Raw genomic sequence first — 53,458 nt, 5'->3', positions numbered from 1 at the left:
CCAGGCACGCCAGGTCTTTCAGTTCGTCACGGGTCATCGGACCTGTGGTGTCCTGAGAACCCACGGTGGTCATCTTCGGTTCGCAGTAGGTGCCAGGACGCACGCCTTGGCCTTCTGCCAGACCGCAAGCCTTGCCGACCATTTTCTGCGCCAGGGTGAAGCCCTTGGTGCTTTCAGCCGGAGCTTCCGGCTTCTTGAACAGGTCGAACGGCGGCAGACCCAGTTCGGCGCGAGCTTTCTCGGTCAGGCCACGGCCGATGATCAGCGGGATACGACCGCCGGCACGGACTTCGTCCAGCAGCACCGGGGTTTTCATTTCGAAAGTGGTGATGACTTCGTCGGTACCGTGCTTGCAGACTTTGCCAGCGTGCGGGTACAGGTCGATCACATCGCCCATGTTCATGTTCGATACGTCGAACTCGATCGGCAGGGCGCCGGCATCTTCCATGGTGTTGTAGAAGATCGGGGCGATCTTGCTGCCGAAGCAGAAACCGCCAGCGCGCTTGTTCGGCACGTACGGGATGTCGTCGCCGAAGAACCACAGCACCGAGTTGGTGGCCGATTTACGCGAGGAACCGGTACCGACCACGTCACCGACATAGGCGATCGGGAAACCCTGGCCGCGCATTTCTTCGATCTGCTTCATCGGACCGGTCTTGCCTTGCTCGTCCGGAACGATGCCGTCACGGGCCATTTTCAGCATGGCCAGGGCGTGCAGCGGGATGTCAGGACGCGACCAGGCGTCTGGCGCAGGGGAGAGGTCGTCGGTGTTGGTTTCGCCGGTGACCTTGAATACACGCAGGCTGATCTTGTCGGCCAGGACCGGGCGCTTCTTGAACCACTCGCCGTCAGCCCAGGATTGCAGCACGGCCTTGGCGTGAACGTTGCCGTTCTTGGCTTTTTCAGCGACGTCGTGGAAAGCGTCGAACATCAGCAGGGTGTGCTTGAGTTCTTCGGCGGCGACTGGCGCCAGCTCGGCGTCGTCCAGCAGTTCAACGAGGGTGACGATGTTGTAGCCGCCCTGCATGGTGCCGAGCAGTTCTACAGCGCGTTTCTTGTCCAGCAGAGGGGAGGTGGCTTCGCCCTTGGCCAGGGCAGACAGGAAACCGGCCTTGACGTAGGCGGCTTCGTCCACTCCCGGTGGTACGCGATTGGTGATCAGGTCAACGAGGAAAGCTTCTTCGCCAGCCGGAGGGTTCTTCAGCAGCTCGATCAGGCCTGCTGTTTGTTCGGCGTTAAGCGGCTGGGGAACGATACCCAGGGCTGCACGCTCTTCGATATGTTTGCGGTAGGCTTCAAGCACAGTTATTACCCTCATCAGTGGTCCCAAATGGGTGTCCGGGACGCTCATCCCGAAATTGCCGTACTCATGCGCCTCACGACGTTGTGGGTCGTTCGGCCAGAATTACCGGCAATTCCTTACAGAAGCTGCTTTCAAAGTTTTACGCCTGCAGAACGGGGAGCTGATGAGGGTTGGCGTTAGGCTTTTCCCCGCTGGAAAAACCCTTCGCCAACACCGCTCTGAAGGAACGACTGTGCTCGTGACGCTTTGAAAACAGCTTCTAACGGACATTGGCGCCTTAAAAGGCTGGCTGATTCTACGGCAAAAAAAATTTAAAGGTAAGTCGCGCTCTATTGGACTTTCGTGGCAAACAGCGTGGCCGGAGCAAACCTGCGACGCTGGCGAGACCTTGCTGTTTGAGGGGTGATCAATGCCCGACAAAGGGCTAACATGCCGGCCTGTTCCGCGTTTCAGTGTTCTGCCCATTTATTATGCCCAATCAGACCATCAAGACCCCCTGCGTCGGCCTCTGCTCCACCGTTTACGGTGACCTGGTGTGCCGTGGCTGCAAGCGTTTTCACCACGAAGTGATCCATTGGAATGGGTACAACGAGGAGGAAAAGCGTGCGGTGTGGCTGCGTCTGGAGCAATTGCTGTCACAAGTGATGGCGAGCAAAGTCGAGATCTTCGATCCGGCGCGCCTGCGCGAGCAGCTCGAACAGCGCAAGATCCGCTTCGTACCGCATCAGTCGGAATATTGCTGGGCCTATCAGCTGATTGCCCGGGGGGCGCGGGTGATCGTTAATCTCGAGGCGTACGGGATGGTGTTGCTGCCGGAGTTCCGCGACTGGAACCTGCCGGAACTGCGTGATGCCATTGATCGGGAATTCTTCCTGCTGTCGGAAGCGCATTATCAACGCTACATCGCCCCGGGCTTTCTGAAAGACGCCTTCGGCGCCTAGAAGCTTCGCGAGCAGGCTCGCTCCCACAGGGAAATGCATTCCAGATGTGGGAGCGAGCCTGCTCGCGAAAGCGCCAGTCAGGCATGGCAATCCTCAGTGTTTTGCCGTCAATTCCACCAGATGATCCTCAACCTCCTGCGGCTTGAGCACCAACACATCGCTTTCCAGGGTATCCAGCACCGCTTCGGCCGTATTGCCGATCAACGCGCCTGACAAGCCACTGCGCGCCACCGTGCCAATCACCGTCACCGCCGCCTGCAGCTTGTGCGCCATGAACGGGATCAATACATCTGCCGGGCCTTCTTCGATGTGCAGATGTTCATCATCGACATCGAATTCGGCCTGAAACGCCCGACATTGCTCGCGATAACGCGCCGCGATGGTTTCGCTCAGTTGCAGCGTCGGGTCCGCCGCCGACAGCATCGGCGACGGATGCGCGGCAATCACATGCAAATGCGCCTTGGCCAGGCTGGCGATGTCATAGCCATGATCGATGATGGTGCTGTGCAAATGCCGGTGCTCACCGTCGGCATTGCCAACGTCGACTGCAGCCAGGATCACTTTGCCCTTCCATGAGCCAGCGGTCTTCACCAGCAGCACTGGAGTAGGGCATTGGCGCAGCAGTTTCCAGTCTGCCGGGGTCAGCAAGGCTTTTTTCAATGAGCTGTCGGGAAAGTGCTGTTTGATCACCAGGCCGCACCCCTCGGCCTGCTGCACATCAATGATGGTTTCGTGCAGGCTCTCGTTCCACGCCTGTTCGGTGGTCACGCTGTAGCCTTCGGCGAGCAATGCCGCCTTGAGCACACTGAGCAGGCCGGCGTGGTCATGCTTCTTGTCGCACACCAGAAGATGCAGATGGGCCTGAGTGACACCGGCGATCAACTTAGCGCGCTTGAGCGCCAGGCTTTCTGCATGTTCAGGTTCGATGACCACCAGAATGCTGCGAATGGCTTGCATGAGCGGAGTCTCCAGCAAAGAAAAGGCACGGCGTTGCACAACTATAGTTGCTACCCGAACGTCTGCGACTTGATGCATATCAACAGCCGCCGCTGGTGGTCTGCGGGCAGGCCGGTATAATCGGCGCCCTTCGCTCGAACACCTTTTACCGTGAGCCCCATGATCCTTCCCGAAATCCACGAATTCCTTGGCTGCCGCACGCCCGACGCCTGGGTCCAGGCGGCACTGGCCGATCAGGAAACCCTGCTGATCGATCACAAGAACTGTGAGTTCAAGGCCGCCAGCACGGCGCTGAGCCTGATTGCCAAGTACCACGCCCATGTCGACCTGATCAACATGATGTCGCGCCTGGCCCGGGAAGAACTGGTGCACCACGAGCAAGTCATGCGCATCATGAAACGCCGCAAGGTCGAGCTGCGTCAGCTGCACGCTGGCCGTTACGCCTCGGGCCTGCGCAAAGTGGTGCGCAGCCACGAACCGGTGAAACTGGTGGATACGCTGGTGGTCGGCGCTTTCATCGAAGCGCGCAGTTGCGAACGCTTCGAAGCACTGGTGCCGCATCTGGACGAAGAACTGGGCAAGTTCTATTTCGGTTTGCTGAAAAGCGAGGCGCGGCACTTTCAGGGTTATCTCAAACTGGCTTATCAGTATGGTGATGCCAAGGATGTCGCGCAGGTGATCGAGCGCGTCCGTGCGGCCGAGCAGGAACTGATCGAATCGCCGGACGAGGAATTCCGCTTCCACAGCGGTGTGCCCGCCTGAATTTGTTAAAAACTCTTAAGAGGATGAAACATCACCGAAAACCGGCCCGAGTGGCCGGTTTTTGCTGTCTGGCGTCATCGCCTGTTCGATGAATGCCAGCATAATATCGGCCCCTCCACGTTTGGCTTGGCAACGGTCGTTATGGATAACCTGGGTTTCGGCAAAGTTCTGCTAGTCGAAGACGATGAGCGTCTCGCTGCACTGATCGCACACTTTCTAGAGCAACACGGCTACGAGGTACGCACGGCGCATCGCGGCGATCTGGCCGTGGCGGTGTTTCTCGAATTCAAGCCGAAAATGGTCGTGCTCGACCTGATGTTGCCGGGGCAGAGCGGTTTGCAGGTCTGCCGGGAAATCCGCAGCGTGTCGGACACGCCGATCGTGATCCTCACGGCCAAGGAAGACGATCTCGATCACATCCTCGGCCTGGAATCCGGCGCTGACGACTACGTGATCAAACCGATCAAGCCGCCGGTCCTACTCGCGCGGCTGCGAGCGTTGCAACGGCGGCAGATGCCGGACACCAGCGTGGTCAGTTTGCTTGAGTTCGGGCACTTGAGTATTGACCGCAGTTGCCGGGAAGTGCACCTGGCCGGTGAGCTGGTCGAACTGACCACCATGGAGTTCGAATTGCTCTGGTTGCTGGCCAGCGCGGCGGGCAAAATTCTTTCCCGCGACGACATTCTCAACCGCATGCGCGGCATCGCTTTCGACGGGCTCAACCGCAGCGTCGACGTCTACATCAGCAAGTTGCGCAACAAACTCAAGGACAATCCGCGCGAGCCGGTCTGCATCAAGACCGTGTGGGGCAAGGGCTATCTGTTCAATCCGTTCGCGTGGGAGCTGTAGATGCTGCGCTTGTTCCTCGGGCTGTTTCTGGTGATGACGGTGGGTCTGGTGCTGGCCTTGCAGGCGGTCGAGCACACCTTCAACGCGTTGCTCGACAGTCAGATGCAGGATTACAACCGTGAAGCCGTGCGCGGCCAAGCGTGGTCACTGGTCGATCATTTGCAAGGCCGCCAGGGTGCCGAGCGTGAGCAGAAACTCGATTCATTGCGCGCGCATTACGGTTTGTCGCTCAGTCTGGTGGAGGCCGATCAACTGGCCCTGACGCCGCAGGAAAAGGCCGAACTGGCGCAGAACCTGTTGGTGATCCGCGACGATTACACACAGTTCATCAGCAATATCGATGGCGGCTCACAGCTGCTCAGCATCAAGTTGCCGCCGGAGCCAAGCCTGATGCCGTTCTACATCACCGCGGCGTACATGATGTTGGCGGTGTTGATCGGTATCGTGCTGTTTTTCTGGGTGCGCCCGCACTGGCGCGATCTGGAAAAACTGCGCCTGGCCGCCGAGCGTTTCGGCGACAACGATCTGTCGGTGCGCATCCAATTGTCGCGGCGCTCGAACATCCGCGATCTGGCTGAGCACTTCAATCTGATGGCGGCGCGCATCGAGGGCTTGATCGCCAATCAGCGCGAGCTGACCAATGCGGTGTCCCACGAATTGCGCACACCGATCGCGCGGCTGTCGTTCGAACTCGATCAGCTTAAACAGCAGCCCGGCGCCGGGCAGAATCGCGAGTTGATCGCCGACATGTACGCCGACCTCGGTGAGCTGGAGGAGATGGTCTCGGAGCTGCTGACCTACGCCAGCCTCGAGCATGGCGCGACGGTGATCAAACGGGAGAATGTTCAGGCGGTCGACTGGCTTGATAGCGTGGTCGGCAGCGTGGCGCTGGAAGCTGAAGCGGCGGGGGTGCAATTATTGATCGCCGGTTGCCAGGTTGACACGGTGAGCATCGAGCCACGCTTCATGGCGCGGGCGGTGATCAATCTGCTGCGCAACGCCATTCGCTATGCCGAGCAGCGCGTCGAGGTGTCGCTGCTGCGCAACGGCGATGACTATGAAGTGCGGGTCAGCGATGACGGGCCGGGCGTGCCGCTGGACGGACGGGAGAAAATCTTCGAACCGTTTTCGCGACTCGATGCCAGCCGTGATCGGCGCACTGGTGGTTTCGGGTTGGGCCTGGCGCTGGTGCGACGGGTGTCGCAGTCCCATGGCGGGCAGGTTGAAGTTGGCGATTCGGTGTGGGGCGGGGCGTTGTTCAGGATGACCTGGGCGCATCCGGATTAAGGTACTGATCATACCGGCCCCTTCGCGAGCAAGCTCGCTCCCACATTTGAAATGTGATCCCCTGTGGGAGCGAGCTTGCTCGCGAAGGGGCCGGGAGAGTCAATATCTATGCGGGCTGACCGACCGCTATTGCGAGCAGGCTCACTCCTACAGGGGCCGGTGTTCAGCGGGTCAGACCGAGTCGCTCATGCCACTGGGCGATCGATTCTTCGGGATATTCATCAAACTGCTGATCCTTCGGATTCGCCTCGACCTCAACCCACGGCGCTTTCGAGCCAAGCATCAGGTGCGTGTGTTCCGGCGGCACCGGCAGTGGCGTGTCGATCGCCGAGGCGAATGGATGAATCAGCTCTGGCCACTCCGGGCTGAACAGCCACAAACCGCTGCCGCACAGCGAGCAGAAGTGACGCTCGGCGCTGCTGCGATGGGCGCGCTTCTCGCCGTCGGCTTTCATTTTTGCGTGATAGATGCTGATGTTTTTGCGTCCGCGAACCTTGAGAGTGGTCGCGTCGCCGCCAAGGTTGATCGCATAACCGCCACCGCCCTGGGTTTTGCGGCAGATCGAGCAATAGCAGCGTTGATAGGGATAAGGATGGGCGCTGTCGAGGCTGAACGTGACTTCGCCGCAATGGCAGGAGCCTTCGAGGTGCATGGTGCTCTCCTGTGTCTGAATGGTCCGCTTCAGCCTAGAACATTCTGCTGGATGCTTGCCGGTGTGATGCGACCGGCGGGCGCAGCGTCTAGCCCCAGTGTCCCCGCGATCCCATGGGGCGAGACTTTCGGAACCCGGCATGCAAGCGCTGTTGAACGAGATCCTTGACGCCGTCCGGCCCCTGATCGGGCAGGGCAAGGTCGCTGACTATATTCCCGCCCTCGGCACGGTGCCGGCCAACCAGTTGGGCATCGCCGTGTACAGTAACGATGGTGAAATGTATTGCGCCGGCGACGCTGAAACGCCGTTCTCGGTGCAAAGTATTTCCAAGGTATTCAGCCTGGTGCAGGCCATCGATCACTCCGGCGAAGCGATCTGGGAGCGACTCGGTCATGAGCCGTCCGGCCAGCCGTTCAATTCGCTGGTGCAACTGGAATTCGAGCGCGGCCGCCCGCGTAACCCGTTCATCAACGCCGGGGCGCTGGTGATCTGCGACATCAACCAGTCGCGCTTCGCCGCGCCGACACTGTCGATGCGCGACTTCGTCCGGCGCCTGTCCGGCAACCCGCAGATCATGATTGACGGCAAGGTCGCCGACTCCGAATACCAGCACCGCGCGCGCAATGCGGCGATGGCCTATCTGATGCAGTCGTTCGGTAATTTTCACAACGATGTCGAAGCCGTGTTGCGCAGCTATTTCAGCCACTGCGCGCTGCGGATGAATTGCATCGATCTGGCCCGGGCATTCTGTTTTCTGGCCAATGACGGTTTCTGCAAACACAGCGGCGAGCAGATTCTGACGCGCCGCCAGACCCAGCAGGTCAACTCGATCATGGCTACCAGCGGTCTGTATGACGAGGCGGGCAACTTCGCTTATCGCGTCGGCCTGCCGGGCAAGAGCGGGGTCGGCGGCGGCATCGTTGCGGTAGTGCCGGGGCAGTTCAGTGTGTGCGTGTGGTCGCCGGAGTTGAATGCGGCCGGCAACTCGCTGGCGGGGATGGCGGCGCTGGAACTGCTGAGCTCGCGGATTGGCTGGTCCGTCTTCTGAAGACACACCACGATTTCCAGTGTGGGAGCGAGCCTGCTTGCGAAGAGGTCGGCACATTCAGCATCGATGTCGTCTGCTCGGACGCTTTCGCGAGCAGGCTCGCTCCCACCGGGTGCAGTGTTGCTTTGCAGGATCGTGTTCTATACATTTTCCGGCCGCCCTCTGCATGGTGAATCCGCTTCATGTCTCTTGCGCTCGAACGTCTAGTCGCTGGCACGCCGATCCCTTTCGCTGGTAACCGCGTCACCGTGGTCAGCCCCGAACTGGCCGCGCGGTTTCAGCCCGGTGACCATTTGCTGGTCGAGCAGGTCAGTGGCGAGTTGTTGCTGATCCCCGTGGCCGATCAACAGGCCGCCTCGGTGGCAATCGAGCGTGCGGCTGCGGCATTCACAGCGTTGTCGGCGGTCTCCGATGAAGCCATCAGCCGGTTCTTCGATCTATTCGCTCAGCGCCTGGAAAGTCCTGAATGCTGGACGCAGATCGAAGCTGCCAACCGCGCCGACATCGAACGGGCCAAGGCGCGCGGTCGCTCGACCACACGCTTGCTCGCCGATGAACGCATGCGCCGCGACATGATCGCCGGGCTGCGCGCCTGGCGTGATGCGCCACCGACCCGGGGCAAGGTGATCAGCAGTGTCGAGCACGACGGCTGGAAGGTCGAGCAAGTGGTTTCGCCGCTGGGCATCGTCGCCTTTGTCTTTGAAGGTCGACCCAACGTATTTGCCGATGCCGCCGGGGTGTTGCGCACCGGTAATACGGCTGTGCTGCGCATCGGCAGCGATGCGTTGGGCACTGCGCAAGCCATCGTCACTCACGCTTTGAACCCGGCGCTGGCCGAAGCCGGCTTGCCGGTTGGTGCGGTGTCGTTGGTGGAAAGCGTCAATCACGCCGCCGGTTGGGCGATGTTCGCCGACCGGCGTTTGTCATTGGCCGTGGCGCGCGGTTCGGGCCGTGCGGTCAGTCAGCTGGGCAGCATCGCCCAGCAGGCCGGCACGGCCGTCAGCCTGCATGGCACCGGCGGCGCGTGGCTGATCGCCGACCGTGACGCCGACACTACGCGCTTCGCGGCGGTGGTGCGCAACTCGCTGGACCGCAAAGTCTGCAACACCCTGAACGTCTGCCTGATTCAGCGCGAACGTGCCGCCGAACTGGTGCCGCTGTTTCTCGATGCGTTAAAGGCCGCCGGTACGGCACGCGGCCAAGGCTGCAAGTTGCACATCGTCGAAGGCAGTGAAAGTTGCCTGTCAAGCGAATGGCAGAACGCAACGGTCGAGGTTTATCGCGCGGAGGGTTACCGGACCGAAGCGCGGGCCGAGTCTTTGCCCGAGTCGGAGCTGGGCCGCGAGTGGGAATGGGAAGAAACCCCGGAAGTCAGCCTGATGATTGTCGATGATCTGGATCAGGCGATTGCGCTGTTCAACCGTTACAGCCCGCAATTCACCGTGTCGTTGATCAGCGAGGCGGCGGCGGTTCAGGAACGCTTCTACAACGCTGTGAATGCGCCGTTCGTAGGCAACGGCATCACCCGATGGGTCGATGGCCAGTACGCGTTGAACAAGCCGGAACTGGGCCTTTCCAATTGGGAGAGCGGGCGCCTGTTTGCGCGCAGCGCGATTCTTTCCGGCGATGGCGTGTTTACCGTGCGTAGTCGGATGACCCAGGTGGATCTCACGGTAAAACGCTAACGTTGAAATCCGGACCCCACCTGTAGGAGCTGCCGAAGGCTGCGATCTTTGATCTGATCGTTCCCACGCTCCGCGTGGGAATGCCTCTAGGGACGCTCCGCGTCCAGCGACGCAGAGCGTCACGGCCTGCATTCCCACGCATAGCGTGGGAACGATCACCGGCCGGGGCTTCAGGCTGCGTTGGATGTCCTAGCGCTGATCGCGCAAGTGGTTGGTTGCTCGACCAGCGGCACAAAGGTGCGACGATCGGAAGCGAGCGCGTCGATCGAGCCGGTCTCGATGTCGTACACCCAGCCATGCAGATTTAGCCGGCCTTGCTCCTGGGCCAGGCGCACGCTCGGATGGGTCTGGATATTCGCCAGTTGCGCGATCACGTTCTCGCGCACCATCGAGCTCAATTTCGCCGCGTCGCTGCCATGCACGCGCGCTTCGTTCATCACCTTCGCCGACTCGGCATGCTGCAGCCAGCCGCTGACGGCGGGCAGGTGATCCATGCATTTACACTGGGCAATCGCGGTCATCGCGCCGCAATCGGAGTGGCCGCAAATCACGATATCGCTCACTCCCAGCACCGCCACCGCATATTCCACTGTTGCCGACACCCCGCCCGGATGTGGGCTGTAGGAGGGCACGATATTGCCGGCGTTACGGATCACGAACAGCTCGCCGGGTTCTTGCTGGGTCAGCAGTTCCGGTACCACACGGCTGTCGGAACAGGTGATGAACAGCGTGCCGGGTTGCTGCGTCGTGGCCAGATGTTTGAACAGTTCGCTGCGTTGCGGAAAGGCTTCGTTCTGGAATTTCAGGAAGCCGTCGATCAGGGCTTTCATGGGCGTGTCCTCTTTGGTGGATACCGGATGGCCCGCACGCAGGATGCGGGCCGGACGTATCAGAACGGGCGCAGCGGCAGGAACTTGCCATCGAGGGTCACTACTGCGCGGGAGCCGCCTTCCGGGTCTTCGACTTTTTTGATGTCCAGTTTGAAGTTGATCGCGCTGATGATGCCGTCACCGAACTGTTCATGAACCAGCGCTTTCAGGGTGGTGCCGTAGATCTGGATCATTTCGTAAAAACGGTAGATGGTCGGGTCGGTCGGCACGCCGCTGAGGCTGCCACGCAACGGAATGATCTGCAGAGCGGCGACGTCATCGGCGCTGAGGTCGAGCTTGTCGCCGACCACTTGAGCAGCCTGTTCCGGCAGCGGATGCTGGCCGAGCAGGGCGGCGGTGACGTAGGCCACGCTGAGGCCGGTGCCGTCGGCGAGATCCTGCCACGACAAGTCTTTTTTCGCCTTGGCGTCGAGCGCGCGGGTGGTCAGGGCCAGGCTGTTGTCGTTGTAGGCGTGGGACTGTTGCATGGTGTCACTCCTTTCAGGGGTTGGCTTTCGGTGTGGAAGCAATCTTGCGCCGGCCGATCCATAGCGTCCAAGACCGATATACAATGCCGCGCATAAGTCCTGCCTATAGATGGTATTTCCCATGCTGTTGCGACATTTGCGTTATTTGCTCGCCGTTGCCGATCACGGTGGCTTCACCCGCGCCGCCGAAGCGCTGCATGTCTCGCAACCGACGCTGTCCCAGCAGATTAGGCAACTGGAAGAAACCCTCGGCGTGAGCCTGTTCGATCGCACCTCGCGCACGGTGAAGCCGACGGATGCCGGTGCGGCTTACATCGAATGCGCGCGGCGCGTGCTGGTGGAGCTGGAGGCGGGGCAGCGCGCGTTGCACGACGTGAAGGATTTGTCGCGCGGCACCCTGCGCCTGGCGATGACGCCGACGTTCATGGCGTATCTGGTCGGGCCGTTGGTGCGTGATTACAGGGCGCGGTTTCCCGGGATTCATCTGGAGATCTTCGAGTTGTCGATGGACGACATCGAGGCAGGGCTGGCGGATGACTCGCTGGATGTCGCGATCGCGTTCACGCCGGTGCGCAATGCCGATATCGAATGCATACCGGCGTTTACCGAGACGCTGGGGATCATGGTCGGGCCTGGGCATCCGTTGTATGGAAGCCGATCGGTGCTGACGCCGACGGAAATTGCGTCGCTGGATTTCGCCTTGCTGGCGCCGGGGTTCATTACGCGGTTATCGGTGGATGAGTATTTTCGTCAGCACGGGATTACACCGCAGGTGCGGATCGAGGTGAATTCGGTGAGTACGTTGCTGGAAGTGGTGCGGCATGCGCCGCTGGCGACTATGTTGCCCGAGGCGATTGCCAGTGAAGACCGCGCGTTGCGCCGCTTGCGTGTCCAAGGGGAGGCGCAGCAGCGGGGAGCGGCGTTGTTGCGGCGCAGGAATAACTATCACAGTGCGGCGGCGTTGGCGTTTGTTGATCTTGTTCTGCAAACGCGTACGACATGAACAAGACCTGTGGGAGCGAGCCTGCTCGCGAATGTGGCATGTCAGACACTGATGCTTGCGCCTGAAGACTGCATTCGCGAGCAGGCTCGCTCCCACAAAGTTGCAGGGTGAGTTCTGGATGTAAAAAGGGCCTGCTTCTTATCGAAGCAGGCCCTTTGTTACTGAAGCGTTATTCAATACAACCGATCAATCACCCGAACTTCATTCTGGTTCTGCAGCGAATCCCACGCCTGTTTCAGCGTCTGCAGCACACTGCCGATGAAGTCCTTGTCGGCCGCAGCCTTCTTGCCGACATAACCGTGGCCGCGGCGGTACATCTTCAGGCGGGCCAGCAGGTTCTGGTGGTTGCGGTCGAATTCCTCTTCGCCAGCGTGGGGCGACAGGCAGTCGATATGTACCTGGCCCGACTTGCTGATCCAGAGAATATGGCTGTCGTGGCTGTCTTTCTGCGCCGCGAACATACGAGCCAGTTCTTCGATGGTGGGTTGATTGTTCAGATTCATTGTTATGCCCCTTGACCAGTCTGGTGATCTTTCAAAGTTGATTCGCTAATACAGGTAGCCCATCGGTTAGTTGATCCCTGGCACCGAAACCAGGACGTCAGCGCTCGCCCGTATGAAGTACGGGGTCATGCATCTGTTGCATGTAGTCGTGTTGAATAACTGCTACGCAATAGCGTCACAACGAGGAGAAGCAGCGAAAACCGGGAGGCTCCTTGACGACAATCCAGTGTCGGCCACAAGCGTCTTGAGAATTTTCGCCAGCGCTTCTCGTCCTTGTACTGGACGTTCAGGCCAGGTCAGCTTCTTCAATCTGCCTTGTGGGCAGCGTGTATCCGGAAAAAACAACTCGGCGGTCAGACGAGTTTGCTCAAGCGTGTACCAGTGCTCCCGATCGGGGAACGTCTTCATCATGCAAAAGCAAAACGATGCCGTCAACGGTTTTGTAGTGATTATTTTCAAGCACTACATATTGTCGGACAAAGCTGTTTTGGAATGAGAAAAGATCCGTTTCAGCAACGTAGAGAAGGGAACCTCAAGGGATTCATCGAGTCGCCGGACGCGCCGTGCGATTGCGCTTAACGGCGGTTTTGCTGGTCGTCGACTTGCCCTTTTTCTTCCACGGCGCTGCGGCTTTGCCGGCAGGCGGCGGGCCGCTGATGGTCAGGCTGAGGGCGGAACAGCGGCTGACTTGCTTGCTCATCCACGCGGCCTGTTTGGTGACGAATTCTTCCAGACTCATCTCGCCGCTCTGCACCATGTCCAGCGCCTGTTCCCAGATCGCCGTGGTGCCGGGATCGGCGATCGCGCGCGGCACCGCATCGATCAGGCTGAACGCCGCAGGTGTCGCCGCCAGTGCCTTGCCGTTCTTGACCAGATAACCGCGATCAAGCAAGCCCTGGATGATCGACGCGCGGGTGGCTTCGGTGCCGATGCCGGTGGTGTCTTTGAGTTTCTGTTTGAGCAGCGGATCCTCGACCAGTTTGGCAACGTTCTTCATTGCCTTGATCAGATCGCCTTCGGTGTAGGGTTTGGGCGGTTGCGTCCAAAGATCCTTGAGATTCACCTTCGCCACAGCGCATTCGACGCCTTGGCTGAGGGTCGGCAAGTTTTGCGGCGCCGGAGCTTCGCGGCCTTTCGCCGGAGCCAGGGCCTCGGGCAATGCGCGCTTCCAGCCCGGTTCGATAATCTGCTTGCCGACCGCGCGCAACGCCTGCCCGTTGCAATCGAAATCGGCCTGGGTGCGATCATATTCGTGGTTTGGCAGGAACTGCGCCAGGTAGCGCGCGCGAATCAGCGTGTACACCGCGCGATGCTTGCCGGTCAGACGTTCGAGGTTTTTCGCGGCGATGGTGGGAATGATGCCGTGGTGAGCGCTGACCTTGGCGTCATTCCAGGCCCTTGAGCGCCGCTGCGGTTCGAGAAAACCCTGCAAGGCTTCAAGGCTTGGATCGGCCTGACGCAACGCGGTGAGGATCGATGGCGCCTCACTGTGTTGGCTCAACGGCAGAAAGCCGCAATCACTGCGCGGATAGGTGATGACTTTGTAGGTTTCGTAAAGGGCCTGGGCGATGTCGAGGGTTTCCTGGGCGCCGAGGCCAAGCTTTTTCGAGCAGACTTCCTGCAAGGTGCCGAGATCGAAGGGCAGGGGCGCGACTTCGCGCATGCGCTCGGTTTTCAGCTTGATCACTCGAGCGCTGTCAGCGTTCTTGATCGCCGCTGCCGCTTGCTGCGCCAACGCCTGATTCAGGCAGCGATCCTGATCATCACAAACGTCTGACGGTGCGCGCCACTGTGCGGTAAATGCCGTGCCGTTGTGCAGCAGATCCACGTCGATAGCCCAGAAGGGCACGGGGACGAAATCGGCGATGCTGCGGTCGCGGTCGACCACCAGTCGCAGGGTCGGCGTCTGCACCCGGCCCACGGGCAACACGCCCTGGTAACCCGACTGCCGGCCCAGCAAGGTGAACAACCGACTCATGTTCATGCCGATCAGCCAATCGGCCCGTGAACGACCCAACGCCGAGTGATACAGACTGAAAGTTTCGGCTCCTGGCTTCAGCGCAGCCAGTGCTTTGCGAATCGATGCCTCGTCCAGCGCCGACAGCCACAAGCGGCGGATCGGCCCGCGATAGCGGCAGTGCTCGACCAGTTCCCGGGCGATCATCTCGCCCTCACGGTCGGCGTCGGTGGCGATGATCAGTTCGCTGGCCTCGCCGAGCAGGCGCTTGACCGCTTTGTACTGACTGGCAGTGCGCGGCTTGACGGTCATTTTCCACTTGTCCGGAATGATCGGAAGATCGGCCAGCACCCAGCGTTTGTAGCGCGCGTCGTAGGCGTCCGGCGGCGCGGTTTCGAGCAAGTGGCCGATGCACCAAGTCACTGTGACGTCCGTCCCCAGCCAGCAGCCATCGCCGCGACGCCTGGCGCCGAGCACGGCCGCAATGTCTTTGGCCTGGGAAGGTTTTTCACAGAGGTACAGCCGCATAGCTACCATCGCTGGTTGGTGTGTGGAGAGGCCACAGGATGGCGGGAGTTCGCGGCGGGGGCAACTTTTATCTGTATGGATATACAGACAAAAGCGTTGTAGGAGGTTTAGCCGTTCGGCCGTAATCCACTCGATCTGAGAATCCATCAGCTATACCTGAACCGGTCTCTTCGCCGTCTTCAGGAGAACTCCATGAAAAGCCCCAGTCCCGTGATCAGCGTTGAACAACTCAGCGGCTGCCTGCTGGTGAAATTCCACGGCATCCAGGTCGCCGCGTCTTCCCACGCGCTGATCCTCAACGAAGCCAACTATCCGCCGGTGTACTACATCCCGCGCGAAGACATCGACGAAAAATACTTCGCCCGCACCGACCACACCAGCTATTGCCCGTACAAGGGCGACGCCAACTATTTCAGCCTGCAAGTGCCCGGACATGAGGGTGCCAACGCTGTGTGGACGTACGAAAAACCGAAGGTCTCCGTCGCACCGATCCGCGACTACGTGGCGTTTTATCCGGACCAGGTTAAATTCGAAGTGATCAAGGCGGACGCCTGAGCCAAAAAAATGGCGAGAGAATCGCTTCCCTCGCCATTGTGTCAGCGGGTTTTTCAGTTCTTGTCCAGATCAATATTCTTCGTCTCACGCAGACAGATCATCCCCACCACCAGGCTCACCCCGGTGATCAGCACCGGATACCACAGCCCGTAGAAAATGTCCCCGGTGTACACCACCAGCGCGAACGACACCGTCGGCAGGAACCCGCCAAACCAGCCGTTGCCGATGTGATAGGGCAGCGACATAGAGGTGTAGCGGATGCGCGTCGGGAACAGTTCGACCATCAGCGCTGCCAGCGGGCCGTAGCACATGGCCGAAATGATGATCAGTGCGACGATCAGAGCAACGATCATCGGTTTGTTGATCTGCTGCATATCGGCTTGTTGCGGATAACCGGCGAGGGTGATCGCGCCGCGCAATGCCGCCTCATCAAACCCGTCGAGTTTTACATCGCCAACACTCACTTGCACGGCGCTTCCCGCAGGCGCGGCGACGCTGGAGTAGGGCAGGCCTTGCTTGACCAGGAAGGTCTTGACCTTGTCGCACGGGCTGTCGAATTTGGCCTTGCCCACCGGATCGAACTGGAAGGTGCAAGTGGCCGGGTCGGCGAGCACGGTGATCGGTGCCTGACGGCTGGCCTGATCGATCGCGGGATTGGCGTAGTGCGCCAAGGATTTGAAAATCGGAAAGTACAGCGCGGTCGCCAGCAGCAGGCCGAGCATCAGCACCGGTTTGCGTCCGACCTTGTCCGACAGCCAGCCGAAAAAGATGAAGAACGGCGCGCCGATTACCACGCTGATAATCAGCAGACTGTTGGCCACCGCCGGGTCCATTTTCAGGAACTGGGTGAGGAAGAACAGTACGTAGAACTGCGCGGCGTAGAAGGTCACCGCCTGCCCGGCGTTGATGCTGAACAGCGCGATCAGCACGACTTTGAGGTTCTCCCATTTGCCGAAGGATTCGCGAATCGGCGCCTTAGAGGTTTTGCCTTCTTCTTTCATTTTCAGATAGGCCGGCGACTCGTGCAGGCTCAGGCGAATCCAGGTGGAGATGCCCAGCAGGACGATCGACAGCAGGAACGGAATGCGCCAGCCCCAGACTTCAAACTGGTCGCCGGTGAAGTAGCGGCAACCGAGCACCACCAGCAGCGACAGCAACAGGCCGAGGGTCGCGGTGGATTGAATCCAACTGGTGTGGAAACCGCGTTTGCCGATCGGCGCGTGTTCGGCCACGTAGGTCGCCGCACCACCGTATTCGCCACCGAGCGCCAGGCCCTGAAGCATGCGCAACACCACCAGAATGATCGGCGCAGCGATACCGATGCTGGCGTAAGTCGGCAGCAGGCCGACGCAGAACGTGGCGACGCCCATCAAAATGATCGTCGCCAGAAAGGTGTATTTGCGTCCGATCATGTCGCCCAAACGGCCGAACACCAGCGCGCCGAACGGCCGCACGATAAAGCCGGCGGCGAACGCCATCAGCGCGAAGATGAACGCCGTGGTGTCGTTGACCCCGGCGAAGAACTGCTTGCTGATCACCGCCGCGAGGGCGCCGTAGAGGAAGAAGTCATACCACTCGAACACCGTCCCGAGTGATGAGGCGAAGATGACTTTTTGCGTGGCGTTGCTGGTCTCGGCGCTGCCCGCAGCGTCCAGGGGCTGAGCGTGGTCTGACATATCGGTATCCCTCACAGTGATTGTTTTTGTTGTTCCACTGGTGTTGCGTGTCCGGGTGAAGCGCGATGCCTGAGTCTGGTGATGATTCCTGTGGGAGCGAGCCTGCTCGCGAAAGCTTTTTGTCAGTCAACTCCTAGGCTGAGTGAGCTACCGCATTCGCGAGCAGGCTCGCTCCCACAGGGGAAATATCTGCCGATCTGGACAAAATCAGTTGTGCCGCCTTCTCGGCAATCATCAGCGTAGGCGAACACGTATTACCTGAGGTAATTCTTGGCATGATCGACGCATCGGCAACGCGCAAACCCGGTACGCCGTGCACGCGCAGCTGCGCATCGACCACCGCGTCTCCGTCGTTGCCCATGCGGCAAGTGCCGACCGGATGGAAAATCGTCGTGCCGATTTTCGCCGCCGCTTCATGCAATTGTTCTTCGCTTTGCAAGCTGTCGCCGGGCAGGTATTCGACCGGTTTGAACGCTTGCAGGGCAGGGGCGCTGACAATGCGCCGGGTCAGGCGAATCGCATCGGCGGCGACGCGAAGATCTTCTGGATGGCTGAGGTAATTGGGCTGAATCAGCGGTGCCGCTTGCGGATCGGCGGAGCGTATTTCAATGCGTCCACGGCTCTGCGGGCGCAGGTCGCACACCGAGGCGGTGAACGCCGGGAAGCTGTGCAGTGGCTCGCCAAAGCGCTCCAGCGACAGCGGCTGCACGTGGTATTGCAGGTTCGCCGAAGTTTGCTCCGGGCCGGATCGGGCGAACGCGCCCAACTGACTCGGCGCCATCGACAGCGGCCCGCTGCGGTCGTACAGATAACGCAGGCCCATGCCCATCTTGCCCCATACGCTACCGGCGATCTGGTTCAGGGTGCGGGCGTTTTCCAGCTTGTAGATAAGGCGCAGTTGCAGGTGATCCTGCAGGTTGCCGCCGACGCCCGGCAACTCATGAATCACGCCGATGCCCAAGCGTTCGAGCAGCGGGCGCGGACCGATTCCCGAGCGCTGCAGAATGCTCGGTGAACCGACCGAGCCGGCGCACAAAACAATCTCCTTGCGCGCCTTGAACTGTCTGGTCTGGCCTTCATGCTGCGCGCGGACTTTCGTCGCGCGGCCGTCCTCCAGCAACACACGATCAACCTCTACGCCGGTCAGCACAGTCAGGTTCGCCCGGCCTCGCAGCGGTTTCAAAAATGCCTTGGCCGCGTTCCAGCGCACCCCGGCTTTCTGGTTGACCTGAAAGTAGCCGCAGCCCTCGTTGTCGCCCTGGTTGAAGTCATTGATGCTGGCAATGCCGCTTTGCTCGGCAGCGCTGCGAAAGGCGTCCAGAATCGGCCACGACAAGCGCTGTTGCTCGACTCGCCATTCGCCCTGATCACCATGAAACTCTGCACCGCCGGCAAAGTGGTTTTCGCTCTGTTTGAACAGCGGCAGCACATCCTTCCAGGCCCAGCCCGGATTGCCTGCGGCCGCCCAGCCGTCATAGTCGCCGGCCTGGCCGCGCATGTAGATCATGCCGTTGATCGACGAACAGCCGCCCAGCACCTTGCCGCGCGGATAGCTCAGCGCGCGGCCATTGAGGCCCGGTTGTTGTTCGGTTTTGAAGCACCAGTCGGTGCGCGGATTACCGATGCAGAACAGGTAACCCACAGGAATATGAATCCAGGCGTAGTTGTCGCGTCCGCCGGCTTCGAGCAGCAACACCCGTTGCTGTGGATCGGCCGAGAGCCGGTTGGCCAGCAAGCACCCGGCGGGGCCGGCGCCGACCACGATGTAGTCGAATTCATCCAGGGACGTCTGCATGCCCTGACCTCGCTTTTTGTTTTTATTGTCGGACACTCTAGTTGTTAGCTTTCGTTAAAAGAATGTTAGTTTTTGCGCAGCCGCTGTGCGTTTTCAAACAACCTCAAGCGACGATAGCTGACAAGGATCCGCCATGTTCGACTGGAACGACCTGCGCTTTTTTCTCGAACTGCAACGCAGCGGCCGCCTGCTCACCGCCGCGCGCCGGCTCAATACCACTCACGCGACCGTGGCGCGGCATATCGAATCGATCGAGAAAAGCCTCGGCACCGCACTGTTCGTCCAGCACGCCCAAGGCTATGAAATGACCCCGGCGGGGGAGGCGCTGCTCAAGCACGCCGAAGCGATGGAAAACGTCGCGCTCCTGGCGCAGGAAGAAATCACGCAGTCCACCGCGCCGCTGGGCAAGATCCGTGTGGGGGTCACCGAAGGGCTGGGCATCAAGTTTCTCGCCAGTCGCATGATCGGCTTGTTTGAGCGTTACCCAGGCCTCGAGGTGGAACTGGTCGCCGTGCCGCGCTTCGTCAGCATTCTCAACCGCGAAGCGGAAATCAGCATCCACCTCGAGCGTCCATCCGCCGACATGCTGGTCACGCGCAAGCTGACTGACTATCGCCTCGCGCTATACGCCAGTCAGGCTTACCTCGACAAAGCGCCACCCCTGCAAAGCCGTGAAGACCTCGGCCGACATGCGTGGATCGGTTACGTGGATGATCTGCTGTTCAGCCAGGAACTGATGTTCCTCAACAGCTTCTGCCGCAGCCCGCGCGTGGTGTTTCACAGCACCAGCGTCATTGCCCAACAGGAAGCGGCGCGCTCGGGGTTGGGCATCGCCGTGCTGCCGTGTTACATGGCCGCGTCCGACCCGGATCTGGTGGCGCTGTTGCCGGATGAAAGCATCGAGCGCAGTTACTGGATCAGCACGCGGCGAGAGCTGCACAAATCGGTGCGGCTGCGGGTGGTCTGGGATTATGTAGTGGGGTTGTGTGAGGCGGAGCAGGGGCTTTTACGCGGTTAAACCTGCCGCATCCAAATCCCCTGTGGGAGCGAGCCTGCTCGCGAAAGCGGTGTATCTGATACTCAAATCTCGCCTGACCCACCGCCTTCGCGAGCAGGCTCGCTCCCACAGGGTTATTCACCGTGGCTGCTTTCGCGGGTTGATAAATATATGGATATCCGTATATTCGATTTCCCGCATATGGCCAGCCGATCACCATGATCACCCCCACCGAAGTCTTCAAAAGCCTCGCCGACGAAACCCGCGTCCGCGCCATCCTGCTCATCGCCGAGCAAGGTGAACTCTGTGTCTGCGAGCTGATGTGCGCGCTGGACGACAGCCAGCCGAAAATCAGCCGCCACCTCGCGCAACTGCGCAGCAATGGTTTGCTGCTCGACCGCCGTCAGGGCCAGTGGGTGTATTACCGCCTGAACCCGGAGCTGCCGGCATGGATCGGCGAAATCCTCCAAGTGACCGTCAAGGCCAATGCCGATTGGCTCAAGGACAACGCCGCGCGCCTGCAAAACATGGATGGCCGTCCCGTGCGCGAACGCGCCTGCTGCTGAATCTTCCACTTTTTACGGAGCGCAACGATGCGAGTCCTGTTCATGTGCACGGCCAACAGCTGCCGCAGCATTCTTTCCGAAGGCATGTTCAATCACCTGGCCCCCGCTGGTTTCCAAGCGTTGAGTGCCGGCAGTTTTCCCAAAGGCCAGGTTCTGCCGCGTAGCCTGTCGACTTTGCAAAAGCACGGTATCGCCACCGACGGGTTGCACAGCAAAGGCAACGACGCCTTCGCAAACAACCCGCCGGATATCGTCATCACTGTCTGCGACAAAGCCGCCGGCGAAACCTGTCCGGTGTATCTCGGTCTGGCACTGAAAACGCATTGGGGACTGGAGGATCCGTCCGAAGTGCAGGGCGACGAAGCGTCAATCGACGCGGCATTCCACGCCACTTTGATGCGCATCGGCCAGCGCTGCCAGGCCTTCCTCGATCTGCCGTTTCACTCGCTCAGTCGCGAGCAACTGAAAGCCGAACTCGACCGCATCGGCACGCTGTAAGGAGGCTTCATGTCAGACCAGCTGCCCAACCTCGACGCAAGTCTGTTCGACGCGGCCAAGCCATCGAATGTCGGCGAACACAAACCGCGCATCCTTCTGCTCTACGGCTCGACCCGCGAGCGCTCGTTCAGCCGTTTGCTGGTCGAGGAGGCCGCACGCCTGCTTGAGCACTTCGGCGCCGAAACGCGGATCTTCAACCCATCCGGTCTGCCCTTACCCGACGACGTCCCGGTCGACCATCCCAAGGTCCAGGAACTGCGCGATCTGGTGTTGTGGTCGGAAGGCCAGGTCTGGTGCTCGCCAGAACGCCACGGTGCGATGTCCGCCGTGTTCAAAGCACAGATCGACTGGATCCCGCTGGAACTCGGCGCTGTACGCCCGACCCAAGGCAAAACCCTGGCGGTGATGCAGGTCTGCGGCGGCTCGCAGTCGTTCAACGTGGTCAACCAACTACGTGTCCTCGGCCGCTGGATGCGCATGTTCACCATCCCCAACCAATCCTCGGTGCCGAAGGCCTATATGGAGTTCGACGAAGAAGGGCGGATGAAACCTTCGCCGTTCTACGATCGTGTGGTGGATGTGATGGAAGAACTGGTGAAATTCACCGTGCTGCTGCGTGGGCAGCAGGCGCGTCTGGCGGACCGCTATTCCGAGCGCAAGGAAAGCGCTGAACAGTTGATGGCGCGGGTGAATCAGCGGTCGATCTGACCCGCCATCCCCAGTCAGGCTCATTCCCCTTTGGGAGTGAGCCTGCGCGCACTAACGCCCCATGGCTGGCACACCGCCACGGCTTGCACCGTGCCCTCCCGGCTGTCACCCTTCCGGCCGTTCTTCAAGGATCAGAAGGAATCAAGGATTGAGTGGCTACGTTCCAAACCCGCCGAAAAACTATCGTTACGAAGAAGCCAAACCCGTCGACATCCACGCCCAGCATTGGGCCGAGTATGAGAAACACGGTAAAGAGCCCGCGCGCGAACCTGAGAAAATCGGGATTGCATTGAGGATTGGGGTGTTCTTTGATGGCACGGGCAACAACGCAAACAACTCAGCTGCGGGGTTGTTGTGTGGTGCTCAGCATCCGATTGCGCTTGAAGATATCGATGCCAGTTGCAAGCCCTATATGCGCAATCCAGACAGTAGCTATGCCAATGAAACAACCAACGTTTACAAACTGAGCGAACTGTACTTCGCACCTCAGAAAGCCGAAGGAGACGGCTCGCACAAGCGGGCGTTTCGCAGGGTGTACATAGAGGGGATTGGCACTCAATCGGGAGAAGAGGACAGTACATTCGGAGCAGGCACGGGCCGCGGAGACACGGGTATAGCGGGTCGTGTCCAACAATCATTTAGCGAGATCAAATCGCGTATTGAAGATGTAATCAACGAAAATCCAAACAGTGAAATTACCTCGCTGACTTTCGATACGTTCGGTTTTAGTCGAGGCGCAGCTGCCGCGAGGCATTTTGCCAACGCAGTCGTCCGTGGAAAACAAGGGCCACTCGGAGATGTATTGCGCAACAATGCGAGCGACTTTAGTCGCACCTTTATCGATCAGTACCAAGGCAGCATCAACATGGGATTCATCGGGCTGTTCGACACCGTGCCGTCGGTCGCTGGCTGGTCGAATTTTGGCAACGTTAAAAGTCCTGTGGCCACGGGTATCAAGCTCTACCTCGACCGGCGGTTTTTTACTGACGTCGTTCAGCTGTCGGCGCGGGACGAATATCGCGCTAATTTCGCATTGAGTCGTGTTAAAGCCGACCACTTGGAAGTCGTTCTTCCTGGGGTGCATTCCGATATCGGCGGCGGTTACCGCGATGACATTGAAGAGTGTGTACTCGTCAGTCCAATGCAAACGCTTGAAGTCTCGAAGTTTACCGATGTATCTACTACGTCGATCTACCGCGATGCCATGGTTATTAAAAATGAGTGGATCTCAAGGGGTGGCCCGAAGATCTGCTGGAAATTGTTACGCCGGACGCGCTTCTCCTGCCCGTGGATCAACAGGATCGGCTCAGTCCCCGTAGAAAGCGCGTCTATGCAGCTCTGCAACTCAAACGTCCCGTAAGCGGGTTGTTGTCGAGGGTATATCTTCGGGTGATGCATAGCTTGGCAAAAGAGAAGGGGGTTCGCTTCGATGATATTCCAGCCACGGCTGCTTTGGCGGTCCCGTCAGAGCTTCAAGCGTTGTGCGATCGATTTGTCGCAGGTGACTACACCACAACTCAGCAAGAGGAAAACCTGCTGAGGTTGAAATACATTCACATGTCCGCAAATTGGAATCACCCTCTTGGAAGAAGAGACGGCAGTGGAGTCCGCGCCGTCTATATCAATGCGCCCACCGCAGACGCGATTCGCGTGCAGCATCCCCACGTGCCTGACTGGACTCTTTGGTAATGAAATTATTTGTCGCCCTGCTACTTGGCGTGTGCATAACGGGTTGCCAGTCTTCTGATCTGCTCTCATCCAAGAGCGATCCAAAATCGAAATGGTGGGAGCTGGCTTTCACTGAGCCGGATTACATGAAGGTATGGGTGGAGGACAGTTCGGTGCAGGACATAACCGGCAGAGTTTTCTTTAGAACCGGTGGAGGGACTGCTGCTGGCGGAGAGCCTGAAGACGGTACGGACTCTGCCCGCGGCTGGACAGGGGTGGGGGGCAGCGGTAAAAGAGTGGTGGGGGCCGATCTACCCATTCGTATCTATGTTCGCTGGCAATCAATCGTTGAACAGAAAACGTGGCAAGCGTGGGTGGATATTCCAGAGAATGCCAGGCAGATAATGGTGACTTCCACCAATCAACGGTGCCCCGAGAGACCTGATAGGACAGCACGCTTCATGGCCTCTGTTTATTTGGGACTTGCTCCGGGCGGTGTGGTTCAGGTGTGGGTGAGAGACTCATGTCATCGACCGATAAAGGTTGCTCGAACGCAAGGCGAGATTGAGCCGCTAGGGCCGGAGCTTGGGAAAAACGGTGGTCGCTACGCATACCCCGTCAGCGAAAAGTCCAAGCGCTATATCGAAAAATTCGGTATCCCATACGGAAGTTGGTAAGCGCTGAAGCCGTGATTCGTCCACTGTGCCGCCGCGCGCAATGGCGATGCACGGCTGCCAGTGCACTGATCCGCTACCGGTCCGTTCGGTGAATAAACAACTCGCGCTTCAAATCAAAACCTCAAACGCCGCACCACCCAACACCTCCCCATTAACCATAACCTGCACCCCATGCCGCCCGGCGAAATGCTTGCGCGTCGTGAAATCCTTGATCACCTGATTCCGCCGCACCACCTCAGTCCCGAACCCCGCTAATCCCAACGTCTTCAACTTGAAAACCTTCTTCGAAACCCCGCCATTCGCCTTCACATACTCAATCGCATAATCAATTACCAGCCTTTGCTCGTGCGCTACCATCGACTTCACCGTAAACGACAAAGTAATAGGCTCACCCAGCCTCACCACGGCCGGCTCAACCTTCACATCCAGCAACTGAACCTCAGCCTTCGCCCCCGCGCCAATCACTGTCAACGCGCGCACATCGCCCTGCTTGATCAAACTGCGCAACGCATGCTTCGCAATCCAGGCGGTGTGCTTGTTCTCCAGCGACCAACCTTCAATCGTGTCCAGCACCCACTCTGGATGCACCTTCGTCACGTCATTCAAATGGTTGGCCACGGACTTGCGCACGTACAAACTCTCGTCCGCCTTCAACCGATCCAATATCCCGGCGGCCAATTTCGGATTGGCTTGCATCGCTTCCAGGCGAAACGACCATGGCAGGCGAGGGCGGCTGCCTTCGCTGGCTAGTCGGCGGACGTGGTGGTTGTCGTCTCGGGTCCAGTCATGCATTCGTTCCAGCGAGCGTTCGAGGTCGCTGCGCAAAAAGTAACGGATGGCGAATTCGGAGGAGCCGAAGGTGGTGAAGTATTTCAGCGCATCCATTGAAGTGTCGAACGCGTGGGCGCCGTAGCTCGCGACGTAGTGCGGCAAAGACATGCTGACGAAGCCGCTGTTCAGCCTTGGTGCGAGTTCACGTAATACATGTAAGGAATCTTCGTAATCCAGTGGCAATACGGCATGCAGGCTTTCGCTGACACGCGCCATGCGTTGCATCACCGATAGTTCAGCGAGTCCCTCTTGGGCGTGTTTGAGAAACGCCTTGGCCTTGAACGCCGGGTACACCGCGCTCATTTCGTCAGCGATGTGCTGCAAGCGCTGGGCGTTGAAGATTTCCTTTAACGCCGGGGCGGCGGTGTCGGTGGAGCTCATGATCAGTTCATCGGTGTGCTGATGAACGCATCGGTGCCTTCTGCGTAGGCAGTGTACTCGGCGATACGCGCAAATCGTGCTGCGTCGATCTGATCGGGCACGACGAATTCGGTGAAGCTCCAGGCAATCGCCAGGCTGATGCCGGTCTGGGCGAGGGAGCCGTCGACAGGCAAGTCACTGTGTTCAAGTTCTTTTTCCAGCGCGGTAAACGCGGCGGCGAGTTGGCCTTCGACGCGTTCGACCCACGGCTGATATTGAATCTCGGCCGGGCGCAGGTTGCGTTCGTAGTAGAGCTGCACGGCTTTTTCGCAGGCGGCGAGGCTGAGGCCGATCAGACGCAGGGCGTGGGCGCGCTGTGACAATTCTTTCGGCAGCAGGCTTTTGCCGGACGCGCTTTCGAGATAATCGAGAATCAGCGTCGAGTCCATCAGCACCAGACCGTCATCGAGGATCAGCGTCGGCGCCTTGACCACCGGGTTGATCTGCTGGAATCGCTCGAAATGGCGGAACACCGAGACCGACTCGTGTTCAAGGTCAATGCCCAGACATTTGGCGGAAATCGCTACGCGGCGCACGTAAGGGGAGTCGAGCATGCCGATCAGTTTCATGACGCGTTCCTTCAAGTCGAACCGGTGGGAACGCATAACCTAGCGGAGCGAGAGGCAATTGTCAGTCGTCGAATCCGGGCTGCTCGTGAATCTCATCGATGTCCAGGCCCAGCCGAAAGGCCACCGCCACAAACAGCGCCTGACATAAACACAGCGTTGCACTCAGCGAACGAAATGCCAGAGCACTGCCTTCATTGACCAGCAATACACTGTTGGCGAGTTTCGCCAGTGGCGAGAGGGGCTGTGCGCTGCTGATAATTTTGCACCGGCGTGGTTTTGTGCGCCCAGGCCTGGCGGGACAGCGCCTGCATCTCGCTGGAGCCGCTGAACCCGAAGCGCTGCGAGAAACGCACAATGGCTGACGGATGCACTTCGCACTCGCGGGCGATGTCGCTGATGCGGTCGACCATGATCCGCTCGCTCTGCTGGCTGATGTAACTGGCGACGCGTTTGAGCTGGCGCGGCAGGGCGTCGTATTCTTCGCTGATCGTCTGCAACAGGCGCTCGGCAGTGATCGGGGGGCTGACGAGGGAAAGCTCGTCGGCGGCCGACAGATCGAGGCGGGGCATAGAGACGTCCTTCAGGCAGGTTGATCGCGCGGTGGGCCTGATAATAGAAGGGCTGTGCGGGAGCTGCCGGGGTGAAACGATGCACCTTGCGATAAAAGTTTTCGCGGTGCGTCGGGGTGTGGTTAGCCGTTTGTCTTCTATATACAGCCGCTGGACTGAATTTCTTGCTATAAACGCACTCCGATGGCCGTGTGAAGCCTGTGTCAGAGCAGTTTCCAGGTCCTGTCGGACAAATTCCCTGTATTTACAGTTGCTGAGGTCTTGATCGGGCCTTAGACTGCCGCCCCTCGTAAATTGAGTGCCGGGTGGCGTTTGCAATAAAACGATGCCTTTTCGACGGCCGACACGGTTCGCCGAAACGCTCCCTTATTCGCCTTAATGCACGTTTTTTATAGAGATATCAATGACAAAGGACAAGTTGCTGGCCATGCCGGCAGATGACTACATGAATGCAGAGCAACATGCTTTCTTCACTGAGCTGTTGCAGAACATGAAAGTCGAAACCCACGAGCGCATTGAGCAAAATCGTATCGCCATCGAAAGCCTGGACACCCCGGCTGACCCGGCGGACGCGGCTTCGGTTGAAGAAGAGCGCACCTGGCTGGTCAACGCGATCGATCGCGACCAGCGCATGCTGCCGCAACTGGAACAAGCCCTTGAGCGCATCAAGGATGACAGCTTTGGCTGGTGCGACGACAGCGGCGAGGCCATCGGCCTGAAGCGCCTGCTGATCAGCCCGACCACCAAGTACTGCATCGAAGCTCAAGAGCGTCACGAGCAGATCGACAAGCACCAGCGTCAGGCCTGATTCTGTGAGGTGACCCTGTCAACAGGGCACCTTGAAGAGATCGCAGCCTTCGGCAGCTCCCATTCGGGCGTCGCCGAAGGCTGCGATCTTTGTTTTTGCTCGTCTGCGATATTTCCCCGTCGTTCCATTGACCTGCCACAGACCCCACGACTAACGGACCATGGATAATGGCGTTGTAGTGGCGTTTAATGCAGTCACAACAATGAGAACAAACGTGGGGTGATCAAGATGACGAGAGATGGATCTCTGGTTGCGGCGCTGCCTGCACCAGTGCTTTTGCCGAAAAACCGCTGGATCGCGCCGACCCTGCAAAGCGTCGCCCTGATGCTGTTGCTGGCCGGCATGGCTATGGCCGAGTGGTCGCTCTACCTCGGCATGCCGCTGGCGGTGCTGATTGTCTGGCTACCGCGCCTGCGTTCGCGCAACACTCCAGCTGCTGTCCCGGTCGATACTTCGAGCGCATTGTCGGCATTGACCCGCGATCTTTCCTATACCACCAGTCACAACGCACTCTCTGCGGCCGGTGTCGCGTTCTCGGTAAAAGCCCTTGCAAGCAAACTTGAATCGCAACTCGACGCGGCGGCGCAGATCGTCAGCAACGCCGAGGTGATGATTGCCACCGAACAGGCGACTTCACAGCTCAGTCGCGACGCACTGGATGCCGCCAGCCAAGCGCATCACAGCAGCGCGGCGGGGCGCAGCGAACTGCTCGACTCGATTGCGCGCATGCAGCAACTCAGTCAACGCGCCAACGCCAGTCGCGAATTGATCGAGGCCTTGAGTGTGCGCAGTGACGACATTCAGCGGGTGACACTGGTGATTCAGTCGATTGCCAGCCAGACCAATCTGTTGGCGTTGAACGCTGCGATTGAAGCAGCCCGGGCTGGTGAGCATGGTCGCGGTTTCGCTGTGGTCGCCGACGAGGTGCGCGGACTGGCCGCGCGTACGGCGGCGGCCACGGGTGAGGTCGGTGGGATGGTCGCTGACATTCAGCAACGCACCGCGCAAGTGGTGGCGCAGATTCGTGAGTTGTCGAGCGATCTGCACACCGGCGTCGAACAGGTCGAACACACCGGCCAGCATCTGGAGAACATCGCGCGACTCGCGGCCGGGGTGGAAACTCAGGTCAGTGAAATCGCCTGTGGCGCGCAAACCAATCGAGAGCAGCTCGACGCATTGTTCAATGCCATCGAGCAAATGCGTAGCGACCTGGCGATCAGCGATCAGCAGACCCGTCGCCTCGCCGACGCAGCGGTGCAGATGGAAGGGCAGGCGGAAACCATCAGCGAGCGCCTGGCCGAAGTGGGTCTGGATGACTACCACCAGCGAATCTATGACCTGGCCCGCGAAGGTGCGAGTCAAATCGCGGCGCGCTTCGAGGCGGATGTCGAGCAGGGGCGGATCAGCCTGGATGATTTGTTTGATCGCAGCTACGAACCGATTCCGGGCACCGAACCCGCCAAATTTCAGACCCGGTTTGATCGATACACCGATCAGGTCTTGCCGGCGATTCAAGAGCCTCTGCTAGCTCGTCATGAAGGTTTGGTGTTTGCGATCGCCTGCACGCAGCAGGGCTATGTACCGACGCATAACCAGGCATTCAGCCAGCCATTGACCGGCGATGTGCAGGTCGACACGGTGAACAACCGCACCAAACGCAAATTCACTGATCGCACCGGTATCCGCTGCGGCAGCCATCAGCAACCGGTGCTGTTGCAGACTTACACGCGCGACACCGGTGAGCTGATGCATGACTTATCGGTGCCAATCTTGATCAACGGCCGACACTGGGGCGGTTTGCGTCTGGGTTACAAACCAGAGAATCCGCGCTGAGATTGTTACCGTTGACGCAATGAATCTGTGCACGGCAATTGCTGTTTCCTCTGGAGAGAAAGCTTTAACCTGACGACTTAGTTAGGCAGCTAATTATTTCGGGGGGCACATGCAGTGCAGGGTAGACGTGGCAGTAATGATCGGCAGTGGCGTTCCGGAAGGATTACGCGCGATGGGGCGCAGTGTGTGCTGGGTGGTTTTGCTCAATGGTGAGCGACGCGGCACGGCTTTCGCCAGTCGCGATGAGGCGGAGGAGTGCAAGGCTGCCTGGCTCGAACAAATGAACATCGAGCCCGGCCATAGCCTGCACTGAACGCTTCTACTTGCCGCGATGCAAACGTACGTTTAGCTCATCGACAATCGGCGCTTCTTCCCCGTCAGCACGCAGCCACTCTTTGAGTAATTGCGCCTGTTGGGGCGTCCAGAAATCGGCATCGATCAGTTTGGTCTCAGAGTCCAGCGGATGGGCTTCGACAAAGTCATTGATCGACGCTTCATCGGACGGCAGGCCCAACTGGTCGAAAAGGGTGGTCAGGTTGAGCTCGGTTGGCAGTTCCATCATCTACTCCTGGGTCGGTGCCGTTGCGGCTTGTTCGTTCACTTCCCTTATCAGAGGCAGCCGCTGGCGCGGAGTTCGATTTTTGATTCAAGCGAGCGGGCGAGAGCGCATGCTTCGTTATGATTGCCGCGGAAACCTCTGACACGCCCGGTGGATATCTCCTTGATGTGAAAGAAGGCGATGCCCGCTGGCACTACCTGAAAGTGCAGGATCTGATGATTGTTAGAACATGTCGGAAGATTGCTGACGTTGGCAACCTGCACCGTCGCAGGTGTGCTGATGTGTGCCTCGGCCGACGTGGCGAAATGAGTCAAATTGCACATATGAAGTCCTTTTCATCAGTCGGCCGGGATTTAACGGCCGTTGCGGGTAGTCGTAATGAGCATCGCTGCTCTAGAATCGCCAGTACCTGCTGACGACTGGGCTTATCTAAAGCAATTTTTCGCCAGCGATATGTCGGAAAAGTGCTTTTTTTCGTGAGAAATTTCCCTAAAGTTCGTAGTCAGATTTGCTCCAGTCGCACTTGAAGCTTTTTCCTTCAAGGTTTGGCGATTTCGGAGCGGGTTTCATTAATGACAATCCAGTAGGCTACGAACCTCGCGATTAAAGAGCGCTTCGCTCGCTTCGGGTTTTTGAGTGTTTTTGCAGTTTTCATCGGCCTGGCCGTGTCTTTGCCGTGGGCGTTTTGCGCTGCGCGGTTTTCAAATGTGGGGATGTATCTTTGGCAGTCAGTAACCTCGATATGCATGCTTTGTTCGTGCTCGGTGATTTGCGTGCAAAGCTGGTCAAGCAATTCCAATCACGTTTTGTTTACATCACCGAGCAAAACGCCGAAGGCATTTACATCGCCGAAATCGACACCGAAAGTGCGTTAGTGGTCGATGACAAACCTGGGCTCAAACTCAAGGTTGGCGACCATTTCATTGCATCGGTTCTGCCCAGCCGTGAAGGCGGCAAGATGGACATCCGTTTTCGCGACATCAAACTGACGGTCTACGGCCTGGGCGACTACGCGTTCGTCAGCACCGCCGACGGTCACGCGATCCTGTTCAAGGAAGGCCATAGCGTCGTCACTGTATTTGCCGCTAATGAGCAGTTGCAGGAAGGCCTGACCAAAACTCTGAAAGCCGTCACCGCCAAAGCCGCGAAATGGCGCAAGGGCGAATTGGTGACCTTCAAGGCCAGCGAGTGAGCCGCGCAGATTTCCATTCGCAAAACCTCGAGAGCGCACGCGAAGAAGCGCAGCGATTGTTCGCCCGCAAGCACGAACTGCAAGGAGTCTGGCTGAGTTGGGTGGCGTCGCAGATCTATGCATTGCAACCGGCGGCCTACGCCAGCATGGTCAGACGTGAGCTGCAAAGCCTGCAGGAAAAGTCTGAAACGTAACCTCGTGCGCAGCAGACGCCGGAAAAAGCAGGAACCTCGGCTAAAGTCAGTTGACTGAGTTATTCAGAGGCTTGCGCTCCCGTCAGGCCAGACTTGCCATAGCTGTGAACAGCACGAGGTGCAATGCATGAACGGATTTCGACGGTTACTGGCCGCCAGCGTGGCCACCTTTGGTTTGCTGACGTCAGCGCAATCGCTGCAAGCGGCACAGGCGCCGATCCATTTTGCCGACCTGAACTGGGAAAGCGGCAGTCTGATCACCGAGGTGCTGCGGGTGATCGTCGAGAAAGGCTATGGCCTGCCGACCGACACGCTGCCGGGCACTACCATCACCCTGGAAACCGCACTGGCCAATAACGACATTCAGGTGATTGGCGAGGAGTGGGCCGGTCGCAGTCCGGTCTGGGTCAAGGCAGAGGCAGAAGGCAAGGTTGTCGGTCTGGGCGATACGGTGAAGGGCGCCACTGAAGGCTGGTGGGTGCCGGAATACGTGATCAAGGGCGACCCGGCCAAAGGCATCAAGCCGCTGGCGCCGGATCTGCGCAGTGTCACTGACCTGAAGAAATACAAGGACGTGTTCAAGGACCCGGAGAGCCCGGGCAAAGGGCGTTTCCTGAACAGCCCGATCGGCTGGACGTCGGAAGTGGTCAACAAGCAAAAGCTCACGGCGTATGGCTTGCAGGACGACTACACCAACTTCCGCAGCGGTTCCGGCGCTGCGCTGGATGCCGAGATCAGCTCTTCGATTCGTCGCGGCAAACCAGTGCTGTTCTACTACTGGTCGCCGACGCCGCTGCTTGGCAAATTCAAACTGGTGCAGCTGGAAGAGCCGCCGTTCGATGCCGAGGCGTGGAAGACGCTGACAGACGCCGATAATCCCAATCCAAAACCGACCCGCTCGCTGGCATCGAAGCTGTCAATCGGCGTATCCACACCGTTTCAAAAGCAGAATCCGCAAATTGCCGAGTTTTTCAGCAAAGTCGATTTTCCGATCGAGCCCCTGAACAAGGCACTGGCGGATATGAGTGACAAGCACACTGCGCCTCGTGAAGCGGCGGTGGCGTTCATGAAGGCGCATCCGGATGTCTGGCAAGCGTGGTTGCCCAAGGATGTGTCTGACAAGGTGGCGGCTGATCTGAAATAACGCGCTCAAGGCACCGTACCGCCGACCGGTCGTGCATAGGCAGAAAATCCGACTACGATGGTTTGTTCAAATCCCTTTGAAGGATTTCAACCATGACCTTTGTGTTGGCCCAATGGCTGGTGACGGTGTTCGCGGCAATCGGCCTGATGCACGTGTATTGGGCGTTGGGTGGGCAATGGGCGGCTGCGGCGGTGGTGCCGCAAGTGCCGGTTTCTGGCTTCGTCGCCACAGTGCGCCCGGCGTTCAAGCCTTCAGGCTGGCTGACTTTGTTGGTCGCGGTTGCGCTGCTGGTGATCGCGGTGCTGGTTTGCATGCGGGTCGGCTGGGGCATGCCGGCGGTTCAGCACAAGACGCTGCAATGGGTGATCAGCGCCATTGCGTTATTGATGTTTGCCCGAGCGATCGGTGATTCGAATCTGGTCGGGTTCTTTAAGGAAGTGAAGGATTCGCGATTTGCGCGGCTGGATACCTGGGTGTATTCGCCGTTGTATGCGCTGCTGGGGGCGGGGTTGTTGGCAGTAGCGTGGGTTTGAGCCGATCCGGAATTGGCGATGCCCCGACTGGCCTTTTCGCGAGCAGGCTCGCTCCCACAATGGAGGGCGCGTTCCTACTGTAGCGATGGCGCCATCACAGGCGCCGAAAAATCATCAGTTACCACTTTCAGTCTGACGACTGCTCACCTCAGCCGGCACATCATCCCCAGCCATGCGCTTGCGGAACAACGCCGCCCGCGCCAGCAGCAGCGTGGTTACCGGTACGGTGATCGCCAACAGAACCGGAATCAGCCAGGCATGCACCACCGGCCCGGACTTCAGCGCTGAAAAGCAGATGATCGATGCCAGCGCCACGCACCAGGCCCCCATCGTCGAGGCCAGCGCCGGCGGATGCATGCGCTGGAAGTAATCCTTCATGCGCAGCAATCCGGTTGCGCCCAGCAGCGTAAATACACCGCTGAGCACCAGCAGGGCCGCCACGGGAATCTCGACCCATAAAGACAATTCGGCATTCATTCGATCACCTCGCCACGCAGCAGGAATTTCGCCAGCGCAAACGAGCCGACGAAACCGAACAGCGCGATCAGCAGCGCCGCTTCGAAGTAGGTATCACTGGCATAACGAATACCCAGGGTCAGCATCATCAACATGGCGACTATGTACAGGTAATCCAGCGCCAGTACCCGATCCTGAGCAGAAGGGCCTTTGAACAGGCGCACCAGGGTCAGTGCCATTGCTACGCAGTACAGAAACAGCGTCAACAGAATCGCATTCGACAGCAATGGGCTCATTCGAAAATCTCCATCAACGGTCGCTCGTAAGTGCTTTTGAAGTGCTCGATGAACTGCGCTTCGTCGTGCAGATCCCAGACATGCAGTAGCAAAACACTGCGGTCCAGCGCCAGCTCCGACCATACGGTGCCGGGCACCACAGTGCAGATCATCGCCAATGCAGCCAAACCATGAGCATCTCGCAAATCGAGCGGCACCTTGATAAAGCATGAGTTGGGTGGACGACGCCCGGCGTTGAGTACGCCCCAGGCGACGATGAGGTTGGACATGATCACGTCACGGCCGACCAGGAAGAACAGACGCACAATGGCCATAGGGTTGCGGATGCGCGCTCGTTTTGGCCGCAGCTTGCGCATCATCAGCGGCGCGGCGAAACCCAGCGCGGCGCCGAGCAACAGATTGCCCGGGCTGACCGACAGGTTGAGTGTCAGCCACAGAATCCACAGGGCCAGCGATAACCACGGAGCCGGAAACAGTCGGTTCATGGCTGCACCTCAAGCATGTCGGCTCTCGCCTGAGGGCTCGGCACGGCGCGAGTGCCAAGCACGGCCAGCACATATTGCTGCGGATTGTTCAGCGCGTCGGCCGTAGCCTGGGTGTAGCGCAGCAGCGGTTCAGCCTTGAATGTCAGGGCGATGCTCAGGCCGAGCAGCAGGAAAATTGGCGCGCATTCCAGTTTGCGCAGCAATGGCGAGGGGCGCTCCTCCGGCGTCCAGAAGCGCTGAATGCCCAGGCGCGAGAAGGCCATCAGCGAGGCCAGACCGGTCAGGATCAACAGCGCCAGCAATCCCCAGGCGCCGGGAGACAGTGGCGCCTCGGTGCCAAGTCCCAGGGGGTTGAGCAAAGCGCCGATCAGGCTGAGCTTGCCGATGAACCCGGACAGCGGTGGCATGCCGATGATCAACAGCGCGCAGGCAATGAAGCTCAAACCGAGAAACGCCATGGTCCACGGAATGACCTGGCCGACCACGGCTTTTTGTTCGTCGTCGAGGTTGATGCCCTTGGGTGGCTGCAGCGATTCCTGCGGACGCGGCAAGAGTTCGCTTTCGTCTTCCAGCGGGATTTCGTTGGCCGAACGCGAGCGCTCGATCAGTTCGGCGAGCATGAACAATGCGCTCAGCGCCAGGGTCGAGCTGACCAGATAGAACAATGCAGCGCCGATCAGGTTCGGCTGGGCGAAGCCGATCGCCGAGAGCAGGATGCCGGCCGACACCAGAATGCTCAGGCTGGCCATGCGCTCCAGGCGTTGCGCGGCGAGAATCGCCAGCCCTGCGCAAGCCATGGTCGCCATGCCGCCGTAGATCAGCCAGTCGCCGCCAAAAAATGCCGAAGCGCCGGCCTGGCCGGAAAACAGCAGGGTCCACAGGCGCAGCAGGGTGTAGACGCCGACCTTGGTCATGATCGCGAACATCGCCGCCACCGGCGCGCTGGCCGAGGAATAGGCCGGCACCAGCCAGAAATTCAGCGGCCACATGCCAGCCTTCGCCAGAAACGCTACCGCGAGAATCCCCGCGCCAGCATGCAGCAGGCCACGATCAGCTTCCGGCACCAGCGGAATCTTCATCGCCAGGTCGGCCATGTTCAGCGTACCGGTTACCCCGTATATCAACGCCGCGCCTATGAGAAACAACGACGAGGCCAGCAGGTTGATCGAGATGTAATGCAATCCCGACGACACCCGCGCGCGGCCGGATCCATGCAGCAACAGGCCGTAGGAGGCGGCGAGCAATACTTCGAAGAACACGAACAGGTTGAACAGGTCCGCCGTCAGGAAGGCGCCATACAGGCCCATCAGTTGAATCTGGAACAGGGCGTGAAAGCTCGAGCCGGCGCCGTCCCAGCGGGCCATGGCAAACAGCAACGCGCTGACGCCGATGACGCCGGTCAGTACCAGCATCAGCGCCGACAGGCGATCGACCACCAGGACGATGCCAAACGGTGCCTGCCAGTTGCCTGGCAGATAAACGCCAATGGAACCGGGCACGCCAGTGGTCTGGGTCCACTGCAGCAACATCACTGAAATGAACAGGCCGAGCAGACTGGAGAACAGGTTGATTTTCGCCTTCAGTGGCCGGTGCTTCTCGCCCAGCATCAGCATGATCGCGGCGGTCAGTAGCGGCAGCAGAATGGGTGCGGCGATCAGGTGAGTCATCGCCATCATTTTTTAGGCTCCCGGCCGTCGACGTGGTCGGTGCCGGTCAAGCCGCGCGAGGCGAGCAATACGACGAGAAACAGCGCGGTCATGGCGAAGCTGATGACGATCGCCGTCAGAACCAGCGCCTGGGGCAGCGGGTCGGTGTAGTGCAGCAGATCCTGGGTCACGCCGTCCTTGATCACTGGCTCTTTGCCGATGAACAGGCTGCCCATGCTGAAAATGAACAAATTGACCGCGTACGACAACAGGCACAGGCCCATGACCACCTGAAAAGTACGCGGGCGCAAGATCAGCCAGACCCCTGACGCGGCGAGAATGCCGATGGCGATTGCGATGACTTCTTCCATCAGACGGCTCCTTTGCTGGCGACGGACTTGGGCAGCGATGCTGTCTTGTGGCCGCGCACCGATTGGTGGGCGAGGGCGGTAAGGATCAGCAGCGTCGACCCGACCACCACGGCGTACACGCCGATGTCGAAGAACAGCGCACTGGCGATATGGATATCGCCAAGCAATGGCACGCTGATGTGCCAGGTGTGGGTGGTCAGGAACGGATAGCCAGCCAGCATCGCACCGAGACCGGTGGCGGTGGCGAACAGCAGGCCGGTACCCATCCAGCGCAATGGCCGCAGGCTCATTTGCGCCTCGACCCACTGCGTGCCGGCAACCATATATTGCAGAATGAACGCGACCGACATCACCAGCCCGGCGACAAAACCGCCGCCCGGCTGATTGTGCCCGCGCATGAACAGGTAAAACGACACCACCAGCGCGACAGGCAGCAGCAGGCGCACCAGCACCGCCGGCACCATCATGAAACCGAGCGCGGTGTCGCTGGCTGAACGTGGGTTGACCAGATCGGTGACCACGTCGGGCGCGAGCAGGCGTTGCTGGGCTGGCAATTGCAGGCTTTCCTTCGGCGGACGGAAGCGGCGCAGCAGGGCGAACACGGTGAGCGCCACGGCGACCAATACGGTAATTTCGCCGAGGGTGTCGAAGCCACGGAAGTCCACCAGCATCACGTTGACCACGTTGCTGCCACCGCCTTCGGGCAGGGCGCGGCTGAGGTAGAACGAGGAAATGTGGTTAGGCGTCTGCCGGGTGAGCATGGCGTAGGACAGCAACGCCATGCCCGCACCGACCGCAATCGATAGGAGCAAGTCGCGCAGACGACGAATACGCGCCTTGCGCAGGCTGCTCGGCAGCGGCGAGACTTCCTCGATGCGGCGCGGCAACCAGCGCAGGCCGAGCAGGATCAACACCGTGGTTACCACTTCTACCGCCAATTGCGTCAGTGCCAGGTCCGGCGCGGAGAACCAGACGAAGGTCACGCAGGTCATCAGGCCGCAGACACTGACCATGGTCAGGGCAGCGAGACGGTGATACTTCGCCTGCCATGCGGCGCCAAGCGCGCAGGCAATCGCCAGCAGCCACAGCGTAACGAAGACAATCGAACCGGGGATTTTCGGCCGGTCACCCCAGCTCAGGCTGCTGTGCAGCATCGGGATCAGACCGGCGAGCACGGCGGCCGACACCATCAGAAACAGCTGCATCTGCAAGCGCTTGGTGCCCAGGCGCCGCTCGACGCGCCGGGCGATGCGCATCATCACTACCAGACTGCGCTCGAACAGCCGCTTGCCATTGAAGCGACCCACCAGCGGCGGGTACTTGAAGCGGCCGCGCTTGAACTGCTTGCGCAGCAGCAGATACAGGACGATGCCACCGGACATGGCGATCAGGCTCATGATCATCGGCGCGTTCAGGCCGTGCCAGATGGCGAGGCTGTATTCCGGCAACTCACCGCCGACAACCGGCAGCGCCGCGGCGGCAAGCAATGGCCCGACGATCTGCGCCGGGAAAATCCCCACCAGAAGGCAGGTGAAGACCAGCAACTCGACCGGCGCACGCATCCAGCGGGGCGGCTCGTGCGGCGTATGCGGCAGATCAGTGGCGGTGGGGCCGAAGAAAACATCGACGGTGAAACGCAGAGAGTAAGCAACGCTGAACATGCCGGCGATGGTCGCGACGATCGGCAGACTGGTTTCGACCCACGCGGTGGCGTTGATGAACACGGTTTCGGCGAAGAACATCTCTTTCGACAGGAAGCCGTTGAGCAGCGGCACGCCGGCCATCGAGGCACTGGCGACCATGGCCAGCGTCGCCGTATAGGGAATCAATTTGATCAGACCACTGAGTTTGCGGATGTCCCGGGTGCCGCTTTCATGGTCGATGATGCCGGCGGCCATGAACAGCGAGGCTTTGAACGTCGCGTGATTGAGGATGTGAAACACCGCCGCCACCGCCGCCAGTGAGCTGTTCAGGCCCAGGAGCAAAGTGATCAGGCCCAGATGGCTGATGGTCGAATAGGCCAGCAAACCTTTGAGATCGTTCTGGAACATGGCGCAGTACGCGCCGAGCAACAGCGTACAGGCGCCCGCTCCGCTGACGATGTAGAACCACTCTTCGCTGCCGGACAGCGACGGCCACAGCCGTGCCAAAAGGAAAACCCCGGCCTTAACCATGGTGGCCGAGTGCAGATAGGCCGAGACGGGCGTCGGCGCCGCCATTGCGTGGGGCAGCCAGAAGTGAAACGGGAATTGCGCGCTTTTGCTCAGCGCGCCAATCAGGATGAGGGGCAAAAGAACAGGGTAGAGGGCATGTGCGCGAATCAGATCGCCGGCGGCCAGGACCTTGTCGAGGTCGTAGCTGCCGACGACATGGCCGAGAATCATGACCCCCGCCAACAGGCATAAGCCGCCGGCCCCGGTGACCATCAACGCCATATAAGCACCGCGCCGCGCATCGGCTCGGTGGTGCCAGTAGCCGATCAGCAGGAACGAGAAGAGGCTGGTCAGCTCCCAGAAAAACACGATCTGAATCAGGTTGCCAGAGATCACCAGACCGAGCATGGCGCCCATGAACGCCAGAAAAAACGCGAAAAAGCGCGGCACCGGATCGTCCGGCGACATGTAATAACGCGCATATAAAGAGACGAGTGTGCCGATGCCCAGCACCAGCATCGAGAACAGCCAGGCGAAGCCGTCCATGCGCAAAATGAAGTTCAGCCCGAGGCTGGGCAACCACATGAATTCTTCGCGGATCACGCCACCGTGGGCGATTTGTGGGTACAGCATCGCGACCTGGACGGTGCCGATCAAAGCGACCAGCCCCGCCAGCAGGGATTCGGCATTACGCGCATTGTGCGGCAGCACTGCTGCCAGACAGCTGCCAATGAATGGCAGAAGCAGTAGAACTATCAGGGACATAGGCTTCTAATCTGCGGAAGTTTGTGAAGCATCATACGTGCCAGCTCCCTGATCACCAAACGCGAGGATGTCTCAGAATCCTACAAAGTAGTCTCAAATTTTGTGTTTAGCGTTGTTTCAAGGACAACAATGTTGTGGCTCTTTCGCGAGCAGGCTCGCTCCAACATTTTGAAATACATTCCAATGTGGGAGCGAGCCTGCTCGCGAAAGCGTTTGCATTACCACTGAAAAAACGCGGATCACGCCTGCGTTTCGCGTTCCAACTCACCTTCTGCCTCGGCAGCCTTCCCCTTGGTCTTCAACTCACTGACAATCACCGCCGCAACGATCAACCCCGCGCCCACCAGTGCAATCGCCGGCAAACGCTCCCCGGCAATCCGACCAACGATTCCGGCCCATACCGGCTCACCGGCATAGATCAACGTCGCCCGAGTCGGCGAAACGCTCTTCTGCGCCCAGTTCATCGCCACCTGGATCGCCGCACTCGCCGCGCCCAGGCCCAAAGCCGTCGCCAGCAATAACCAGGAAAACTCCGGAATCACTTCACCGGTCGGCACCACCAGCAGGAACGACAACACCGACGTCACCGCCAGTTGCACCACCGTCACTCGCCGCACATCGACCTGTCCGGCGAACGTGCTGATCAGGATGATTTCGGCTGCAATCGCAACGGCGCTGATCAATGTCGCAATTTCTCCCGGGCTGAAATTCAACGCCGCCCCCGAGGGACCCGACAACAGCATCAATCCGGTAAACGCCAGCATGATCCCGATGCTCGGCATCAACCCCGGGCGTCGTCCCAATACCAGCCATTGCAGCAGAGGTACAAACGGCACGTACAGCGCGGTAATGAACGCCGATTGGCTACTCGGAATGCTTTGCAGCCCGACCGTCTGCAAGCCGTAACCGAGCATGATCGCCACACCGATGAATGACCCTGCCTTCACTTCGAACAGGGTTAACTCTCGCAGGTGGCGCCAAGAGAACATCGCAACAATCGCCGCTGCTGCGGCAAAGCGCAGGCCGACGAAAAACATCGGCCCGCTGACCGTCATCGCGTGTTGCACCAGCAGGAACGTGCCGCCCCAGATCATGGTGATCAGCACCAGCACGCACTCGGCTTTGCTGAAGCGGGAGAAGCGGATTCGTGAAGGGGAATTGTTCAGCGACATCATGTCCTTGCGCACTGTAAAAGAGAGGCCGCACAATGCCGCCAACGTTGCGCAGTATACTGCCCAATACCACCGAGTGAGCAATATAGTGCACAAAGATTCAACTCAGCGAGCCTCCGTCCTGCAACACGTCAGCCAGAACGTCCGACGTCTGCGCCATGCGGCGGACATGAGCCAGACTGCGCTGGCGGAAAAGTCCGGGGTCAGCCGACGGATGCTGGTGGCGATCGAAGCCGGCGAGAAGAATGTCAGCCTGACCACGCTTGACCGCGTCGCCGAGGCCCTCGACGTGGCCTTCAGCGATCTGATTCAAGCCCACGATGCGCGCGACCCGAGCCGGATCAACGAGGTTGCCTGGGTGGGCACGATCCCGGGCAGCAGAGCCGTGCTTCTGTCCAAAGCGTCTGCGACCCGCGCAGTCGAGCAATGGGAATGGTGCCTGCAACCGGGTGAGGTCTATCCGTCGCAACCGGACGCCGACGGCTGGAGCGAGCAGATTTACGTGTTTGAGGGATGCTTGACGCTGATGCTCGGCGATCAGCCGCAGCACATCCATAAAGGAGAGTTTTTCATGTTCGCCAGCAATCAACCGCATTCCTACCGCAACGACGGCAATGTGGCTGCGCGGTTCGTGCGTAATGTGGTGATTTGAATGGAGCACTCTGCGGACATCCTGATCATCGGTGGCGGCCTCAGCGGCACGATGCTGGCGGTGCAATTGTTACGTCTGCCTGGGCAGCGGAGCATCGTTATCATCGAGCCGCGTGCTGAACTGGGACGGGGCGAGGCTTACAGCGCCGTCGAGCTGGGCCACGCGCTGAACGGCAACGCGGCACGCATGAGCGTCGACCCGGATAATCCTGACGATCTGACGCAGTGGTTGATCGCGCACATAGCTGCTGGCGGCTGGCCGGAGTCAGCTGAGCAGGCTGTGCCAGTCAGTGAGTTGTTCCCGCCTCGCGGTTTGTTCGGCGTCTATGTGCAACAGCGTCTTGCCGAGGCTCGGGCGGTGGGCGCGCGGCAAGGCTCGACCGTTGAACATGTCTGTGCTGAGGTCGCCGACCTGCAAATCGATTCCGGTTCAGTTCAGCTCACCTTGAGCGATGGCGGGATTTTGCGTGGATCGCAGGCGGTGCTCGCTACCGGCATGTTTCCCGCCGCGCGCACGCCGCAGACACAATCCAGTGGCCTCAACGCCGCCGCGCTCGATCCCCGGGATGTGGCTGCAATGCGCGAACTCGACCCGCGATCCACCGTGCTGATCATCGGCTCTGGGCTGACGATGGTCGATGCCGTGGTGTCGCTGGAACAGGCCGGGCATCGCGGTCCGATCGAGGTGTTTTCCCGGCACGGGTTGCTGCCGCATGTGCGCCGTCAGCCACCGGTCTGGGAGGATTTTCTGGCAGCAGATCACAGCATCCGCACGCCACGCCAGTTGGTGCGCGAATTGCGGCGCCATTGCCGCGACGCTACAGCTCAAGGCATTGATTGGCAGGCACCACTCGATACCGTTCGCGCGCATATCGCGCGGTTGTGGAGTCAGGCGACTGACGTGCAGCGTCGACAATTCGTACGGCATGTGCGGCCATGGTGGGAAAGTCATCACCATCGTTCGCCACCGCTCAGCGCCGAGTTGATCGAGCGGTTGCACAAGGAAGGGCGCTTGCGCGTGCACGCTGCGTCGTTCAAGGGGCTTGAGCCGCGCGCTGACGATGCCGTGGCCATTCGCATTCGTCCTCGCGGTGAAACTGAAACATGCGTGGTGAACGGTGCGGCGCTGATCAACTCCAGCGGCATCGAATATGACTGGCGGCGGGTCGCTCGGCCGTTGCCTCAGCAATTGCTGGCGCGGGGACTGGTGCAGCCGGGGCCTCTGGCATTAGGCATCGCAGCGGTGGACGGTGCGGTAGTCGATGCCAAGGGGCGCGTGAATAGTCAGATGTTTGCGATGGGCCCGCCGTTGCGCGGGATGTGGTGGGAGAGCACGGCAGTGACGGACGTCGCTGCGCAGGCCAAAGCGTTGGCTCGGCGGTTGGTGGATAGCCCGAAAGATTGATGTGTTCTTTCGGGCTTCTTCGCGAGCAGGCTCGCTCCCACAAGGGGATTGAGGTTGTGACTACAATTTGCGCCACACCATAAATCCTGTGGGAGCGAGCTTGCTCGCGAAAGCGTCATCTGATCCAACGTCTCTGTTGAATGAAAGACCGCTATCGCTGGCAAGCCAGCTCCCACATTGGGTTTTTGTGACGGCTTGAGATTATGCGACGACCTGGTAGCACGGCACATACGCCGCGCCACCCGGCAACTTCATCCGGTGCTGGGCGACGAAGGCTTTGAGCAGCGCATCAAGCGGCTGCATGATCGCCGCATCACCGCGGATCTGATACGGCCCGTGTTCTTCGATCAGACGAATGCCTTTGTCCTTGACGTTACCGGCGACGATTCCGGAAAACGCCCGACGCAGATTGGCCGCCAGTTCATGCGGTGGCTGGTCGCGGTGCAGTTTCAGGTTGGCCATGTTTTCGTGGGTCGGGTCGAATGGGCGCTGGAAGCCTTCATCGATTTTCAACAGCCAGTTGAAGTGAAACGCGTCGTTACGCTCACGACGGAACTGCTTCACCGCTTTCAGCCCTTGAGTCATCTGCCGCGCCACTTCGGCCGGGTCGTCGATAATGATCTCGTAATGCTGCTTCGCCGCTTCGCCGAGGGTCGCGATGACGAACGCATCCAGCTGTTCCAGATACGGCGCGGCATGCTTCGGTCCGGTGAGGATGACCGGGAAGGGCAGGCCTGCGTTGTCCGGGTGCATGAGGATGCCGAGCAGGTAGAGGAATTCTTCGGCAGTACCGGCGCCGCCCGGAAAAATGATGATGCCGTGGCCAACGCGAACGAAAGCTTCCAGACGCTTTTCGATGTCCGGCAGGATCACCAGTTCATTGACGATCGGGTTCGGCGCTTCGGCAGCGATGATGCCTGGTTCGGTCAGGCCAAGGTAGCGACCGCCATGGATGCGCTGTTTGGCATGGGCGATGGTTGCGCCCTTCATCGGACCTTTCATCACGCCAGGGCCGCAACCGGTGCAGATGTCGAGACTGCGCAGGCCCAGTTCGTGGCCGACTTTCTTGGTGTATTTGTATTCTTCGGTATTGATCGAGTGACCGCCCCAGCACACCACGATTTTCGGCTCGACGCCCGGGCGCAGGGTGCGCGCGTTGCGCAGCAGATGGAACACGTAGTCGCTGATGCCTTGGGAATTGCTCAGGTCGATGCGTTGGCTGTCGAGTTCGTTCTCGGTGTAGACAATGTCGCGCAGGGCGCTGAAGAGCATTTCGCGGGTGCTGGCGATCATCTCGCCGTCGACGAACGCGTCGGCCGGAGCGTTCAGCAGCTCCAGGCGCACACCGCGATCCTGTTGGTGAATGCGGATTTCGAAGTCCTTGTAGGCTTCGAGGATGGTCTTGGCATTGTCGACGTGCGCGCCGGTGTTGAGGATGGCCAGGGCGCACTGGCGGAAGAGGGTGTAGGTGCTGCCGGATCCGGCTTCGCTCAGTTGCTGGACTTCACGTTGAGAAAGGGTTTCCAGACTGCCTTTCGGGCTGACCGAGGCATTGATTACGTGTCGTTGGGTCATGCAGTGATCCTTAAAACGATGCCATCCGCAACGCAGCGGAGGGCATCCGAATAGTGTGTATCCATGAATGAAGATGGCACGATCTGCGCTGTACCGCCATGTCCCCGTTGGACGCTGAAAAGATGAAAAGGAGCCCCAGCATAGCTAAAACCCGGTGCGATGCGATAATGCGCCGGCGAGTTTTTTCCGTTGCGCCTTTTGTCACTCAGGGAAGTCATTTTGATGTTCGAGATTCAGCCGATGGACCCCGCTACCTTTCGTCAGCAGACCCGCCGCAGCACGGTCATCATCGCCGTGCTGTTTCTGCTGTTGGCCATGCTGTTTTCGTCTGTCGCGGTGGCAGTGTTCGGAGAGCCCGACGGGGATAATTTGCGCTTCAATGTTGGCGGGGTATTTGTGGCATTTCTGCTGACCGCAGCGCTGTTGCGCGGGCGTTTCTGGCACCAGACCTGGATGGCTCCGGCGGTGTACAGCTGGCGTCTCAAGCGTAGCCTGATGAGCATCACCAATGTCATGCACCAGGTGACAGGGGCGGTGCATAACAATGATCCGACGGCGATGAAGGTGTTGCGTTTCTACCACCTTGGATTGCTGCAGATGCACGAACTGGACGGCAACTCCAGCGATCACGGACAACTGCGTGACGAAGTCGAACAGCACAAGGCGCAAATGCTGACGCAGGGCCTTGATCCAGACCAGCCACGCTTCGATCCGCAGTGGCTGGAAACGTTGAAACCGGCCTCGCGCTAAAACGGAATGCGCCGGGCGCGACTCAGTTTCCACGAGCGCAGCAATCGCGCATAGACGATCAGGTTGATCGCCAGCACCACGCTACCAAGCGCCAATTGAATCTGCGGGGTCAGACCTGCCGGATAGATGATCGGCCAGATGTAATGCTCGATAAAGCCACCGGCGTATTCGGTCTGCCCGGCCGCGTGGCGCATGAGGTTTTCCCAGTAGGTCAATGGACAGGTCAGGTGCAGCACTTCAACCGCCACGCCCCATGCGGCCGCCGGCAAGTGCAGCCACATCAACCGTGGCCAGCGCAGCACCAGCAGCCCGCCGAACAGCACGAACAAGATGAAACACAAGTGAAACAGCACCAGCCCGTCGGCGGCGATTCGGTACAGCATGGTGTCTTCCTGACGTAAGGGTGGATGGCGCTATGGTACGCCGCGCGGGACAAAATTCCTTGGTGAATTCGGGCGCGCAAAAGTGTTCTACCCTTTAACGACAGCAACTGTTCTGAGGTGAGGTGCACATGGCAACCGAGCAAACGCGTGCGGAAGATGATGAGCCAACTGAAGAAGAAATCGAGCGGCAAAAACGGCAGGAAAAAACCTGGAAGCACGATGACAGCCGCGAGTTGTCGGACCGCGACCAGGAGCGGCCTTTGAAGCCTTGAACAACGCATACGAAAAGCCCCGCATCAGCGGGGCTTTTCGCGTTTCAGAGGTCTTCCAGCTGCGTGAAGTCCGGGTAGGTCGCTCGGTACCCCAACGTTCGATCGATCCACGCATTGAGCTCATTGACCATCACCGGCGGATGGCCGGGATAACCCTCAAGGGTGCTGCGCAAGGTGCGCTCGATGTCGGGCACGCTGTGCAGGTTTCGGGTCTTGATGTAATGGCCGATAAAACAGTCGAGTTCCAGGCGTTCTGTCTTGGACAGATGGACACACTTCAGGCCGCTGACCTGTTTGATTGCAAAATCGTCGCTCACTTATTTCTCTGCAAGGCTTGAAAGTTGTTGATGGATTCCTGATTTCTTTGACTCTTTGGTCAATTGGTATACCAATCGGAAAGGCGGCGCGCATGCTATCCGCAGCGCGGGAAAATGTATGTATGACAGTCGAAATGTCTGACAGGCGGTTGATTCGCTCAAACGGCTGTTTTACGAGGGGTGTATCGCGATTGAAACACTTTTTGTAACGCGCGGGATTCAGTGGAGGGCTCGCTTGATTAACGCAGCGATAAAGTAATTATTTAGTCGACCCGTTCTATCAATTGCGCACCTTGATTACGCGTATTACCTACCGCTTTGCCGACCTTGTACCATTCGAAGGCATCACTGTGCTCACCCTCGAACAGCAGCATTTGCTCGGCTCGTTCCACTGGTGTAGCAGGATCAAGCCATTCCCGAGCTCGCGCCGAATCGAAGACCACCGGGCGGCGATCATGAATATCGAGCAGGCCGCCCAGGCTGTCAGCGGTGATGATGACGAAACCGTCATCTTCCCTTGCCGAAACTCCCGGCGCCGGGAACTGGCCGATGCCAGCGCAGAAAACCGGTGCTTGATCCGCCCGACGGATCAACCAGGGCTGTCGGGATTTTTCCCCGCTATCAACCCACTCAAACCAATTATCGACCGGCACGATCAGCCGCTGGCGCCAGATTGCCCGGAAGAACGCGCCGTGGGCGACCTTCTCTACCCGAGCGTTGATAGGGGGCGGACGATCCTTCGCCCAATGCGGCCGCCAGCCCCAGCGCAGATTGTCGGCATGGAAGGTCTGCTCGTGCTGATGCAGTACCGCCAGCGCAGTGGTGGGCGCTGCGTTGTAGCGATCCAGCGGCGCATCGCCCACGTGATTGACCAACGCATCGGGAATGCTCAACACCGCAACGAAATCATGAATCCCACGGTACTGCGTGAGTCTTCCGCACATGACTGAAATCTCCTCCAGGAAATTTCAGTCTAGTCGCGCCAGCACATCTGTTTCGAAGACGCGCAAATACCGTGCTTACGTTATGCAAAATTAGAATTTAAAAACGTAAATCAAGAGCGTTATGGTCTATGCAAATCCCCTTTGCAGGACTCGCCATGAAGCTGTCTCGTTTCCTACGCCGTGCACTGACACTAGCCTTGTTCACGGCCCCAGTCGCCCACGCAACAGAGCCTGTGGTTCTGCATGTTGGCGACCAAAATTACTACAACATTCGCGCTTCGATTGAAGCCTCCGGCGTGTTGAAGGACGCGCCTTACACCGTCGATTGGAAGCACTTCCAGGCTGCCGCGCCGCTCGCTGAAGCGTTGCAGACCGGCTCGCTGGATCTGGGGTTTCTCGGCGACTCGGGCTTCCTGTTTCTCGCTGCCAAACAGGCACCGGTGAAACTGATTGGCGTGTCGCGGCAGAGTCCGGACACCATTGCTCTGTTGGTGCCAAAGGATTCGCCGGTAAAGACCATTGTCGATCTCAAAGGTAAGAAGGTCGCGTATTGGCCCGGAGCCTGGAGTCAGCAACTGACCTTGCGCGCGCTGGAGCAGGGCGGCCTGCCGGAAAACTACGTCGACTTCGTCAAGCTGATGCCGATCGACGCGGCCGCCGCTCTCCCGCAAGGCAGTATCGATGCCTTTCCGGTGTGGGAACCGTATATCTCGCAACAGATCGTGTTCTCTGGCGCTCGACCGATTCTGACCGCAAAAAACCTGATGCCAGGGCTGAGTGCCATCGCTGCGTCGACGCCTTCCATCGACAGCAAGCGCGCGGCGATTGCCGATTTTCTCGGACGTCTCAAACAGGCGCGCGCCTGGGTTGATAACCACACCGACGAGTACGCCGATCTCTGGGCGAAAAAGGCCAACCTCGACCAGCAGGTCTCGCGCCATTGGTTACGCCAGGCGCACATGACCGTCGGGCCGGTGGATCAGCAGGCGGCAGCGGATTTGCAGAGCACGGCGGACTTTCTGTTCAAAGTCAAAGCACTGCCGGCACCGTTGGTCACGGCGGGGATCATCGACACCTCATTTCAACAAGCCTTGACGCGCTGAAAACCAGCACCGGAACCAAACCCTGTGTACCTTATCCAACCTGCGCTCGCCGATAGCAGCGCGGGGAGGGTAACGGGCGAGGGAGTTTTGCCATTCGACAACACGACGGCTGCGGCCGGACTCAGGGCAAACATGACATCCGGATGCAAACTTCTTTGTGCGGCGCTCATCGCGTTCGGTCTGGCCGGCTGCATTGCCGCGCCGATCGAAATGACCGCGCAAACCGAAACGCGACTGAAGACCCAGCCGCCCGTGCGTTTTCTGCTGACGTTCGATGATGGTCCCAGCGCTTCAGGGTGGTGGAACCCCACGGCCACGGTGCTCGACAGCCTCAAGAGCAATCCGGTGCAGGCAGACATCAAAGCCGTATTTTTCGTGCAGACCAGAGCATCCAGAGCGGGTGACAGCGAGATTGGTCGCAGCCTCATGCGCCGTGAGCACGTAGAGGGACATATCCTCGCCTTTCACACCGCGACTCACTGGCACACCAATCATCGCTTGCTTGAGCCGCAAGAACTGGAGCAATCGCTGACCGATGGCAGCGCTGACATCGCCGCTATTACCGGAGCGCCGCCCAAGCTGTTGCGCCCGCCGTTCTGGAACTACGACAAGCGCACATTTGCGGCCTATCAAAAACACGGCTTGCACGTCTTGCTCACGGACTTGAGTGCCAACGACGGCAAGATCTGGGGCTTCAACGCCAGCCCTCGGCGTCGGGCGAACATGTTGCGGCAGTTATCGCAAGTGCGTGAGCGCATTGCGCTCGGCCAATTGCCGACGGTGGATGGTGTGGTTCCGGTGGTAGTGACGTTCCATGATCTCAATCGCTACACGGCGCGCCACGCCCGAGAATATCTGCAGATTCTGCTCGATAGCGCGGCGGCAACCGGGGTTAGACTGGCAAACAAGCCGTTCTACGACGATCAGGCTGCTCTGGAAAAAGCTGCCCTGGCGCGTACGGTTCAGCAAAGCGCGGAACCGGTGAATCTGCCCGGAATGTGGAACTGGATCTGGGACCACGATGCGCATTGAGTGGCGTGGATAATTTGTGATCGGTTTGGCATTTGCGGATCAGGCAATAAACGCGTCCTGCATCTATGCTCGGTGGATCGATTTTCCGCCTGCGAGGCGTCCGCCCATGCTTGCCATTGCCGATATTTGTCGCATCGTCGAGTCAGGCTTCCCGAACTACAAATGTGATTGCGCGCCAACCGCGCAGGGTTTATTGCGCATCAAGGTGTACGAGCCGGGAAGCGGGCGTGTCGAACTTTTGCTTGATGGCGTATCTCCCGAACAATTGGTCACGATTCGCGATATTTCAAATTTCATTGGTGAGTTGCGAACGGAAATCAGCGCGGGTCGCCGGGCGTTCGCCGGCTGATCGTTATAAACGCCTTTGAAAGGCCTGCACGATGCGCCGCGTCGCGTCATTGGTTTCAAGATTGTGCACGGCATCGAGCGGATACCAGATGCAATCGACAATTTCGTTCTGCGGGCGCACATCGTCAATGTTGACCACCGAAGCTTCATAAACGTGATGCCGCGTACTGCCCGCCTGAAAGTCCATCAGGTACAGGACGTCCTCAGCATTGAGCCCGGTTTCCTCCTGCAACTCGCGCACGGCTGCCGCCGCACGGGTTTCCCCGGGTTCGACCTTGCCGCCGGGTAATGACCAGTGATGGCGGGGTTTGCGCACCAGGAGGATATGGCGATCCTGCTCGCAAATGACGGTGGCGCGTACTTTCATGATTGCCCTGTTGATGCGTGTCATAAATCTGTAATCAAACTGCAATATTCGAGCCGCAAGCGGATTTAAAGGTTCCCTGTTGATTCGGAGCCATTTGCGTAGCAAAAAGTGCCAGTGAATTGACATGCGCCAGGGCGAATCCGGTTTACACCGCAGCGGGGAGCGGGTGTAAGGTAAGCCCGTACACCGAAAACACCGTTGGCAAACAGGAGGTGCTCATGAGCATTCCAATGCTGAACAAGCTGCACATGAACGGTTATGACGTGCTCAGCGTGAACAACGGGCCATGGCGAGTCTGCACGCAGGGCGACCGATTGGCGTCATTCACCAGCAGGGAGGAAGCGATGGCTTACGCGGCGGCGCTTCCCGGTTACAAAAAACGCTCCAGGCAAGTGCAAAGCCACATTGGCGGCTGACCCGTTATAACGAAAGAGCCCCGGTTTCGACCGGGGCTTCTTGTTTGAGGCCTTCAAGTGCTTCAGTGAACCTTGGTTCGGCTGATGGTCCGGGCTTTTACCTCCTTGGCATAAATCTGCAATCTTTCCTCGTCGCTTTGCAGGATCTCGCAAGACCGCAATACAGTCTGAGCGTCGGCCTCGTTACCGGATTTGCGCAATTGCTCAGCGATGCGCTTGAGGTCGACTGCCGACCATCTCAGGTCCGATGCCACGCTTTGCAAATCCCGTTGAAGTTCGTGTTCATATTCATTGAGCCGCATGATCACCTCCAGAACATTCTCGGTAGAAAAGAGTAGTCGCATTTCTCAAGGTGCGGCCGAGTCATCTGACGCCCGGCTGAACGGATGTAAAAAATTGTCCAAACGCCGGTAACGGCGGGATGCCACGATGGATGTGCCGACGGTTAAACGGTACATTCACGTTTTTTCCGAACAGGTAAACAGCATGCGCGTATGGATTGGCACTTTGACCCTGGCCTTGTTGACGGGTTGCTCGCTACCAGCATCGTTGGTGCCGGGCGAGCCAAACCTCAGCAAGACCAGTGACAAGCCTCCCAAGGAATATGCCGCGTGTTTGTTACCGTTGTGGCAGAAGGACGTGGCCAAGACTTCGCAGACGTCGATTTCCAACGGCTACCGGATTACCGCGCCGAGCATTATCACGGCGGATGAGATTCTCGATATCGTCAAATACAAGGACGGCAGCAAAGTGTCCCTCTATCAGGGGCCGCCTTGGGCGAAGTCCGGGGCCCTGCGCCAGTCGGTACGTGACTGCCTGTAACCGGGCGCCCGGATTTCAAAAAGGCAGACACCGAAATTCCGGTGTCTGCCTTTTTTCTTGCATGACGTCTACTGCTGCTCGCTCGCAATGGGCTGTGACAGTTGTCCGCAAGGCGCAGCAGGATCCTTGACTAGGCTTTGAATGTCGGCCCGTGACGGGTTCGGCATGACTGAAAGGAGCCTCGGATCATGGATGATCTGGTCAAGGAAATCATTCCGCTGTTGCAGTACCTCATCCCCGGGTTTTTATCGACCTGGATCTTTTATTCACTCACGGCGTTCAAGCGGCCGGATACATTTGGTCAGATTGTGCAGGCGCTGATATTCACGTTTGTGATTCAGGGCGCGGTGTTGGCGGTGGGCAGCCTCTGTTTGTGGATTGGCTCGAAGGGGTTTTCATTAGGAAAATGGGATGATCGGGCGCAAACGCTCTGGGCATTTGTGTTTTCGCTGATGCTGGGATTGTTTGCCTGTTACCTGGCGACGAATGACAAATTGCACGGCTGGTTACGTAAGCGAAACGTCACGAAACAATCTTCTTTCCCCAGTGAATGGTTCTGCGCTTTCGCCCAGTTCGACCGGTTCATAACCCTGCATTTACATGACGAAAGGCGCGTGTTTGGCTGGCCTGTGGAGTGGCCGTCCGAATCCAGTTGCGGGCAGTTCGTGATGCAGAATCCACGTTGGGTTAATGATGATGGCAAGTCGACGCCTTTTGGTGCCGAAATTTTGCTGATAGATTCCGCGCAAGTTAAGTGGGTTGAATTCAGCCCGGTATCGGAGGGTTCATCATGACGACTGCAAGAGCGCCGCGACCAATGCCAAAGCAATACGAACGCCTGTTCACAGGGCCTGACGGCAAGCCGCTGGAGGAGCCGTTGATCAAAGCCCCGAGCGCTCCGCCGCCACTCAAATACAGGTTGCCACAATAATTTTCAGCCCCAACCCTGCACCACCGCCCGGCGAATCGCCTCCAGCAACATCGCGAACGCCGGGTTGTCATTGTTTTCTCGCCAGATCAGATGCAGCTCGCTCTGCACCCCTTCGCCCAGATCGATCTCGCGAAATACCACATTCCTGAACACCACGCTGGTCGCGCAACGCGGTACCAGCGCCAGACCCATGCCGGCGTTGACCAACGCCAGGATCGTCAACGATGAGCCCAGCCACTGCACGTAATCCGGTGCCACCCGCGCTGAGCGCAGCGTGCCAGTCAACAGTTCGTTGAACGGGGGATAGGCTTCATGGGAGTACATCAGGAACGGCTGTTTATCCAGGTCAGTCACTGACACCTCAGCTGCATTTGCCAATCTATGCCCGCTTGGCACTGCCAGCACAAACGGCTCGCGCACCAGGCATTCAGTGGCGTAGCCGGGTTCCTGCAATGGCGCTCGGGCAATGCCAAGGTCGATACGGCGAGCGCGCAACGCTTCGTGCTGCTGATAGGTGTTCATCTCTGCCAGATCGATTTTCACCTGAGGCTGTTTGAGCCGCGCTTCGGCGATCACCTTTGGCAGAAACTCATACACCGCGCTGCCGACGAACGCGATGTTCACCGAGCCAATGTCGCCCTCTGCAAACCGGCGTGCGGTGACTGCCGCTTGCTGCGCGCGCTCCAGCAGATTCTGCGCTTCGACAAAAAATGCCCGGCCCGCCGCCGTCAGCGCAACGCTGCGGGTGCTGCGGGTGAACAACTCGACGCCGAGGTGATGCTCCAGCAGCTGAATCTGCCGGCTCAGCGGTGGCTGGGTCATGTTCAAGCGTTCGGCGGCGCGGCGGAAATTGAGTTCGGTGGCCACCGTGGTAAAGCAGCGCAGCTGGGTGAGTTCGAACATTGATCTAATCCGGGTATCAATCGAGTGCCAGTTTAGATTAGACGGGATCAATGCGCGGCGTCCATGATCGGCTCATCGCTTCAAGTCATCCCTAAAAAAACAAGAACGGGAGTCGCCCCTTGAAAACCCTCCAGAGTCCGCCGGACATCACGGTGCTCGCCCGCGCCGCCGCCAAGGTCAAACGCCACGTGCTGCCGCTGTTCGTGGTGATGTTCATCGTCAACTACATCGACCGGGTCAACATCGGTTTCGTGCGCAGCCATCTGGAGACCGATCTGGGTATCGGCGCAGCGGCTTATGGACTTGGCGCCGGGCTGTTTTTCATCGGTTACGCACTGTTCGAAGTGCCGTCGAACATGCTGTTGCAGCGCTACGGCGCGCGGGTCTGGCTGACCCGGATCATGTTCACCTGGGGCGCCGCGGCCATGGCCATGGCTTTCGTTCAGGGTGAAACCAGCTTCTACGTACTGCGCTTTATCCTGGGCGCGGCCGAGGCTGGGTTCTTCCCGGGGATCATTTATTACTTCACCCAGTGGCTGCCAGCGTCCGAGCGCGGCAAAACCATGGCGGTGTTTCTCAGCGGCTCGGCGATTGCCTCGGTGATTTCCGGCCCGGTGTCCGGTGCGCTGCTGCATATCAGCGGATTGGGCATGCACGGTTGGCAGTGGATGTTTCTCATCGAGGGCGCGGCTTCGGTGGTGTTGTGCGCATTCGTCTGGTTCTGGCTGCAATCGCACCCGCGCCAAGCCAAGTGGCTGAGCGAGGAAGAGCGCGAAGCGCTGGTCGCGGCGATTGCCGAAGAACAACGCGTTCGCGAAGCAGTACAAGTCGCCAAACCATCGATGTTCAAGCTGCTGGCTGACCGGCAGATCGCGCTGTTCTGCTTCATCTATTTCTCCATCGCGCTGACCATTTACGGCGCGACGTTCTGGCTGCCGAGCATGATCAAGAAGATGGGCAACCTCGGTGATTTCCAGGTCGGGCTGCTCAATTCGATTCCGTGGATCATTTCGATTGTCGCCATGTACGGCTTCGCGGCGATGGCCGGCAAATGGAAATTCCAACAGGCCTGGGTCGCGCTGACCTTGGTGATCGCCGCCATCGGTATGTTCATGTCGACCACCGGCGGGCCGGTGTTTGCCTTCATCGCCATCTGCTTTGCCGCCATCGGTTTCAAAGCGGCGTCGGCGCTGTTCTGGCCGATTCCGCAAAGCTATCTGGATGCGCGCATCGCTGCGGCGGTGATCGCGCTGATCAACTCCATCGGCAAC

General features: G+C 59.2%; 59 protein-coding genes and 2 pseudogenes (2 of these 61 cut by a window edge). 32 read left to right on the top strand and 29 right to left on the bottom strand.

The window, feature by feature from the left end; all coding sequences use genetic code 11:
• Positions 1-1,303, bottom strand: the 5' portion of a protein-coding gene (gene acnB, locus ACZZZ4_RS24870; protein ID WP_039763151.1) for a bifunctional aconitate hydratase 2/2-methylisocitrate dehydratase. 1,307 nt of this gene lie to the left of the window's left edge; only the first 1,303 of its 2,610 coding nucleotides appear in the window; its start codon is at positions 1,301-1,303; the stop codon falls past the left edge of the window.
• Between the two features lie 470 nt (positions 1,304-1,773).
• Here acnB and ACZZZ4_RS24865 point away from each other — a divergent pair, with 470 nt between their 5' ends.
• Positions 1,774-2,244 (top strand): DUF1289 domain-containing protein, encoded by a 471-nt coding sequence (locus ACZZZ4_RS24865; RefSeq protein WP_101155227.1) that lies wholly within the window; start codon positions 1,774-1,776, stop codon positions 2,242-2,244.
• Positions 2,245-2,337: 93 nt separating this feature from the next.
• On the opposite strand, the gene ACZZZ4_RS24860 is transcribed toward ACZZZ4_RS24865, so the two are convergent.
• Positions 2,338-3,201 (bottom strand): universal stress protein, encoded by an 864-nt coding sequence (locus ACZZZ4_RS24860; RefSeq protein WP_463549053.1) that lies wholly within the window; start codon positions 3,199-3,201, stop codon positions 2,338-2,340.
• 159 nt (positions 3,202-3,360) lie between these two features.
• Here ACZZZ4_RS24860 and ACZZZ4_RS24855 point away from each other — a divergent pair, with 159 nt between their 5' ends.
• The 3 genes from ACZZZ4_RS24855 (at position 3,361) to ACZZZ4_RS24845 (ending at position 6,099) form a co-directional block, all read left to right on the top strand.
• Positions 3,361-3,963 carry a MiaE family protein gene (locus ACZZZ4_RS24855; RefSeq protein WP_463549052.1) on the top strand — a complete coding sequence of 201 codons (603 nt, stop codon included), beginning with the start codon at positions 3,361-3,363 and terminating at the stop codon, positions 3,961-3,963.
• Positions 3,964-4,104: 141 nt separating this feature from the next.
• Positions 4,105-4,812 carry a response regulator gene (locus ACZZZ4_RS24850; RefSeq protein ID WP_463549051.1) on the top strand — a complete coding sequence of 236 codons (708 nt, stop codon included), beginning with the start codon at positions 4,105-4,107 and terminating at the stop codon, positions 4,810-4,812.
• Positions 4,813-6,099, top strand: coding sequence for an ATP-binding protein (locus tag ACZZZ4_RS24845; protein ID WP_463549050.1), 1,287 nt, complete (start codon positions 4,813-4,815; stop codon positions 6,097-6,099).
• Between the two features lie 163 nt (positions 6,100-6,262).
• On the opposite strand, the gene ACZZZ4_RS24840 is transcribed toward ACZZZ4_RS24845, so the two are convergent.
• A complete protein-coding gene (locus tag ACZZZ4_RS24840) occupies positions 6,263-6,751 on the bottom strand; it encodes a GFA family protein (RefSeq protein WP_463549049.1) in 489 nt (162 codons plus the stop codon).
• A gap of 139 nt (positions 6,752-6,890) precedes the next feature.
• Between ACZZZ4_RS24840 and glsB the strand changes: the two genes are divergently transcribed.
• Positions 6,891-7,799, top strand: coding sequence for a glutaminase B (gene glsB, locus ACZZZ4_RS24835; RefSeq protein ID WP_024013269.1), 909 nt, complete (start codon positions 6,891-6,893; stop codon positions 7,797-7,799).
• 182 nt (positions 7,800-7,981) lie between these two features.
• A complete protein-coding gene (locus tag ACZZZ4_RS24830) occupies positions 7,982-9,484 on the top strand; it encodes an aldehyde dehydrogenase family protein (RefSeq protein ID WP_463549048.1) in 1,503 nt (500 codons plus the stop codon).
• 170 nt (positions 9,485-9,654) lie between these two features.
• On the opposite strand, the gene ACZZZ4_RS24825 is transcribed toward ACZZZ4_RS24830, so the two are convergent.
• Both ACZZZ4_RS24825 and cynS read right to left on the bottom strand, forming a co-directional pair.
• Entirely contained in the window at positions 9,655-10,314 is a 660-nt protein-coding gene (locus ACZZZ4_RS24825; RefSeq protein ID WP_130000001.1) for a carbonic anhydrase, read from the bottom strand.
• Between the two features lie 59 nt (positions 10,315-10,373).
• Positions 10,374-10,841, bottom strand: a complete 468-nt coding sequence (gene cynS, locus ACZZZ4_RS24820) for a cyanase (RefSeq protein WP_310408429.1) — start codon at positions 10,839-10,841, stop codon at positions 10,374-10,376.
• A gap of 121 nt (positions 10,842-10,962) precedes the next feature.
• On the opposite strand from cynS, the gene cynR reads away from it, so the two are divergent.
• Positions 10,963-11,844: a transcriptional regulator CynR gene (gene cynR / locus ACZZZ4_RS24815; protein WP_463549047.1), complete on the top strand. Its 882-nt coding sequence runs from the start codon at positions 10,963-10,965 to the stop codon at positions 11,842-11,844.
• 173 nt (positions 11,845-12,017) lie between these two features.
• Here the strand turns inward: cynR and ACZZZ4_RS24810 are convergent, their stop codons facing one another.
• Positions 12,018-12,347: a hypothetical protein gene (locus ACZZZ4_RS24810; protein ID WP_129999998.1), complete on the bottom strand. Its 330-nt coding sequence runs from the start codon at positions 12,345-12,347 to the stop codon at positions 12,018-12,020.
• Positions 12,348-12,888: 541 nt separating this feature from the next.
• Entirely contained in the window at positions 12,889-14,832 is a 1,944-nt protein-coding gene (locus ACZZZ4_RS24805) for a DNA topoisomerase III (RefSeq protein ID WP_463549046.1), read from the bottom strand.
• A gap of 192 nt (positions 14,833-15,024) precedes the next feature.
• Between ACZZZ4_RS24805 and ACZZZ4_RS24800 the strand changes: the two genes are divergently transcribed.
• On the top strand, positions 15,025-15,387 hold the full coding sequence (locus tag ACZZZ4_RS24800) for a DUF427 domain-containing protein (protein WP_129999996.1): 363 nt from the start codon (positions 15,025-15,027) through the stop codon (positions 15,385-15,387).
• Positions 15,388-15,440: 53 nt separating this feature from the next.
• Here ACZZZ4_RS24800 and ACZZZ4_RS24795 read toward each other — a convergent pair whose 3' ends face one another.
• Both ACZZZ4_RS24795 and ACZZZ4_RS24790 read right to left on the bottom strand, forming a co-directional pair.
• Entirely contained in the window at positions 15,441-17,063 is a 1,623-nt protein-coding gene (locus ACZZZ4_RS24795) for an MFS transporter (RefSeq protein ID WP_129999995.1), read from the bottom strand.
• A 133-nt stretch (positions 17,064-17,196) separates the two neighbouring features.
• On the bottom strand, positions 17,197-18,858 hold the full coding sequence (locus ACZZZ4_RS24790; protein WP_463549045.1) for a GMC family oxidoreductase: 1,662 nt from the start codon (positions 18,856-18,858) through the stop codon (positions 17,197-17,199).
• A gap of 133 nt (positions 18,859-18,991) precedes the next feature.
• Between ACZZZ4_RS24790 and ACZZZ4_RS24785 the strand changes: the two genes are divergently transcribed.
• The 6 genes and pseudogenes from ACZZZ4_RS24785 (at position 18,992) to ACZZZ4_RS24760 (ending at position 23,972) form a co-directional block, all read left to right on the top strand.
• A complete protein-coding gene (locus ACZZZ4_RS24785; protein WP_463549044.1) occupies positions 18,992-19,876 on the top strand; it encodes a LysR family transcriptional regulator in 885 nt (294 codons plus the stop codon).
• Between the two features lie 197 nt (positions 19,877-20,073).
• A complete protein-coding gene (locus tag ACZZZ4_RS24780; RefSeq protein ID WP_129999993.1) occupies positions 20,074-20,421 on the top strand; it encodes a metalloregulator ArsR/SmtB family transcription factor in 348 nt (115 codons plus the stop codon).
• A gap of 27 nt (positions 20,422-20,448) precedes the next feature.
• Positions 20,449-20,919 carry an arsenate reductase ArsC gene (locus ACZZZ4_RS24775; protein WP_463549043.1) on the top strand — a complete coding sequence of 157 codons (471 nt, stop codon included), beginning with the start codon at positions 20,449-20,451 and terminating at the stop codon, positions 20,917-20,919.
• A 9-nt stretch (positions 20,920-20,928) separates the two neighbouring features.
• Complete coding sequence (gene arsH / locus ACZZZ4_RS24770) at positions 20,929-21,627, top strand: arsenical resistance protein ArsH (RefSeq protein WP_310408404.1); 699 nt, start codon at positions 20,929-20,931, stop codon at positions 21,625-21,627.
• A gap of 148 nt (positions 21,628-21,775) precedes the next feature.
• Positions 21,776-23,316: pseudogene (locus tag ACZZZ4_RS24765) on the top strand (phospholipase effector Tle1 domain-containing protein).
• A complete protein-coding gene (locus tag ACZZZ4_RS24760; protein ID WP_463549042.1) occupies positions 23,316-23,972 on the top strand; it encodes a DUF2931 family protein in 657 nt (218 codons plus the stop codon). Before ACZZZ4_RS24765 ends, ACZZZ4_RS24760 begins: the two are co-directional and overlap by 1 nt.
• Before the next feature lie 108 nt (positions 23,973-24,080).
• Here the strand turns inward: ACZZZ4_RS24760 and ACZZZ4_RS24755 are convergent, their stop codons facing one another.
• The 3 genes and pseudogenes from ACZZZ4_RS24755 to ACZZZ4_RS24745 all read right to left on the bottom strand — a co-directional run bounded on the left by ACZZZ4_RS24755 (position 24,081) and on the right by ACZZZ4_RS24745 (position 26,361).
• Positions 24,081-25,184, bottom strand: a complete 1,104-nt coding sequence (locus ACZZZ4_RS24755) for a DNA alkylation repair protein (RefSeq protein WP_463549041.1) — start codon at positions 25,182-25,184, stop codon at positions 24,081-24,083.
• 2 nt (positions 25,185-25,186) lie between these two features.
• Positions 25,187-25,792: a glutathione S-transferase gene (locus ACZZZ4_RS24750; RefSeq protein WP_129999986.1), complete on the bottom strand. Its 606-nt coding sequence runs from the start codon at positions 25,790-25,792 to the stop codon at positions 25,187-25,189.
• Between the two features lie 61 nt (positions 25,793-25,853).
• Positions 25,854-26,361: pseudogene (locus tag ACZZZ4_RS24745) on the bottom strand (MurR/RpiR family transcriptional regulator).
• 403 nt (positions 26,362-26,764) lie between these two features.
• On the opposite strand from ACZZZ4_RS24745, the gene ACZZZ4_RS24740 reads away from it, so the two are divergent.
• The 3 genes from ACZZZ4_RS24740 (at position 26,765) to ACZZZ4_RS24730 (ending at position 29,315) form a co-directional block, all read left to right on the top strand.
• The gene (locus ACZZZ4_RS24740) at positions 26,765-27,169 is read left to right on the top strand and encodes a TraR/DksA family transcriptional regulator (RefSeq protein ID WP_016775095.1); all 405 of its coding nucleotides are present in this window, start codon (positions 26,765-26,767) and stop codon (positions 27,167-27,169) included.
• A gap of 228 nt (positions 27,170-27,397) precedes the next feature.
• The gene (locus tag ACZZZ4_RS24735; RefSeq protein ID WP_463549040.1) at positions 27,398-29,002 is read left to right on the top strand and encodes a methyl-accepting chemotaxis protein; all 1,605 of its coding nucleotides are present in this window, start codon (positions 27,398-27,400) and stop codon (positions 29,000-29,002) included.
• 109 nt (positions 29,003-29,111) lie between these two features.
• A complete protein-coding gene (locus ACZZZ4_RS24730; protein ID WP_039763131.1) occupies positions 29,112-29,315 on the top strand; it encodes a hypothetical protein in 204 nt (67 codons plus the stop codon).
• A 6-nt stretch (positions 29,316-29,321) separates the two neighbouring features.
• Here the strand turns inward: ACZZZ4_RS24730 and ACZZZ4_RS24725 are convergent, their stop codons facing one another.
• From ACZZZ4_RS24725 to ACZZZ4_RS24715, 3 genes are all read right to left on the bottom strand, one after another.
• Positions 29,322-29,561 carry a DUF2789 family protein gene (locus ACZZZ4_RS24725; protein ID WP_039763130.1) on the bottom strand — a complete coding sequence of 80 codons (240 nt, stop codon included), beginning with the start codon at positions 29,559-29,561 and terminating at the stop codon, positions 29,322-29,324.
• Positions 29,562-29,611: 50 nt separating this feature from the next.
• Positions 29,612-29,884: a hypothetical protein gene (locus ACZZZ4_RS24720; RefSeq protein ID WP_463549039.1), complete on the bottom strand. Its 273-nt coding sequence runs from the start codon at positions 29,882-29,884 to the stop codon at positions 29,612-29,614.
• Between the two features lie 215 nt (positions 29,885-30,099).
• Positions 30,100-30,309: a hypothetical protein gene (locus ACZZZ4_RS24715; RefSeq protein WP_052269149.1), complete on the bottom strand. Its 210-nt coding sequence runs from the start codon at positions 30,307-30,309 to the stop codon at positions 30,100-30,102.
• Between ACZZZ4_RS24715 and ACZZZ4_RS24710 the strand changes: the two genes are divergently transcribed.
• The 4 genes from ACZZZ4_RS24710 to ACZZZ4_RS24695 all read left to right on the top strand — a co-directional run bounded on the left by ACZZZ4_RS24710 (position 30,304) and on the right by ACZZZ4_RS24695 (position 32,624).
• Positions 30,304-30,753 carry a hypothetical protein gene (locus ACZZZ4_RS24710; protein WP_052269148.1) on the top strand — a complete coding sequence of 150 codons (450 nt, stop codon included), beginning with the start codon at positions 30,304-30,306 and terminating at the stop codon, positions 30,751-30,753. The two genes, ACZZZ4_RS24715 and ACZZZ4_RS24710, sit on opposite strands and share 6 nt — an antisense overlap.
• The gene (locus ACZZZ4_RS24705; protein WP_463538359.1) at positions 30,750-30,947 is read left to right on the top strand and encodes a hypothetical protein; all 198 of its coding nucleotides are present in this window, start codon (positions 30,750-30,752) and stop codon (positions 30,945-30,947) included. Before ACZZZ4_RS24710 ends, ACZZZ4_RS24705 begins: the two co-directional genes overlap by 4 nt.
• Before the next feature lie 127 nt (positions 30,948-31,074).
• Positions 31,075-32,091, top strand: coding sequence for an ABC transporter substrate-binding protein (locus tag ACZZZ4_RS24700; RefSeq protein ID WP_039763126.1), 1,017 nt, complete (start codon positions 31,075-31,077; stop codon positions 32,089-32,091).
• 92 nt (positions 32,092-32,183) lie between these two features.
• On the top strand, positions 32,184-32,624 hold the full coding sequence (locus ACZZZ4_RS24695; protein ID WP_463549038.1) for a DUF3995 domain-containing protein: 441 nt from the start codon (positions 32,184-32,186) through the stop codon (positions 32,622-32,624).
• 114 nt (positions 32,625-32,738) lie between these two features.
• Here the strand turns inward: ACZZZ4_RS24695 and ACZZZ4_RS24690 are convergent, their stop codons facing one another.
• The 7 genes from ACZZZ4_RS24690 to ACZZZ4_RS24660 form a co-directional block, all read right to left on the bottom strand.
• The gene (locus ACZZZ4_RS24690) at positions 32,739-33,101 is read right to left on the bottom strand and encodes a Na+/H+ antiporter subunit G (RefSeq protein WP_310408380.1); all 363 of its coding nucleotides are present in this window, start codon (positions 33,099-33,101) and stop codon (positions 32,739-32,741) included.
• Positions 33,098-33,376 carry a K+/H+ antiporter subunit F gene (locus tag ACZZZ4_RS24685; protein WP_016775085.1) on the bottom strand — a complete coding sequence of 93 codons (279 nt, stop codon included), beginning with the start codon at positions 33,374-33,376 and terminating at the stop codon, positions 33,098-33,100. Before ACZZZ4_RS24685 ends, ACZZZ4_RS24690 begins: the two co-directional genes overlap by 4 nt.
• Positions 33,373-33,861: a Na+/H+ antiporter subunit E gene (locus ACZZZ4_RS24680; protein ID WP_463549037.1), complete on the bottom strand. Its 489-nt coding sequence runs from the start codon at positions 33,859-33,861 to the stop codon at positions 33,373-33,375. The genes ACZZZ4_RS24685 and ACZZZ4_RS24680 overlap by 4 nt, the downstream gene beginning before the upstream one ends.
• Positions 33,858-35,537: a monovalent cation/H+ antiporter subunit D gene (locus ACZZZ4_RS24675; protein WP_129999979.1), complete on the bottom strand. Its 1,680-nt coding sequence runs from the start codon at positions 35,535-35,537 to the stop codon at positions 33,858-33,860. Before ACZZZ4_RS24675 ends, ACZZZ4_RS24680 begins: the two co-directional genes overlap by 4 nt.
• Complete coding sequence (locus ACZZZ4_RS24670; protein WP_463549036.1) at positions 35,534-35,878, bottom strand: Na+/H+ antiporter subunit C; 345 nt, start codon at positions 35,876-35,878, stop codon at positions 35,534-35,536. Before ACZZZ4_RS24670 ends, ACZZZ4_RS24675 begins: the two co-directional genes overlap by 4 nt.
• A complete protein-coding gene (locus tag ACZZZ4_RS24665; protein ID WP_463549035.1) occupies positions 35,878-38,796 on the bottom strand; it encodes a monovalent cation/H+ antiporter subunit A in 2,919 nt (972 codons plus the stop codon). Before ACZZZ4_RS24665 ends, ACZZZ4_RS24670 begins: the two co-directional genes overlap by 1 nt.
• Before the next feature lie 239 nt (positions 38,797-39,035).
• Positions 39,036-39,971 (bottom strand): DMT family transporter, encoded by a 936-nt coding sequence (locus ACZZZ4_RS24660; protein ID WP_129999977.1) that lies wholly within the window; start codon positions 39,969-39,971, stop codon positions 39,036-39,038.
• Positions 39,972-40,056: 85 nt separating this feature from the next.
• Between ACZZZ4_RS24660 and ACZZZ4_RS24655 the strand changes: the two genes are divergently transcribed.
• On the top strand, positions 40,057-40,620 hold the full coding sequence (locus ACZZZ4_RS24655; protein ID WP_129999976.1) for a helix-turn-helix domain-containing protein: 564 nt from the start codon (positions 40,057-40,059) through the stop codon (positions 40,618-40,620).
• On the top strand, positions 40,621-42,024 hold the full coding sequence (locus tag ACZZZ4_RS24650; protein WP_463549034.1) for an FAD/NAD(P)-binding protein: 1,404 nt from the start codon (positions 40,621-40,623) through the stop codon (positions 42,022-42,024).
• A gap of 201 nt (positions 42,025-42,225) precedes the next feature.
• On the opposite strand, the gene ppnN is transcribed toward ACZZZ4_RS24650, so the two are convergent.
• Positions 42,226-43,599, bottom strand: coding sequence for a nucleotide 5'-monophosphate nucleosidase PpnN (gene ppnN / locus ACZZZ4_RS24645; RefSeq protein WP_039763117.1), 1,374 nt, complete (start codon positions 43,597-43,599; stop codon positions 42,226-42,228).
• Positions 43,600-43,821: 222 nt separating this feature from the next.
• On the opposite strand from ppnN, the gene ACZZZ4_RS24640 reads away from it, so the two are divergent.
• Positions 43,822-44,349, top strand: coding sequence for a DUF3087 domain-containing protein (locus tag ACZZZ4_RS24640; protein ID WP_039763116.1), 528 nt, complete (start codon positions 43,822-43,824; stop codon positions 44,347-44,349).
• Here the strand turns inward: ACZZZ4_RS24640 and ACZZZ4_RS24635 are convergent.
• Entirely contained in the window at positions 44,346-44,732 is a 387-nt protein-coding gene (locus tag ACZZZ4_RS24635) for a DUF2784 domain-containing protein (protein WP_463549033.1), read from the bottom strand. The two genes, ACZZZ4_RS24640 and ACZZZ4_RS24635, sit on opposite strands and share 4 nt — an antisense overlap.
• A 128-nt stretch (positions 44,733-44,860) precedes the next feature.
• Here ACZZZ4_RS24635 and ACZZZ4_RS24630 point away from each other — a divergent pair, with 128 nt between their 5' ends.
• Positions 44,861-45,004, top strand: a complete 144-nt coding sequence (locus ACZZZ4_RS24630) for a hypothetical protein (protein ID WP_024013238.1) — start codon at positions 44,861-44,863, stop codon at positions 45,002-45,004.
• Positions 45,005-45,048: 44 nt separating this feature from the next.
• On the opposite strand, the gene ACZZZ4_RS24625 is transcribed toward ACZZZ4_RS24630, so the two are convergent.
• Positions 45,049-45,321 carry a hypothetical protein gene (locus tag ACZZZ4_RS24625; RefSeq protein WP_042606722.1) on the bottom strand — a complete coding sequence of 91 codons (273 nt, stop codon included), beginning with the start codon at positions 45,319-45,321 and terminating at the stop codon, positions 45,049-45,051.
• 263 nt (positions 45,322-45,584) lie between these two features.
• A complete protein-coding gene (locus ACZZZ4_RS24620) occupies positions 45,585-46,265 on the bottom strand; it encodes an SOS response-associated peptidase (RefSeq protein WP_463549032.1) in 681 nt (226 codons plus the stop codon).
• A gap of 155 nt (positions 46,266-46,420) precedes the next feature.
• On the opposite strand from ACZZZ4_RS24620, the gene ACZZZ4_RS24615 reads away from it, so the two are divergent.
• The 3 genes from ACZZZ4_RS24615 (at position 46,421) to ACZZZ4_RS24605 (ending at position 48,749) form a co-directional block, all read left to right on the top strand.
• Positions 46,421-47,368: an ABC transporter substrate-binding protein gene (locus tag ACZZZ4_RS24615; protein WP_463549031.1), complete on the top strand. Its 948-nt coding sequence runs from the start codon at positions 46,421-46,423 to the stop codon at positions 47,366-47,368.
• Between the two features lie 132 nt (positions 47,369-47,500).
• Positions 47,501-48,400: a polysaccharide deacetylase family protein gene (locus ACZZZ4_RS24610; RefSeq protein ID WP_310408344.1), complete on the top strand. Its 900-nt coding sequence runs from the start codon at positions 47,501-47,503 to the stop codon at positions 48,398-48,400.
• A 106-nt stretch (positions 48,401-48,506) separates the two neighbouring features.
• Positions 48,507-48,749, top strand: coding sequence for a DUF1652 domain-containing protein (locus tag ACZZZ4_RS24605; protein ID WP_039763110.1), 243 nt, complete (start codon positions 48,507-48,509; stop codon positions 48,747-48,749).
• Between the two features lie 3 nt (positions 48,750-48,752).
• Here ACZZZ4_RS24605 and ACZZZ4_RS24600 read toward each other — a convergent pair whose 3' ends face one another.
• Complete coding sequence (locus ACZZZ4_RS24600) at positions 48,753-49,115, bottom strand: NUDIX hydrolase (RefSeq protein WP_039763474.1); 363 nt, start codon at positions 49,113-49,115, stop codon at positions 48,753-48,755.
• Between the two features lie 218 nt (positions 49,116-49,333).
• Here ACZZZ4_RS24600 and ACZZZ4_RS24595 point away from each other — a divergent pair, with 218 nt between their 5' ends.
• Complete coding sequence (locus ACZZZ4_RS24595; RefSeq protein WP_039763109.1) at positions 49,334-49,531, top strand: hypothetical protein; 198 nt, start codon at positions 49,334-49,336, stop codon at positions 49,529-49,531.
• Positions 49,532-49,593: 62 nt separating this feature from the next.
• Here ACZZZ4_RS24595 and ACZZZ4_RS24590 read toward each other — a convergent pair whose 3' ends face one another.
• A complete protein-coding gene (locus ACZZZ4_RS24590) occupies positions 49,594-49,833 on the bottom strand; it encodes a hypothetical protein (RefSeq protein ID WP_039763471.1) in 240 nt (79 codons plus the stop codon).
• 184 nt (positions 49,834-50,017) lie between these two features.
• Between ACZZZ4_RS24590 and ACZZZ4_RS24585 the strand changes: the two genes are divergently transcribed.
• Positions 50,018-50,353, top strand: coding sequence for a hypothetical protein (locus ACZZZ4_RS24585; RefSeq protein ID WP_129999970.1), 336 nt, complete (start codon positions 50,018-50,020; stop codon positions 50,351-50,353).
• Positions 50,354-50,541: 188 nt separating this feature from the next.
• On the top strand, positions 50,542-51,147 hold the full coding sequence (locus tag ACZZZ4_RS24580) for a DUF6338 family protein (RefSeq protein ID WP_463549030.1): 606 nt from the start codon (positions 50,542-50,544) through the stop codon (positions 51,145-51,147).
• 140 nt (positions 51,148-51,287) lie between these two features.
• Here the strand turns inward: ACZZZ4_RS24580 and ACZZZ4_RS24575 are convergent, their stop codons facing one another.
• A complete protein-coding gene (locus tag ACZZZ4_RS24575; RefSeq protein ID WP_039763107.1) occupies positions 51,288-52,187 on the bottom strand; it encodes a LysR family transcriptional regulator in 900 nt (299 codons plus the stop codon).
• 119 nt (positions 52,188-52,306) lie between these two features.
• Between ACZZZ4_RS24575 and ACZZZ4_RS24570 the strand changes: the two genes are divergently transcribed.
• Positions 52,307-53,458: the 5' portion of an MFS transporter gene (locus ACZZZ4_RS24570; RefSeq protein ID WP_463549029.1), read on the top strand. It continues 216 nt past the right edge of the window; only the first 1,152 of its 1,368 coding nucleotides appear in the window; the start codon lies at positions 52,307-52,309; its stop codon lies beyond the right edge, outside the window.

It is taken from the genome of Pseudomonas sp. AC252 (assembly GCF_979258105.1).
Note: the sequence above shows the minus strand (reverse complement) of the source record. Positions and strands in the feature narration are given on the sequence as shown.

Excerpts from the sequence above, each read along its gene's own strand:
- ACZZZ4_RS24780 (WP_129999993.1), top strand. The coding sequence starts at position 20,074 with ATGATCACCCCCACCGAAGTCTTCAAAAGCCTCGCCGACGAAACCCGC.
- ACZZZ4_RS24610 (WP_310408344.1), top strand. The coding sequence starts at position 47,501 with ATGACATCCGGATGCAAACTTCTTTGTGCGGCGCTCATCGCGTTCGGT.
- ppnN (WP_039763117.1), bottom strand. The coding sequence starts at position 43,599 with ATGACCCAACGACACGTAATCAATGCCTCGGTCAGCCCGAAAGGCAGT.
- ACZZZ4_RS24800 (WP_129999996.1), top strand. The coding sequence starts at position 15,025 with ATGAAAAGCCCCAGTCCCGTGATCAGCGTTGAACAACTCAGCGGCTGC.
- ACZZZ4_RS24735 (WP_463549040.1), top strand. The coding sequence starts at position 27,398 with ATGACGAGAGATGGATCTCTGGTTGCGGCGCTGCCTGCACCAGTGCTT.
- ACZZZ4_RS24640 (WP_039763116.1), top strand. The coding sequence starts at position 43,822 with ATGTTCGAGATTCAGCCGATGGACCCCGCTACCTTTCGTCAGCAGACC.
- ACZZZ4_RS24720 (WP_463549039.1), bottom strand. The coding sequence starts at position 29,884 with ATGTGCAATTTGACTCATTTCGCCACGTCGGCCGAGGCACACATCAGC.
- ACZZZ4_RS24615 (WP_463549031.1), top strand. The coding sequence starts at position 46,421 with ATGAAGCTGTCTCGTTTCCTACGCCGTGCACTGACACTAGCCTTGTTC.
- ACZZZ4_RS24750 (WP_129999986.1), bottom strand. The coding sequence starts at position 25,792 with ATGAAACTGATCGGCATGCTCGACTCCCCTTACGTGCGCCGCGTAGCG.
- ACZZZ4_RS24580 (WP_463549030.1), top strand. The coding sequence starts at position 50,542 with ATGGATGATCTGGTCAAGGAAATCATTCCGCTGTTGCAGTACCTCATC.
- ACZZZ4_RS24830 (WP_463549048.1), top strand. The coding sequence starts at position 7,982 with ATGTCTCTTGCGCTCGAACGTCTAGTCGCTGGCACGCCGATCCCTTTC.
- ACZZZ4_RS24605 (WP_039763110.1), top strand. The coding sequence starts at position 48,507 with ATGCTTGCCATTGCCGATATTTGTCGCATCGTCGAGTCAGGCTTCCCG.
- ACZZZ4_RS24790 (WP_463549045.1), bottom strand. The coding sequence starts at position 18,858 with ATGCAGACGTCCCTGGATGAATTCGACTACATCGTGGTCGGCGCCGGC.
- ACZZZ4_RS24675 (WP_129999979.1), bottom strand. The coding sequence starts at position 35,537 with ATGATGGCGATGACTCACCTGATCGCCGCACCCATTCTGCTGCCGCTA.
- ACZZZ4_RS24865 (WP_101155227.1), top strand. The coding sequence starts at position 1,774 with ATGCCCAATCAGACCATCAAGACCCCCTGCGTCGGCCTCTGCTCCACC.
- ACZZZ4_RS24595 (WP_039763109.1), top strand. The coding sequence starts at position 49,334 with ATGAGCATTCCAATGCTGAACAAGCTGCACATGAACGGTTATGACGTG.
- cynS (WP_310408429.1), bottom strand. The coding sequence starts at position 10,841 with ATGCAACAGTCCCACGCCTACAACGACAACAGCCTGGCCCTGACCACC.
- ACZZZ4_RS24760 (WP_463549042.1), top strand. The coding sequence starts at position 23,316 with ATGAAATTATTTGTCGCCCTGCTACTTGGCGTGTGCATAACGGGTTGC.
- ACZZZ4_RS24620 (WP_463549032.1), bottom strand. The coding sequence starts at position 46,265 with ATGTGCGGAAGACTCACGCAGTACCGTGGGATTCATGATTTCGTTGCG.
- ACZZZ4_RS24755 (WP_463549041.1), bottom strand. The coding sequence starts at position 25,184 with ATGAGCTCCACCGACACCGCCGCCCCGGCGTTAAAGGAAATCTTCAAC.
- ACZZZ4_RS24660 (WP_129999977.1), bottom strand. The coding sequence starts at position 39,971 with ATGATGTCGCTGAACAATTCCCCTTCACGAATCCGCTTCTCCCGCTTC.
- ACZZZ4_RS24630 (WP_024013238.1), top strand. The coding sequence starts at position 44,861 with ATGGCAACCGAGCAAACGCGTGCGGAAGATGATGAGCCAACTGAAGAA.
- ACZZZ4_RS24785 (WP_463549044.1), top strand. The coding sequence starts at position 18,992 with ATGTTCGACTGGAACGACCTGCGCTTTTTTCTCGAACTGCAACGCAGC.
- ACZZZ4_RS24650 (WP_463549034.1), top strand. The coding sequence starts at position 40,621 with ATGGAGCACTCTGCGGACATCCTGATCATCGGTGGCGGCCTCAGCGGC.
- ACZZZ4_RS24840 (WP_463549049.1), bottom strand. The coding sequence starts at position 6,751 with ATGCACCTCGAAGGCTCCTGCCATTGCGGCGAAGTCACGTTCAGCCTC.
- ACZZZ4_RS24825 (WP_130000001.1), bottom strand. The coding sequence starts at position 10,314 with ATGAAAGCCCTGATCGACGGCTTCCTGAAATTCCAGAACGAAGCCTTT.
- ACZZZ4_RS24665 (WP_463549035.1), bottom strand. The coding sequence starts at position 38,796 with ATGTCCCTGATAGTTCTACTGCTTCTGCCATTCATTGGCAGCTGTCTG.
- cynR (WP_463549047.1), top strand. The coding sequence starts at position 10,963 with ATGCTGTTGCGACATTTGCGTTATTTGCTCGCCGTTGCCGATCACGGT.
- ACZZZ4_RS24795 (WP_129999995.1), bottom strand. The coding sequence starts at position 17,063 with ATGTCAGACCACGCTCAGCCCCTGGACGCTGCGGGCAGCGCCGAGACC.
- ACZZZ4_RS24635 (WP_463549033.1), bottom strand. The coding sequence starts at position 44,732 with ATGCTGTACCGAATCGCCGCCGACGGGCTGGTGCTGTTTCACTTGTGT.
- ACZZZ4_RS24670 (WP_463549036.1), bottom strand. The coding sequence starts at position 35,878 with ATGGAAGAAGTCATCGCAATCGCCATCGGCATTCTCGCCGCGTCAGGG.
- ACZZZ4_RS24810 (WP_129999998.1), bottom strand. The coding sequence starts at position 12,347 with ATGAATCTGAACAATCAACCCACCATCGAAGAACTGGCTCGTATGTTC.
- ACZZZ4_RS24730 (WP_039763131.1), top strand. The coding sequence starts at position 29,112 with ATGCAGTGCAGGGTAGACGTGGCAGTAATGATCGGCAGTGGCGTTCCG.
- ACZZZ4_RS24715 (WP_052269149.1), bottom strand. The coding sequence starts at position 30,309 with ATGCATATCGAGGTTACTGACTGCCAAAGATACATCCCCACATTTGAA.
- ACZZZ4_RS24590 (WP_039763471.1), bottom strand. The coding sequence starts at position 49,833 with ATGCGGCTCAATGAATATGAACACGAACTTCAACGGGATTTGCAAAGC.
- ACZZZ4_RS24805 (WP_463549046.1), bottom strand. The coding sequence starts at position 14,832 with ATGCGGCTGTACCTCTGTGAAAAACCTTCCCAGGCCAAAGACATTGCG.
- ACZZZ4_RS24860 (WP_463549053.1), bottom strand. The coding sequence starts at position 3,201 with ATGCAAGCCATTCGCAGCATTCTGGTGGTCATCGAACCTGAACATGCA.
- ACZZZ4_RS24710 (WP_052269148.1), top strand. The coding sequence starts at position 30,304 with ATGCATGCTTTGTTCGTGCTCGGTGATTTGCGTGCAAAGCTGGTCAAG.
- ACZZZ4_RS24775 (WP_463549043.1), top strand. The coding sequence starts at position 20,449 with ATGCGAGTCCTGTTCATGTGCACGGCCAACAGCTGCCGCAGCATTCTT.
- ACZZZ4_RS24600 (WP_039763474.1), bottom strand. The coding sequence starts at position 49,115 with ATGAAAGTACGCGCCACCGTCATTTGCGAGCAGGATCGCCATATCCTC.
- ACZZZ4_RS24695 (WP_463549038.1), top strand. The coding sequence starts at position 32,184 with ATGACCTTTGTGTTGGCCCAATGGCTGGTGACGGTGTTCGCGGCAATC.
- ACZZZ4_RS24585 (WP_129999970.1), top strand. The coding sequence starts at position 50,018 with ATGCGCGTATGGATTGGCACTTTGACCCTGGCCTTGTTGACGGGTTGC.
- ACZZZ4_RS24680 (WP_463549037.1), bottom strand. The coding sequence starts at position 33,861 with ATGAACCGACTGTTTCCGGCTCCGTGGTTATCGCTGGCCCTGTGGATT.
- ACZZZ4_RS24685 (WP_016775085.1), bottom strand. The coding sequence starts at position 33,376 with ATGAGCCCATTGCTGTCGAATGCGATTCTGTTGACGCTGTTTCTGTAC.
- ACZZZ4_RS24575 (WP_039763107.1), bottom strand. The coding sequence starts at position 52,187 with ATGTTCGAACTCACCCAGCTGCGCTGCTTTACCACGGTGGCCACCGAA.
- ACZZZ4_RS24845 (WP_463549050.1), top strand. The coding sequence starts at position 4,813 with ATGCTGCGCTTGTTCCTCGGGCTGTTTCTGGTGATGACGGTGGGTCTG.
- ACZZZ4_RS24850 (WP_463549051.1), top strand. The coding sequence starts at position 4,105 with ATGGATAACCTGGGTTTCGGCAAAGTTCTGCTAGTCGAAGACGATGAG.
- glsB (WP_024013269.1), top strand. The coding sequence starts at position 6,891 with ATGCAAGCGCTGTTGAACGAGATCCTTGACGCCGTCCGGCCCCTGATC.
- ACZZZ4_RS24690 (WP_310408380.1), bottom strand. The coding sequence starts at position 33,101 with ATGAATGCCGAATTGTCTTTATGGGTCGAGATTCCCGTGGCGGCCCTG.
- ACZZZ4_RS24725 (WP_039763130.1), bottom strand. The coding sequence starts at position 29,561 with ATGGAACTGCCAACCGAGCTCAACCTGACCACCCTTTTCGACCAGTTG.
- ACZZZ4_RS24740 (WP_016775095.1), top strand. The coding sequence starts at position 26,765 with ATGACAAAGGACAAGTTGCTGGCCATGCCGGCAGATGACTACATGAAT.
- ACZZZ4_RS24700 (WP_039763126.1), top strand. The coding sequence starts at position 31,075 with ATGAACGGATTTCGACGGTTACTGGCCGCCAGCGTGGCCACCTTTGGT.
- arsH (WP_310408404.1), top strand. The coding sequence starts at position 20,929 with ATGTCAGACCAGCTGCCCAACCTCGACGCAAGTCTGTTCGACGCGGCC.
- ACZZZ4_RS24855 (WP_463549052.1), top strand. The coding sequence starts at position 3,361 with ATGATCCTTCCCGAAATCCACGAATTCCTTGGCTGCCGCACGCCCGAC.